Below are 57,671 nucleotides of genomic sequence, written 5' to 3' on the forward strand. Positions count from 1 at the left end.
GCTGACCCGCGTCGCGGCCGGCCAGGCGGCACGCCAGGTCGGCCTCGGCGGCGGCCGGGCCGGTGGCAGCACGCTGGCGACGCAGATCGAGAAGTTCCGCCACTCGCCGGGCGGCCGGACGCATGACAGCAAGGACAAATATCACCAGATGATGTCGGCCGCCCTGCGCGCCTACCAGGACGGCGAAGAAAACCTGCCGGCGCGGCGCCGCATCGTGCTCGATTTCGTCAATTCGGTGCCGCTCGGCGGCATCCCCGGCTACGGCGAGGTCAATGGCCTGGGCGACGGCCTGTGGGCCTGGTACGGCCAGGATTTTGGCCAGATCAACCAGTTGCTGGCCGACCCCAAGGCTGATCTGACGCAACGCGCCAAGGCCTTCAAGCAGGCGCTGTCCCTGTTCGTCGCCCAGCGCCGGCCGTCCGGCCTGCTCGGCGACACCACCGGGCGCCTCAACACGCTCACCGACAGTTACATCCGCCTGCTCGCCGACGACCAGTTGATCCCCGCTGACCTGCGCGAAGCCGCCCTGCTCGTGCAGATCAGCCCGGCCCGCCAGGCCCGGCCGGCCGAAGAGGTGTCCTTCGTCGAACGCAAGGCGGTCAATGAAATCCGCGGCACGCTCGGCGATCTGCTCAGTGTCGAGAACCTCTACGCCCTCGACCGCTATGACCTGACCGTGCACAGCACGCTCGACGGCCCCAGCCAGCAGGCCGTGACGCGCGTCCTCAACCGGCTGGCCGACCCGGCCTTCCTGGCCTGTGCGGGTTTCAAGGAGGCACGACTGCTGGCCAGAGGCGACCCGAAACAGGTCAATTACAGCCTGACCCTTTACGAGCGCACGCCAACCGCCAATGTGCTGCGCATCCAGGCCGACAACCTCGACCAGCCGCTCGACATCAACGCCGGCACCAAGCTCGATCTTGGCTCCAGCGCCAAGTTCCGTACCCTGGTGTCCTACCTGCTGGTCGTCGCCGACCTGCACAAACGTTACAGCCAGACGCCGCCGGAAGAACTGGCCAAGCTCAAGCAACACCCGGCCGACCGCCTGACCAACTGGGCCATCGACATCCTGCGCACCAAGCCCGAAACAACGCTGGAAGAACTGCTCGAAGCGGCCATGGAACGCCGTTATTCGGCCGATCCCGGTGCCACCTTCTTCACCGGCGGCGGCATCCACCGCTTCGGCAATTTCAAACATGAAGACGACGGCAAGGTGCCAAGCGTCGCCGAAGCCCTCGAACAGTCGGTCAATCTCTCTTTCGTGCGCATCATGCACGACGTCGTCCACTACCATGCCTACGAGGCCGTCGACGCCCCGGCCCGTGGCCTGCGCGACAAGGACGACGATGAGACCCGCCAGGCCTTCCTCAACCGCTTCGCCGAGCGCGAAGGCCTCGGTTTCCTGCGCACCTACTGGCACAAGTACCGCGACGTGGCCCCGGCCGATCGCCTCGACGTTCTGAGCGACTCGGTGCCGTCCCGGCCGGTTCCGCAGGCCGCCGCCTACCTGAGCGTGCAGCCGAAGAGCGATTTCGACAGCTTTGTCGCCCACATGCGCAAGAAGCTTGGCGACCGGGCCGGTACCGACGCCGGCCTGCGCCGCCTGTTCGATGCCCACGCCACGCGCCAGTACAACCTGGCCGACCAGGGCTACCTGGCCCGCGTCCATCCGCTTGAGCTGTGGCTGGTCCGCCACCTGCAGAGCGAGCCGAAGGCGACGCTCAAGGACATCGTCCCGGCCAGCGTCGAAGCCCGGCGCGATGCCTCGAAATGGCTGTTCTCCACGCGCTTCAAGCATGCCCAGCAGGTGCGCATCGACATCGTGGTCGAGGTTGCCGCCTTCGAGCGCATCGCCGAAGAGTGGCGTCGCCTTGGTTACCCCTTCGAGCATCTGGTGCCCTCGCTGGCCACCTCGATCGGCAGTTCGGCCGACCGCCCGGCCGCGCTGGCCGAGCTGATGGGTATCGTCGTCAATGACGGCATCCGCCGGCCGACGGTACGCATCGACGAACTCCGCTTCGCCACCAATACGCCCTTCGAAACCCGCCTGCAGCACCAGACCATCGCCGGCGAACGCGTGATCCCGGTCGAAGTGGCGCAAGTCACCCGGCGCGCCTTGCTGCGCGTGGTCAATAGCGGCACGGCCCGGCGCATCAAGGACACCTACCGGGACCACGAGGAACAGGCGCTGGCCATGGGCGGCAAGACCGGCACCGGCGACCATCGCTCCAAGGTCATCGGCGCTGACGGCGGCGTGCGCAGCGCCAAGGTCATGAACCGTGCCGCCACCTTCGCCTTCTACATCGGCGACCGTTTCTACGGTGTCGTCACCGCCTTCGTCCCGGGTTCCAAGGCGGCCGGTTACGACTTCACCTCGGCCCTGCCGGTGCAGATCATGAAGGAAATGGAACCAGCCTTGCGGCCATTGATTGCCGATCGTCCGGCTGCCGATGGCAAGTGCAAGGCTGGCGCCTGAGGTAGCGCGGCCGGAAAACCGTGGTGCAGCCGCCAACCGCGGCTGGCCACGGTCAACCCGAAAAAACGGCCAAAAATGAAATGGCGGCTTGTGGCGCCCCGGTGATGGCGCCACCCCGGCCGTTCACACCCGCTTTTCCAGCCAATGCAGGACCAGCGAAAACAGGTGATCCGGACTGATCGGTTTGGTGATGAAATCGTTCATGCCGGCCGCCAGACAACGCTCACGATCTTCGACAAAGGCGTTCGCCGTCATGGCCAGAATGGGTAGTGTCGTCCGCTCCGGCATCCGCCGAATGCACTGGGTTGCCTCAAGTCCATCCATGGACGGCATCTGCATGTCCATCAGAACCAGATCGTAAGCCACGCACTCGACTTTCTCGACCGCCTGACGACCATCGGCAGCCAGGTCGACCCGCAGGCCGACATCCTCGAGCAGCACCTGGGCGATTTCCTGATTGATCGGCTCATCATCAACGAGCAGGATCCGGCGCCCGGCATACGCTCTCCGCAGCGTTGCCTCAGCCGTATCGGCCGGCCTTGCCTGCACTGTCCCGGCCCCCTGCACAGCCTTTTTGAGGCGAGCCGAAAACCAGAAGGTGCTGCCCACACCGTCGCAACTCTCGACACCGACCTCGCCCCCCATCATCTGCGCCAGTTTCTGCGTGATGGCCAGCCCGAGGCCGGTGCCACCATAGCGACGGGTTGTCGAATTGTCAGCCTGCTCAAAAGCCGAAAACAATCGGCCAAGCGCTTCCTGTGGGACGCCTATCCCGCTATCCGCCACCTCGAAACGGAGAACGACCGCGTCATCGTCTTCTGCAACACACCGGGCACCCAGGCTTACCCGACCGGAGTCGGTAAACTTGATGGCGTTGCCGACATAGTTCATCAGAGCCTGACTGAGCCGGGTAGCGTCGCCAAGCAACAAATAATCGGGCAACCGGGCGTCAAGAACGAGCGACAAGCCCTTTTCGCCAGCCTTTTCGCGGAAGATCGCCATGATCCCGGCCAGCAACGCGCCGATATCAAGCTCCTGCTCCTCGAGTGCGAACTTGCCGGCCTCGATCTTGGAAAGCTCCAAAACGGCGTTGATGGTGCTCAGCAGATGCTCGCTTGCCATCTCCAGCTTGCCGAGACGCTGTGACTGTTCGTCGGTCAGGCCATTCCGTCTGATCAGATGTGCCATGCCGGAAATCGCATTGAGTGGCGTCCGGATTTCGTGCGACATGTTGGCCAGAAACGCACTCTTGGCAAGGCTGGCTTTTTCCGCTGCTTCCTTCGCCTCGGCCAACTCTGCCGTCCGTTCGCGCACCTCGATTTCCAGCTCGGCGTGGTGATTGCGCAGGATGCGCTCGGCCCGGCGCCGTTCGGTCACATCGGTAATAAAGCCGAGAATGCAAGCCTCGCCGTTCAGATCCGTAATTTCCGCCGAAATGCTGACCTGCCTGCGCTCACCATCCTTGTGCAGCCAGCTCGTTTCCCAGTCGACCACGCGGCCGTCACGCCGGAGCGCATCAACCCAAGCCATTCGGCTTGCCTCATCCGGCCAAAGTCCGATTTCGGTCGAGGTGCGGCCGATCAGATCGGCCGGCGCCCAGCCAAAATCCCGTTCGTAATTGCGATTCACCTCAATGAACCGCCCTTCGGCGGCAGTGGCGATTGATGCGGCGATCGGACTGGCATTGAAAGCCGTGGCAAAGCGCTGCTGCGAAAGCCTGAGGGCCCTCTCCGCAGCAGCTTCGGTGCTTCGCCGCTCAGTAATATCGTCCCCGGCACCGAGACCGCCGATGATCCGGCCGTGCTCATCGCGAATCGGGCAGGCATGCCAGCCGATCAGGCGGACATCGCCGCCCCGGGTCCTGACGGGATACTCAAAATACTCGGTTCGGCTTTCGGCCAATACCACTGCATCGTAGATCGCGGCCCGCCGGCGTTCCGGATTCGCGCTGGGCATCAGACAGGTTTCAAACCAGTCCAGGCCAACAAGCTCTCGCGACAGGTAGCCAAGCACCTCGCCGGCTTTCCGGTTGATCGACATGACCCGCCCGTCGAGATCCAGGGCAACGATCAGTGTCTCGACCGTATCGAGCACGTTCTGGCTGTAATCCCTTTCCCGACGCAACAATTCTTCCTGGTGCAACTCGTCGGTAATGTCGAGGCTGAGTCCGACCAGCGCCACGGGCGCCCCCGATTCATCCCGCTTGACGGCCTTGATCACGCGCAAGTCATGGATCTTGCCATCGACAAAAGGAAGTCGCTGATGCGTCACGCTGACACCCGGATTGGCCAGCACCTTGACGTCGGAGGCTAGGCATTGCTGACGAAACGCCTCAGGAATCAGTTCGGCATAGTGGTCGACAGCAAGAAAAGCCGCTTCGGAAATACCGGTGGCCTGACAGAAAGCCCGGTTGACGAAGCTCATCCGGCCTTTGCCGTTCTGAAGCCAGATTCCGATCGGGGCATAGTCGAGGATCAGCTGCAGGCTCTCGCGTTCGTGCTGCAGTGCCTGCTCGGCGATAATTTTATCGGTCACATCGCGGGCCACGCCGAACAGCCCGACAATCTCGCCCTGCGCGTCGCGTAGCGGATACTTGCGGTTATCGACCCAGCCCATGCGCCCCTGATTGCTCACATAGGCCTGCACCTCATGGGCAACTTCGCTCCCCGAGAACACCTGTTTCTCCAGCCGGTAATAAATATCGGCGTAGGCCTCCGGAAAGACATCGTAGTCTGTCTTGCCCAGCAGATCAGTCCAGTGCCCGGTTGAATGCGTAATCGTTACCAGCGTCTCGCTGGCACCGGTAAAAACATGGTTTCTATCCTTGAAGTAGATGAAGTCATCGGTGTTCTCCATCATCGCCACGAAATTGGCCATCATCGGCTCATTTCGCTGCCCGTCAAACACAGTTCGTGCATCTTCAAGGTCAACTTCAGCCAGCAACTGCCCCGACTCCGCAAAGGCCTTGCCGAGCCGCCCGCGAACGCAGACTACGCCACCCGCCGCATTGCGGACTCGGGCATTGAAGGTCTGCTCGCCACTCGGCACAATCTGACTGAAAACCAGCTCGGCAATGTCCGCATCATCCGCGTGGAACCGCTCTCTCAAGGCGATTTTTCCACTGGTAAAGTCCTCTGCAGAAAAACCAAGCAAGGCGAAAACGCCATCACCGACCGACAAGATTGCAGGCTGTTCACCAAGTCGAAGCTGGAACCTGACGGCGGACATCGAGATGCTCCCCTTTGGCTTTATTCGAATACCTCAATCTTATCGATGAATCGCCCTGCCAGCTGAAAAAAAGCAGCCGCTATCGGGACTGGCGTGAGGCCGCTGTTGAGCAAGCAACATGTTGCAATTCACAAGAATCAAAGGTGCCGGACCACAGCAAAATCTTTGCTGCAGCGCAACAAAATGGTAGTCTTGCACGCATAAAATAATGCCATCAAGGCAAGGAAAAACAGCATGAGTGAAATCGACCTGAAGCGCTTCTTCCTCGAGCAGGTACGCCTGTTCGAAAACTTCCCGGCCGACAAGGTCGAGGAAATCGTCATCAAGTCCCGTCTGGCGACCTACGAAGGCAACGAAGCCATCCTCGAAACCGGCGATGAAGGCCGTTTCATCGGCGTCATGATCAGCGGCCACGCCGAAATCTCGATGACCGACAACACCGGCACCCGCGCCGTCATCACCCAGCTCGGCGTTGGTGACGTCTTCGGCGTCATGTCGCTGCTTACCGGCGACCGCATCGTCGCCGACGTCATCGCCGGCAACCGCTGCTTCGTGCTGATGATCCCGCAGGACGTCTTCAACACGCACATCCTGACCAACCCGAAAGCCGTCGGCTATCTGTCGCGCCTGCTCGCCGACCGTACCCGCGCCATGTCGGTCGATCTGGTCACCGCCCAGGCCAATGCCATCGTCCGCTCGCGCGACCCGTACGCGCTGTCGCTGCAAACCAACGAGCCGGGCAAGGTCGTCGTTCTCAATGTCGGTATCAGCCAGATTCATTTCGGTATCTACAACACCGAGGAGAGCGGCGCCGATGTGCACGGCATCATCGACCACGCCGACCAGCAAGTGACCCGGATCACCGTCAAGGTCGGAACGCAGCAAAGGTCCGTCGACCATGCCCCGTTCAAGCTTTCCGACCTATTCAAGGTCATGCAGGAAGCAACTGCCCTGCTCGGCGATGCCTTCACTTTCCACCCGGAAGAGGTCAGCGCCATCGGCCATCGCGTCGTCCATGGCGGCAACAAGTTCTCCAGCTCGGTCGTCATCACGCCGGCCGTGATCGCCGACATCGAGGAACTGTCGGTTTTCGCACCGCTGCATAATCCGGTCAATGTCGCCGGCATCCGCGTCGCCCTGAAGCTGTTCCCGAACGTGCCGCAGGTTGCCGTTTTCGACACCGCCTTCCACCAGACCCTGGCGCCTTATGCCTACCTATACGGCCTGCCCTATGACCTCTACAAGCAGCACGGCATCCGCCGCTACGGATTCCACGGCACCTCGCACCGCTACGTTTCGCTGAAGTCGGCTGAAGTCCTCAAGCGCCCGCTTGGCGAGCTGGAAATCGTTTCCTGCCACCTCGGCATCGGCGCCTCGCTGTGCGCCATCGACCACGGCCGTTCGATTGACACGACGATGGGCATGACGCCGACTGACGGCCTGATCATGCCGAGCCGTTCCGGCAGCATCGACCCGGCGGTGATGATTCACCTCATGGAAAAGCACCACATGTCGCCCGAGCAGCTATCGACGCTGATCAACACCGAAAGCGGCCTCAAGGGTATTTCCGGCATTTCGAGCGACATCCACGAAATCGAGGCTGCTGCGGCTGATGGCCACCACCGCGCCCTGCTTGCCCACAAGGCCTACTGCTACCAGGTGCGCAAGAACATCGGTGCCTACGTCGCAGCCATGGGCGGCATCGACGTCCTGGCCTTCACCGGCGACGTCGGTGAAACGAGCGCCACGGTACGCAGCCTGGCCTGCCAGGGCCTTGAATTCATGGGCATCAAGCTCGATGAGGAAAAGAACCGCAATCTGGGTAGCGTCGACAATTTCGCCATCATCTCGGCCGACGATTCGCCGGTCACCATCCTCGTCGTCGCCAATGACGACGAGCGGCTGGTTGCCTGGGAAACCCTGCGCTCCATTGAACGCAACGCGCTGCTGCTGGCCGCCAAGCCGGAAGAAGCCCCGATCCCGGTCGAAATCTCGGCCCACCACGCCCACCTGTCGCAGGCCGATGTCGAAAAACTGTTCGGCCCCGGCCACCAGCTGACGCCGATGCACGAACTGTCGCAGCCCGGCCAGTTTGCCTGCGAGGAACAGGTCCATCTGGTCGGCCCCAAGGGCCGGATCGCCAAGGTCCGCGTCCTCGGTCCGACACGCAAGGAAACCCAGGTCGAGATCGCCATGACCGAGCAGTTCAAGCTCGGCATCCAGCCGCCCATCCGCCAGTCCGGCGACCTCGCCGGCACACCGGGCGTGACGCTTGAAGGCCCGTACGGCAGCACGACCATCGAACGCGGTGTCGTCTGCGCCCAGCGCCACATCCACATGACGCCGGAAGACGCCATGCGCTTCCATGTGCGCGACAACTACGTCGTCCGCGTCCGCATCGAAGGCGAACGCCAGCTCATCTTCGGCGACGTCGTCGTCCGCGTGAACCCGGCCTTCCGCCTGGCCATGCACATCGACACCGATGAAGGCAATGCGGGCAACATCCAGACCGGGATGCTTGGTTACATTGAGGAAATTCAGAGTCGGCACTGATCGAGCTCTACGCACAATGGCCGGCTTGCCCGGCCATTGCTTTTTCTAGAACCAGATTTCCGGATAACGGCGCGAGCGCGGCAGGTTGTTGATCAGCAGGGCGACAACGAGCAGGATCAAAGGCCCGAGTGTCGCCGGGGCCAGCACATACCAGAACCCCAGGTTATGGATTTCCGGCGAGCCGATCACGGCGATCAGCGCCGTGGCACCACCCGGCGGATGCAGGGTACGCGTCGCATGCATTAACACGATGGCTGCCGCCACTGCCAACCCGGGCACCAGCCAGGGCACATGCTGAAACAATTTCCAGCAGACCACCCCAGTCAGCGCCGACAGGATGTGCCCGCCTAGCAGATTGCGCGGCTGGGCCAGCGGGCTGCGGACCGCCCCGTAAACCAGAACAGCCGAGGCACCGAAGGAACCGATCAGCAGCACCAGATCGGTTCCCGTGAACAACAGTTGGCCTGCTGCGACCAATGCCGTGATGCCCAGAAATGAGCCGATCCACGACCAGACAAGCTCTTCGTTGCTGACCCGCGGGGGACTGCCGCGGGTCGTTCCACGCATTTTGCGCCAATAGTCGTGCCAACCGCTTTCGAGCTTCATTCGGGGTTGGTGTCTTTGCTGTCCGCTGCCTGTTGGGCCTGCAAGCGGGCCAGCGCATGGCGCCAGGCGAGATGGTAGACGATGCGAAAATCCTCGGTGCTGATGTCGAGATAGCCGGAAACATGGCTCAGTGCGTCGAGAATATCCTCGTCTGAAAGTTCCAGTTCGAGGGCCTGCTCGAGTTCGTTCTTGCCGGGAGTCCGCTCAGTCATGAGGGCCCTCCACATGGCTGGCGGTGAGATCGCAAGCTGCTGCCGGCACAAGTCCGCGTGGCCGCTGCAACAGATCGGCCAGCGTATAGCCATCAAGCACGAGAAACATGGCGTTCAGGGCCTCGTTAAGAATGCCCGGCAGGCAACATGCGCCCTGAATCCGGCAGGTTGCGTTGGCAGCAAAGCACTCGGCCAGCGCAAAATCGCTTTCGGACTGACGGATCACGTCACCAACGACAATCTCCCGCGGCGGTCGCGCCAGCCGGATGCCCCCGCCCTTGCCACGCACGGTCTCGATATGGCCAATCAGGCCCAGCTGATGCACCACCTTCATGAGGTGGGCTTTCGAGATGTCGTGCACAGCGGCAATCTCGGCGATGGTGACCAGTCGGTCGTCCTGCACACCGAGATACATCAGGACGCGCAGGCTGTAATCGGAAAAGGTACTCAGGCGCATGGCTGCTTATAAGATACATTCAAAATATTGCTTAAGCGGGATTTGATTGGTAACATCAAGATTCATTTCATTTATATCTTATGCCTGCGGCCGGCGCAATCCGTTCGCAGGGGTGTCTCCGGAAAAACAATGGCCGAGCAGTCCCAGCGAAAAGTCATCAACATCAAGCCCGTTGTCGATCCCGACGCCAAGGTTTATCCGCGTTCGATCAGCGGCCCCTATACCCGCTGGCGCTGGATTTTTGTCTGGCTGACCCAGCTCGTCTTCTACGGCCTGTGCTGGCTGCCCTGGCATGGTCGGCAGGCCGTTCTGTTCGATATCGACACCCGCAAGTTCTATTTCTTTGACCTGGTTCTCTGGCCGCAGGACACGATTTATCTCGTCCTGCTGATGATTCTCGGCGCCTTCACGCTCTTCCTGTTTACTGCGGTGGCCGGGCGATTGTGGTGTGGCTATACCTGCCCGCAGACGGTCTATACCGAGATTTTCCTGTGGTTCGAGAAGATGATCGAGGGCGAGCGCCCACAACGTATCAAGCTCGATGCCGCGCCGTGGTCGGCGCGCAAACTGGCGCTCAAGAGCGCCAAGCACGCGACATGGCTGCTCTTTTCGCTGTGGACCGGAATCACTTTCGTCGGCTATTTCATGCCTATCAAAGATCTCGTCAGTGACCTGCTGACGCTCTCGCCCGGCGCCTGGTCCGCCTTCTGGGTCGTCTTCTACGCCTTTGCCACCTACGGCAACGCCGGTTTCCTGCGCGATCAGATGTGCAGACAGATCTGCCCCTACGCCCGTTTCCAGTTCGTCATGTTCGACCCAGACACGCTGATCATCGCCTACGACACGGCGCGCGGTGATGCACGCGGACCGCGCGCCAAGGGTGCCGATCCGAAGGCCCTCGGGCTGGGTGACTGCGTCGATTGCGGCATCTGCGTTCAGGTCTGCCCGACCGGCATCGACATTCGCAACGGCTTGCAGAACGAGTGTATCGGCTGCGCCGCCTGCATCGACGCCTGCGATCAGGTGATGGACAAGATGGACTACCCGCGCGGACTGATCCGTTATTCGACGGAAAATGCCGTGACCATGCGCTACACGACGATGGAAATCATTCGCCGTGCCGCCCGGCCACGGGTCATCATTTACACGGCGATTCTCGTCGCGCTGACCACGGCCATGGCCTGGTCGCTGGCCACACGCATCCCGCTCAAGGTCAATGTTCTGAAAGACCGCAACGTGCTGTCACGCGAAGCCAATGATGGCTCAATCGAAAACTCGTATCGCCTGCAAATCATGAATACGGGCGACCAGACGCGGAAATTCCGGATCAGCATCGCCGGTTTCGATGGCGCGCGACTGGCCAGCGACAGCGAAATCACCGTTCCCGGTGGCGAGATCGGCACCCAGACGGCAATTGTCAGCGCCGAGCCGGGGGCTACGCCAACGGGTGCGGCGCCGATCACCTTCAGCGTGGCCGACGTCGCCGACCCGAAGGTTGCCGTGACCGAGAGTTCGAAATTCTGGATGCCATGAGCTTAGAATCAGGCCAGCAGCCAAGCCGCAGAAAATCCGTTCTCCGAAAGGACGTACATCATGACCAACGAACAACTGAAGAGCCTCATCACCTCGCCGCTGCCATTCTTTGGCGTCACTGAGCAGGGCGACGTGCTGGCCCGCTACGTGCCCTACGGCCCGGTGTTTCGCTGGAGCTGGAACCAGATGGTCCCGATGCCGGTGCAGGGCAGCGATCTGATCTGGCTGCTCCATGCGGCAGACGAAGAAGCGCATTCGATCACCGACACCGACAAACCGAAAACCAGCAAAAGCAAGTAAGCGACGCGCAGGCTCAGGCCTGCTGGCGCATCCGCGCGGCCAACCAGCGGCCGATGGCCCAGATCTCTTCCAGACAGACCGAATGCGGCATCGGGTATTCGTGCCAATCGATTTGATGGTCGCGCTCTATCAGCAAATCCCTGGCGGCCAGGCCAAGCGTTGGTGAGACGACATCGTCGGCCGTACCGTGGGCGGCAAAGATTGGAATATTGCGATTGGCGTCGGCTGAGTCTTCAGTCAGCAGCGCCGGTGACGGAATATAGGTGGACAGCGCGATGAGCCCGGCCAGTTTTTCCGGATGGGTCAGCGCCGTGGTGTAGGCCACCGCCCCACCTTGCGAGAAACCGGCAAGGAATATACGGTCAACCGGAATTCCGCGGCTTTTTTCACGTTCGATCAGACGCCGCACGGTTTCGCGGGAGGTGAGAATCCCGGCCTCGTCGACGCGCCGGCTGGTGCTGTCGAGCGAAATGATGTCGTACCAGGCGCGCATGACGTAGCCACCATTACAGGTCACCGCGATGTAGGGTGCGTGGGGGAAGACGAAACGTACGGCAGGCGACGCGGCCAAACCGAGTTCGGGGACAACCGGCACGAAATCCGAGCCGTCGGCGCCCAGTCCGTGCAGCCAGATCACAGCGTACTCGGGGTTGGCGGCAGTTTCGACTTCGAGCGGTGGCATGTCGATTTCCATGGGGGTCTCCTCGCGTTCGTCAGACGGCCAGTATGCGCAATGTCGCCGCACTTGGCCACCCGGTGCGCTATCCAGCCAGGGACCAATATGCTAGTTTAATGTTCGCTGGCTTGCCCGAATTGGCGCTGTTTTGACGATGGAGTAGCGGATGCCTGTGCGATCAAAAGTATTCATTGCTTCTTCATCGGAGGGGCTGGAGGTGGTCAATGCGGTGCGCCTGCTGTTGCAAGGCGAGCTTGGTCAAACTGCCGACATCGAGCCATGGACCCTCGCCTTCGAACTCAGCGCGACCTACATCGAGTCGCTGGAAAAAATTGCCGACGAGGCTGATTTCGCCATTCTGGTGCTGACGCCTGACGATGTAACGACCAGTCGCAAGAAGGAAAAGCTCTCGCCGCGCGACAACGTCATCTTCGAACTCGGCCTGTTCATGGGCGCCCTCGGGCGCGAGCGTTGCTACCTGGTGCAGGAGGACAGGCCCGACCTGAAACTCCCCAGCGACCTGCTCGGCATCCATTCGGCGAGCTTCAAGCGCCCCGCGGACGGCGACCTGAAGGCTGCACTCGGCGCCAAGTGCGGGCTGGTCGCCGAACGCATCATGGCACTGGGCAGCCGCCACAAGCTCAGCCCGGAGGTTCGCGCCGCACAGGCAGCCAACCGTGCCTTCGTCGACCGAGTCAAAGGTGCATGGTGGGAGCGCATCACCATCAACGGCCGGCATTGGCTGAGCTTCCTTGAGATCAATGCCGATGAAATCTACGGCACCGTTCAGATGCGGGGCATCTCCTATGATCAAAAAGGCACGTTGATGGCGAACTGGAAAAGCCTGGTCGCCCGCGTTGACAGGGATGAGCAGAAGATTCTCTACCACTGGCAGGGCTGGTATCCCGAGAGCGCCATTGCCAAACCGCAGGATCAATTCCATGGCTTTGGCGAAATGGAATTCACGGTGTCACGTGATGTCAGTCAGCCTGCCAGCAGAGGCAAAGGCAAGTTCTGGGACGTGGACGAAACCCGGCCGGAGAAAACCGCCGTCAAGAGCGTCCAGCTCCACCGGGTTGATGACGTGGAGGACATCAGGACGATGACCAGCGGCAAGGAAAAGGAGCTCCGCACCGTAGTCGCCAGGACGCTTCAGGACTGGTAAGAACCAGGAAATTCAGGTGCGGGAAGGCAGACGCAAATAAAACTCGGTGGCCTGTTCGCCAACGCGCACCGCGATCTCGCCGCCATGGGCGAGCACGATCGAGCGGGCGATGGCCAGGCCGAGTCCTGTCCCTTCCGAACCGGAGTCGAGCCGGACAAAGCGGTCAAAGACCCGATCCAGCGCCTCGGCCGGGATCGGTTGCCCGGTGTTGGCGATGGACAGTTCCGCCATGCCGTCGACGGCCCCGACCGTGACGACAATCGAACCGCCGGCCGGCGTGTGATGAATGGCATTGACCAGCACATTGCCGATGGCCCGCTCGAGCATCAGCCGGTCGCCATGGACCGTGATGTCGTCGCCGACCAGTTGCAGGCTGACATTCTCGGCGAGCAGCCCGTAATACTCGATCAACCGTTCGCACAGCGGGCGCAGCGCCAGCGGCTCGGTCTCCGGCACGAGCAGGCCGTGGTCGGCCTTGGCCAGCAACAGCATGTCGGCGATGATCCGCGACAGGCGTTCGTATTCCTCAAGGTTCGAGGCCAGTAGGTCGCGGTATTCATCGACATGGCGCGCCTTGCTCAGCGACACTTCGGTCTGCATGCGCAGGCTGTGGATCGGCGTGCGCAACTCGTGGGCAAGATCGGCCGAAAAATCCGACAGACGTTTGAACGAGTCCTCAAGCCGGCCAAGCATGGCGTTAAAGGCAGTGACCAGTTCAGTCAGTTCCGGCGGCACATTCTGCTCCGGGATACGCTCAGCCAGCTGCCCGGCCGAAATGCGGCCGGCGGCGCGGGCAATGGCGCGCACCGGGTGCAAGCCGCGGCGAACGACCAGCGCGCCGACGATGGCGGTGAGCAGCGCGGCGGCCAGAATGGCGAAGCGGAAATCGTGCTGCAGCTCGTCGAGAAAATCGGTGTGGTGACGAATGTCGCGGCCGACGACGACGTGCGCCGTTTCGCCCCAGGCAGTTTCCATGTCGACGGCGATGACGCGGTACTCGGCATCGCCCAGCACCACCCGAACCGGCGTCCGGCCCAGCGCAACCTTGGCGGCGGCCAGTGGCTCGGCCAGTTCGGGCGTCGGCCATTTGAAAATTGGCCCTTTTTCCCGGTTGACCGTGACAATCACCCCGTGCTCGCCGATCAGGGCGTCACCGAGGCGCGCGGCGAAGCCCTCGGCCGATTTTTCCTGCGCGCCGACATGGCCAATTAGCGCCAGCTTGCCAAACAGGTCATGTGCATCCAGTTCGGCCATGTGGGCATCGGCGGCGCGGCTGAAATAGACGCCGAGCGCCGCGAAAACCACCGTCGCCAACAGCGCGAAGGCCAACGACAGGCGCAGCGCAATCGAATGCCGCCAGTCGGCCACGATCAGCGGATTTCCATGACGTAACCCATGCCGCGCAGGGTGTGGATCAGTTTCGGCGAAAAATCATCATCGACCTTGGCGCGCAGGCGACGGATAGCCACCTCGACGACATTGGTGTCCGAATCGAAATTCATGTCCCAGACCTGCGAGGCGATGAAACTCCGCGCCAGCACCTCACCCTGCCGACGCAGAAAGAGTTCGAGCAGGGCGAACTCCTTGGCCGTCAGGTCAATTCGCTGGCCGGCCCGGGTCGCCCGGCGTTTCAGCACATCGAGTTCAAGATCAGCCAGGCTCAGGCTATCCGCCTCCCTTGCCCGGCCCCGACGGAGCAGCGTGCGTACGCGGGCGAGCAGTTCCGAGAAGGCGAACGGCTTGACCAGATAATCGTCTGCCCCGAGTTCCAGCCCCTTGACCCGGTCCTCGACCTGATCGCGCGCTGTCAGGAACAGTACCGGCAAATCGCGCCCCGCCGCGCGCAAGGTTTTCAGCACCTGCCAACCATCCAGCCCGGGCAGATTGACGTCGAGAATCAGCAGGTCATAGTCGCCAGCCAGCCCTTCATGCATGCCATCCAGCCCGTTGCGCACAAGATCGGCCATGAAACCGGCTTCGGAAAGCCCCTGTTTGAGGTAGTCGCCAGTCTTCGCTTCGTCTTCGACGATGAGGATCTTCATGCCGGCATTTTGCCCGACAACCCACCGCCTTGTGTCATTGCTCGATGCGCCCTAAATGCAGGTCAGGCGACCACGACGCCGGGACAGGCGATACACCGCCTTCCAGCGCCGCAACGAATGCGCCAGCAGTCCGCTGCGCACGTCCCGACGCAGGGCCACCAGCAAGGCACGCGTCCGCTGATAGACGGGATGCTGGTGCAGGGTATCGAACACGTAGTTCTTGAAGCGAACGACCACGGCATAGGCGCGGGCGAACCAGCCGATTTCCATCAACTGCGGTCTGGTCAGCGCAAAAATCCGCGCCACCAGCGCCGTGCCGACCACCTTGGCGGTGAGAAAGGTTCCAACACCGAGCAGCGGCGCGCCATGCGCCAGGAAATAAAGACCGAGAACCTTGAACGGCAACAGCACGGCGCCGGGAATCACGAACCAGGCCAGTGCCAGGTAGGGCGGCGCGCGCGACACCCACGCTTCGGCCAGACGCAGCACGGGCAGTCGGCCGATTCTCGCCATGATCAGTTCGAGCGGCTCCCACAGCCATTCCCAGAACCATAACAACAGTGCCGCCAGAATGATGAAGGGCGGCGTCAGCAGGCGTTTTAGTCTCGATTCCATGCCGTTTCTCGGTAAGGTGCAGCGAAAACATACTGCAGTCCCAACATTTCGCCTGCATGATCAGCGTGACCGGTTGTAACAGGGCGTTACGCCGGATTGTTTGCACCTTCCCCCTCCGCTATGCTGCGCCCCCTGGCGGCGTGGCCGCCCCTTCATTCACCTCCCCCGACTGCCGCCATGATCGTCCGCCCCCCTTTGCACTGGTTTCGCCTGCTCTTCGTCTGGCGCGGCTCCGTTCTGCCCTACATCATCACCCGCTTGCTGCTCGTCCTCGCGGTTTCCGTGCTCAGTGTCCTGAGTCTCGACTGGTGGATGAGCGCCCATGCCGCGTCGGCCCTGTCGATTCCGCCATTTACGCTGATGGGCGTGGCGCTGGCCATTTTTCTCGGCTTCCGCAACTCGGTCAGTTACGAGCGCTACTGGGAGGCTCGCAAGCAATGGGGCACATTGCTTATCGGCGCCCGCTCGCTGACTCGTGAGATCGCCAGCTTTGCCCCTGGCGAGAGCCAATTGCCACGCCGCGTGGCGCGCACCCTGTCGGCCTTTGCCTTTGCTCTCAAGCACCAGTTGCGAGGTACCGACCCGCGGGGCGACCTCGCCTGCCGCCTCGAGGCAACGGTACTGGAGCGCGTATGCGCTGCCCGCTTTGTGCCGTCTGCTCTGCTGCTCTGCCTGGCCCAGGACTTTGCCGCGGCACAAAAGGCCGGTGTGCTCAGCGACCTGCAACTGCAATCGCTGGATCGCAACCTTGACCGCCTGACCGACGCCTCGGGAGCCTGCGAGCGCATCGCCAACACGCCCATTCCCTATACCTACCGCGTGCTCATGAACCGGACCGTGATGGTCTATTGCCTGTTGCTGCCAGTCGGCCTGAGCACTTCGATCGGCTGGGTGACGGTGCTGGTCGCCCCGTTCATCGCCTATACCTTCCTGGCGCTCGATGTCATCGGCGAACAGATCGAGGAGCCTTTCGGCAAGGAGCCGAACGACCTCGCCCTCGCCTCGATGTGTCATGGCATCGAGGTTTCCGTATGCGAACTGGTCGGCGAAACCCCGCGCAGTTCGCCGCCGGAAGTCATCGATTACATCGTGACCTAGGCGCTTTGCCAGAGGCTCCCGCCAAGCCGAAGATTACAAACTTGTAATCCTGCGGTCAGGGAACGGTCGACGGCAGCGGCGCAGAATTGGTGCATCAATCCACCAAGGAACCGCCATGCGCCTGCTGCTTGCTCTCATGCTCTCCCTCAGTCTCCCGGCCTTGGCCCAGCACGATCACCGCGCCGGCCACATGGCCGCAGCGCAGTCGGCCCCGCTGAGCGACGGTCTGGTCAAAAAGATCGATGCCAAGGCCGGCGAAATCGTCATCCAGCATGGCCAGCTCGACAGCATCGGCATGCCGCCGATGACCATGGCCTTCGGCGTTGCCGACAAGGCCTGGCTGGGCAAGCTCAAAGCGGGTGACAAGATCAGGTTTGCGGCCGAGATGAAGGGCGGCAACGCCATTGTCAGCCGCTACGAGATGGCCAAGTAGGTCGCCTCGCCGATGCCTGACATCATCCCCAACTGGCATCCGGCGGTCGTTCATTTTCCGATTGCCCTTGCCGTCACGGCCACGCTGCTCCTGCTGCTGGGCCGCTGGCGCCCGGCCAATCCGACATTCACCGCCAGTGGCCGCCTGCTGATCCTGGGCGCCGCCGTCAGCGCCGCGCTCGCCGCGGCGCTCGGCGGGTACGCCTTCCAGACGGTTGAACACGACGCCGCTGGTCATCTGGTCATGCTCCGCCATCGCAACTGGGCGCTGGCCGGCACGGCCGGGCTGATCGCGCTGGCCGTCTGGGATGGCCTGCGCCAGCGTGCCGGACAGCCGCCGTACGGGACATTGCTGCCGATCATGCTGGCACTCTCGGCCAGCCTCGGCGTCACCGGCTGGCTGGGCGGCGAGATGGTTTATCGGCATGGCATCGGCGTCTCGGCTTCGGCCTTCGCCGCACCGGAAGTACCGGCGCCGACGGTGGCCGAGCCGCCGCCGGCCGAGCCAGCAAAGGCGCCGGCAACGGCAACTGAGACGGCGGCCGAAATCCCACCCAACGCCCCCGGCGAGCATATTCACAAGGATGGCAAACGCCATCGCCATTGAGACTGCCCATGAAACGTCCGTTGCTGCTTGTCCTGTTGCTGACTGCGCTGGCCGCCCAGGGCGCCGAGCCGTTGCCCGGCGCCAGCGTCGAATCGCTGCTCGCCGCCGCCCGCGAGCACAGCCCGGATGTGCGCATGGTCCGCCTCGAAGCCGAAGCGGCGCGCGAGCGCATCCAGCCGGCCGGCGCCCTGCCCGACCCGGTGCTGCGCATCGAATTGGAAAACATCACGCGCAACGGCAGCCAGAATGCGACGCTCTCGCCATCCGGCGTCGGCGACACCAAATACACGCTGATGCAGCCGCTGCCTTTCTGGGGCAAGCGTGACCTCAAGCGCGACGTGGCCAGCGCCGAGGCAAGTCAGGCCGAAGGCCGCGCCGCCGACACCTGGGCCGACGTGGCGGCGCGCATCAAGACGCTCTACGCGCAATACTGGCTGACCGGCCAGTCGCTGCGACTGACCCGCGAGAACATCGAACTGACCCGCCGCCTCGAACAGATCGCCCAGGCCCGCTATGCTGGCGGCCTAGCCGCTCAGCAGGACGCCATCCGCGCCCAGCTCGAGCGCAGCGCGATGGATGCCGAACTGGTCGGCATGGAAAGCGAGTTCCATCACCTGATGGTCTTCCTCAACGCCATGCTGGCCCGGCCGAGCGGCGCCGCACTGGCCGAACCAGCGGCGTTGCGGCCGATTCCGGCCCGGCTCGATGGCACTACGTTGAACGAGCGCCTGCTTTCCGCCAATCCGCAACTGGCCATCGAAGTCGCCCGCGTTGGCGGCGCCGAAAAGAGCCGCGAACTGGCCTACCGCAACCGTTATCCCGACCTGACACTGGGCGTCGCGCCGATGCAGGTCGGCAACCGCGTCGATGCCTGGAGCCTGATGCTGGAAATGAACCTGCCGCTGCAACAGGGCACCCGACGCAGCCAGGAGCGCGAAAGCGAGCGCATGCTCGAAGCCGCGGCGGCGCGCAAGGAAGCGCTCGGCCACCGGCTGCAGGGCGACCTCAATGCCGCCCTGAGCAACCTGGAAGGGGCCAGGACGACCGAGCAGATCACCCGCACCCGCCTGCTGCCGCAGGCTGAACTGACTTTCAAATCGGCGCTGGCCGGCTACGAGAACGGCAAGGTCGATTTCGCCACCCTGCTCGACGCCCAGCGCCAGATCCGCAACGCCCGCCTGGCGCTGCTGCGCGCCCAGGCCAGTCAGCAACTGCGGCTGGCCGAGATCGAACGCCTGCTTGGAGAAGACCTGTGAAAAACGGCCCCCTGTTCATTTTTATCGCCGTCGCCCTGACCGTCGGCGGTTTTGCCGGCGGTTACCAGTTGGCCCAGCAGAAAACGGATGGCGCGACAGCCGTTGCCACGGTCAACCCGGAAAAAGGGCAAAAACCGAAACTGCTCTACTACCGCAACCCGATGGGCCTGCCGGACACCTCGCCGACGCCGAAAAAAGACCAGATGGGCATGGACTACATCCCCGTCTATGAGGGCGAGGATGAAGGGGCGGGCGACAGCGGCCTAAAGATCAGCGCCGAGAAAATCCAGAAAATGGGCGTCAAGGCCGAGCCGGCCAAGCTGCAAGTGCTCGACAAGAACGTACGCGCCAGCGGCCGGGTCGAGATCGACGAGAGCCGGACCTACACGGTGACTGCCAAGTTCGAGGGCTACATCGAACGCCTGCACGTCAATACCACCGGCCAACCGGTCGGTCGCGGCCAGCCGCTGTTCGAGGTGTACAGCCCGGAACTGGTCTCGGCCCAGCGCGAATACGCCATCGCCGCGCAGGGTGTCGGCAAGCTCAACGAAGCCGGCGGCGAAGCACAATCGGCGATGAAACAACTGGCCGACTCCAGCCTGCAGCGGCTCAGAAACTGGGATATTTCCGACGAACAGATCAAGGCGCTGGCCCAGTCGGGCAATGCCAAACGCACGCTGACCTTCCGCGCGCCGGTAGCCGGCATCGTCACCGAGAAGAAGGCCGTCCAGGGCATGCGTTTCATGCCCGGCGAAATGCTCTACCAGATTGCCGACGTTTCCAGCGTCTGGGTCCAGGCCGATGTTTTCGAGCAGGACATTGCGGCCGTGGTTGTCGGCCAGAAGGCGAAAATCAGGATCAACGCCTATCCTGGCGAAGTGTTCGAGGGCCGCATCGCCTACGTTTATCCGACGCTCAAGGCGGAAACACGGACGGTGCCGGTGCGCATTGAACTGGCCAATCCGAAGGGCCGATTGAAGCCGGCTATGTTTGCCGAGGTTGAGATTCCGGTGGCCGGTGCTTCGTCGGTTGTCACCGTGCCGAATTCGGCGGTGATTGATAGCGGAAGCAAGCAGGTGGTTATCGTGCAATTGGCTGAAGGGCGCTTCGAGCCACGGGCTGTGAAGCTTGGTGCGCGTGGCAGCGAATTTGTGCAGGTGCTGGAGGGGGTCAAGGAAGGGGAGATGGTGGTTTCGTCGGCCAATTTCCTGATTGATGCCGAGAGTAATTTGAAGGCGGCGTTGGGGGGAATGCAGAAGGCGGAAGCCTCGGCTGCTCCAAAACCGGCGGTGGTTGGGCATAGGGCGGTGGGGGTGCTGAACGCCATCGACGTTGCCTCTGGCAGCGTGACGATTTCGCATGAGCCGGTGGCGAGTTTGAAGTGGCCCTCGATGAAGATGGATTTTGTGTTGGCGAATCCGTCGCTGATCTCGGGCTTGAAGCCCGGGGCTGGTATTGAGTTTGAGTTTGTTGAGCGGGGGCCGGGGGAATGGGTGATTACCTCGGTGGTGACGAAATGACGCTTTCCTTTGGCGGGCTTGGGTTTCCGCCTTGCTGGCGGGCGTACTTTTTCTTGCTTCGCCAAGAAAAAGTAGCCAAAAAGAAGGCGACCCCGGGGGCGGCGCCCTGCGGGTTCCTTGCGCTACTCGGCAGGCCGGGCGGCTTGCTAAACTCGCCTGCGGCTCAGACAACGCAAGCCGAAGGCCCCCGCCCAGCCTGCGTTGCTCAGCGCCTTCCACGGGGACCCCAAAGGCGTCCACGTTCAAGCGTTTTGCCCCAAAAAACAGATTCCCACGGTCAACCGGAAAAAACGGCCAAAAATGAAATCTGCCATTCAGGCACCAAAGGTCAAGTACGGGTCGTTTCACCGGGCCCCTTGGAAGGTGCCGAGCAACGCAGGGGCTGGCGGATAAAGGGCGAGGACTGTCTGAGGGCGAAGCCCGAGTTCCGCAGCCCCCGCCAGCACCGAGTAGCGCAGGGAACCGGCAACGCCGGCACCGACCCAGGGTCGCCTTCTTCTTTGGCTACTTTCTTCTTGGCGAAGCAAGAAGAAAGTACGCCCGCCAACAAGGCGGAACCCCAAGCCAGTCACGAAGACCACCGCCAAAAAACCTGGATTCCCGCCTACGCGGGAATGACTGCGGAAGATAGCCAGCCATGCTGAACGCCCTGATCAACTGGTCAGCCAGAAACCGCTTCCTCGTCCTCCTGGCAACGCTATTCATCACCATCGCCGGCATCTGGTCGGTCCTCAAAACCCCGCTCGACGCCATCCCCGACCTCTCCGACGTCCAGGTCATTCTGTACACCGAATTTCCCGGCCAGGCGCCGCAAGTCGTCGAAGACCAGGTCACTTACCCGCTGACCACCGCCCTGCTCTCAGTGCCGAAATCGAAGGTCGTCCGCGGCTTCTCCTTCTTCGGCGCCTCCTTCGTATACGTCATTTTCGAGGATGGCACGGACATCTACTGGGCCCGTTCGCGGGTGCTGGAGTACGTCAATTCGGTGTCCGGGAAATTGCCCAAGGGCGTGACGCCGACGCTCGGCCCGGATGCGACCGGCGTCGGCTGGGTCTATCAGTACGCCGTGCTGGCCAAGGACAAAACGCTGGCCGAATTGCGCACGCTGCAGGACTGGTACCTGCGCTACCAGCTGGCCAAAGCCCCCGGCGTCGCCGAGGTGGCGAGCATTGGCGGCTTCGTCCAGCAGTACCAGGTCACCGTCGACCCGATCAAGCTGAAAACCTACGGCATCCCGCTCATGCGCGTCGCCGAGGTCATCCGCAATTCCAACCGCGACGTCGGCGGCCGCACGCTGGAAATGGCCGAGACCGAATACATGGTGCGTGGCCGCGGCTATCTGCGCGGCAGGGGCGACATCGAAAACCTGGTCCTCAAGGCGCAAAACGGCACGCCGGTGCGCGTCGCCGACATCGGCCGCGTCGAGCTGGTCGCCGATGAGCGGCGCGGCATTACCGAACTGAACGGCGAGGGCGAAGTGGTTTCCGGCATCGTCATGTCACGCTTTGGCCAGAATGCGCTGGACGTCATCCACAACGTCAAGACCAGGATCGCCGAAGTCAGCGCCGGGCTACCGGAAGGCGTCAGCATCCAGACCGTCTATGACCGCTCGGAACTGATCGAGCGCGCCATCGCCACGCTCAAACGCACGCTGGCCGAAGAAAGCCTGATCGTCGCGCTGGTCTGCATCGTCTTCCTGCTCCACCTGCGCTCGGCGCTGGTCGCCATCGTCATGCTGCCGGTCGGCATCCTCACTGCGTTCATCGGCATGCGGGCACTCGGTATCAATTCGAACATCATGAGCTTGGGCGGGATTGCCATTGCCGTCGGGGCGATGATCGATGCCGCCATCGTGATGATCGAGAACGCCCACAAGCATTTGGAGCGGCTGCAACCGGGCGAGTCGCGCAGCGAGGCTATCATCGCCGCCTGCAAGGAAGTCGGCCCTGCCCTCTTCTTCAGCCTGCTCATCATCACCGTCTCCTTCCTCCCCGTGTTCACGCTCGAAGCCCAGGAAGGCCGACTGTTCGCCCCGCTGGCGTGGACCAAGACCTTCGCCATGGCGGCCGCTGCCTTCCTGTCGGTAACACTGGTACCGGTGCTCATGCTGCTCTTCATCCGCGGCCATATCCGGCCGGAAGCCGAAAACCCGGTCAACCGCTTCCTGATCCGCATTTATCGCCCGATCATCGCCGCAGTCATGAACTGGAAGAAAACGACCATCGCCCTCGCCCTGATTGCCATGGCCGTCAGCATCATCCCGGCCAGCCGTCTGGGTTCGGAATTCATGCCGACGCTCAACGAAGGCACGCTGTTCTACATGCCGACCACCCTGCCCGGCCTGTCGGTGACCAAGGCGGCCGAACTGCTGCAGACGCAGAACAAGATCATCAAGAGCTTCCCGGAAGTCGCCTCCGTCTTCGGCAAGGCCGGTCGCGCCCAGACCGCGACCGACCCGGCACCGATGGAAATGTTCGAAACGGTGATCAACCTCAAGCCGGAAAGTGAATGGCGCCCCGGCCTGACCACCGACAAGCTCATCGCCGAACTCGACAAGGCACTGCAATTCCCCGGCGTTGCCAACTCGTGGACGATGCCGATCAAGGCGCGCATCGACATGCTGTCCACCGGCATCCGCACCCCCATCGGCATCAAGGTTTTCGGCACCGACCTCGTTGAAATGGAACGCCTGGCCAAGGAAATCGAAAGCGTCGTCAAGACCGTGCCCGGCACCAGCAGCGCCTTCGCCGAACGGATCACCGGCGGCTTCTACCTCGACATCGTGCCCGACCGCATCGCCCTGGCCCGCTACGGCCTGACCGTCGGCGACGTGATGGACGTCGTCGCCGCGGCGCTGGGTGGCGAAATGGTCACCACCACCGTTGAAGGCCGCGAACGCTTCGGAGTAACCATTCGCTACCCGCGCGACCTGCGCAGCGACCCGCAGGCCATCGCCCGCGAAGTGCTCATCCCGGTGCCAGCCGAAATGGGTGCCCCGGCCAGCATGATCCCGCTCGGCCAGGTCGCCGAGATCAAGATCAGCACCGGCGCCCCGGCCATCCGCACCGAAAACGCCCTGCTCTCGGCCTACATCTACGTAGACATCCGCGACCGCGACATCGGTTCCTACGTCGCCGAGGCGCGCAAGGCGGTCAACGAACAGGTCAAATTTACCCCCGGCACCTACGTCACCTGGAGCGGACAGTTCGAGTACATGGAACGGGCCTACGAGAAGCTCAAGGTCGTCGTGCCGGTCACCCTGCTCATCATCTTCCTGCTGCTTTACTTGAACTTCCGGCGTATCACCGAAACGCTGATCGTCATGCTCTCGGTGCCCTTCGCACTGGTCGGTGGCATCTGGCTTATGTGGATTCTCGGCTACAACCTGTCGGTGGCAGCCGCCATCGGCTTCATCGCGCTGGCTGGCGTGGCAGCGGAAACCGGCGTCGTCATGCTGATCTACCTCGACCATGCATGGACCGCTGTGCAGGCCAAATGTGCCGCGGAAGGCCGTAGCCCGCAGGCCTCCGACCTCTACGCTGCGGTCATGGAAGGCGCCGTCGAACGCGTCCGCCCGAAGATGATGACCGTCACCGCCATCATGGCCGGCCTGTTGCCCATCCTGTGGGGGACCGGGACCGGCTCGGAAGTAATGAGTCGGATCGCGGCGCCGATGGTCGGCGGCATGATTTCATCGACCATCCTGACCCTGGCCGTCATCCCGGCAATTTACGCCCTGGTCAAACATCGCCAGCAAAGGCTAAGCACCTAATAACGGTCGCGAGCCCGCTCGAAAACCTCGGCGGCCAGGTCAAGTTGATCGGTATTGCCGGTAGCTTTGCTCACCGCGCCGAAAAATTTTGCGAAGTCATCGGCCGACAGCTCGGCTTCTGCGGTTTCGGGAAGTCGGCGCTCAACCGTTCGCCGCCGGTCGAAACAACCGCCGGGCGGGCCGACGTCACGGCCGCGTCTCTCCGGGCGTCCCCTGCGCTCGTTACTCATGGCTGGCTCCACTGATAATGAAACCTGCATTTTCTCCTCGCAACAACGCTGGCGCAATCAGGCGAACGTCATATGCCTGACGTAAGCATCCCTTTCTCCAAGGCACTCGCCAGCCAGGCTTCATAGCCACCTTTCAGGGGCCGGACGGAGAGGTAGCCGGCGTCCAGCAGCTGGCGCGCTGCCTGAATCGCCCCGGCATCCTCCGGGCAGGCGCACAAGGTGACGATGGGCTGGTCTTTTGGCCATTCGCCGACGGCATCGAGCAGCAGGTCATGCTCGGCCACCGTCGCGCCGGCAATCGGCCCGGTTTCGGCAATCATGCTTTGCCCGCGCAGATCGAGTACCAGCGGTGGCTGCTCGCCTTCCATCGCGGCCATCAGTTCAACCGGCGTGATGTGCGGTACGGCCGACAACTGCCGGAAGCGGTATTTCTGCCAGAGTTTCCACCCCAGCCAGAGTGCGACCATGGCGGCGACGAGCACGAGCGCGCTCCCCGTATGCCGGTCCAGTGCTGCGATGGCCGCGCTGACTTCTTTGCGCAAAAGCCAGCCGGCGCCCAAAGCCAGCCCGGCCCACAATGCCGCCCCGGTCGCCGCGGCGAGCAGAAAACCCGGCTGCCGCATGCGCAAGGAGCCGGCAATCGGTGGCGCCACCGTCGAAAAACCCGGGATGAACTTGGCAAAGACCAGCGAGCCCAGCCCCCAGCGGACAAAGCGGGATTCGGTCTGGCTGACGCAGGAAGCAGGGTTAATCGACAGCTTGCACAGCCCCGCCAGGACGCGGTAGCCAAAGGCGCGCCCGGCCAGGTACCAGACCCAGTCGGCCAGCACCGAAGCGACGATGGCGGCGGCCAATACGCTGGCGAACTGCCCCGAACCGACAATCAGGCTGCCAGCCAGGAGCAGCGTCGGAACGGCCGGTACCGGCAGCCCGATCTGCTGGAGCAGGACGTTCAGGAAAACAACCCAGACCGCATCCCGCTGCAGAGCTTCGCCGAGCTGGGAGATTTCCATCGAATCGCCTTTCCATATTGTTCGACTGGCCCGGCCATGTCGTGAGATTCACCTTCCCGATTCGACGATGGCCGGGCCCATTGGTTCACAACGATTGAACCGCCGTGGCCTCGAACTTGCCAGCCTGGTAATCACGCATGGCCTGCTGAATCTGCTCGCCGGTATTCATGACGAACGGGCCGTACTGGGCAATCGGCTCATTGAGCGGCTGGCCGGCGATGATCAGCACGCGGGAATCCTCCAGCGCTTCGATGCAGACAGCCGGTGCACCGTTGTTGCTCAGGACGGCCATGTTGCGGTCGGCGACCGTCGTGCCGGCGATGCTCACGCTGCCCCGATAGGTGTAGGTGAAGGCATTGTGACCGGCGGCGATCGGCTGCTCGAAACGCGTGCCGGCCGGCAGATGGACGTCGAGATACAGCGGCTCGGTATCCGGACGCTGGACGGCCCCGTTGACACCATGGCTGGCCCCGGCAATGACGCGAACCACTAACCCATTCTCGTCGGCATATTCCGGAATGGCAGCCGGCGGGATGTCGCGATAGCTCGGGGCGACCATCTTCTGGCTGGCCGGCAGGTTGAGCCAGAGTTGGAAACCTTCCATCAGGCCGGCTTCCTGCTCCGGCAGTTCGGAATGGATCAGCCCGCTGCCCGTCGTCATCCACTGGGCGCCGCCCGGCCCGAGCAGGCCAACATTGCCGACGCTGTCGTGGTGCCGCATGCGGCCGGCGATCATGTAGGTGACCGTTTCGAAGCCGCGATGCGGATGATCGGGGAAGCCGCCGATGTAGTCGTCCGGATTCTCGTTGCGGAAGGCGTCGAGCATCAGGAAGGGGTCGAGGCGACGTTGCAGGTTCTGGGTCAGCACCCGGGTCAGGCGCACGCCGGCGCCGTCGGAGGTCTGAACACCGGCAACGAGGCGCTCAACCGTTCTGAATTCTTGGCTGGAAATGGCTGTGTTCATGATTTTCTCCAATGGGCTTGAGACGGAAGCGCTCGGTTCTGAACGCCTCCGCTCCTTGTTGTTAGGCAATCAATTCTTCAATCTGTGCTTCGGCTTCGGCAAAAGCCTTGCTCCCCGACTCGGCACCCAGCGCCAGGCCTTCGGCGTAGATGAAATCGACATCGGTCAGGCCGAGAAAGCCGAGAACGCTTTTCAGGTAAGGCACTTGCGAATCGGCCGGGGTATCGCGGTAGAGACCGCCGCGGGCCAATGCAACATAGACCTTCTTGCCCTTGAGCAGACCTTCCGGACCCTTCTCGGTATAGCGGAAGGTAACGCCGGCGCGGGCGATGGCGTCGATCCAGGTTTTCAGCTGGACCGGCACGCCGAAGTTGTACATCGGGACGCCAAGGACGATGGCGTCGACCACCTGGACCTGAGCAATCAGCGCATCATCAAGGGCAACGCGAGCCGATTGTTCGACTGTGCGCTGATCGGCCGGCGTGAACAAGGCGCCGAGCGCGGGCTCGTCGAGCACCGGGTGCGGGTTGCTGGCCAGATCGCGCAGTTCGACCACGGCGTTCGGATTTTGGGCGAGCAGGCGAGCCGTAACGGTGTCGGCCAGACGGGTCGAGTTGGCACCGGCAGAACGGGCACTGGCGTTGATTTGCAGGATTTTCATGATCGTTTTCTCCAATGTGGGGTGGGGTTCGTGGTTCAAAACGCTGAAACCATGGAGTGAATTCTATTGAGCACAATAACGATCCGGAAGCCGTTGAAATGGGTATTATTGTTCCACCAATGAAACAATGAGAGCACCCATGAGCCTTGATGCCAACGATCTGATCCTTTTCGCCCAGGTCATGGACGCCGGGAGTTTTTCCCGGGCGGCCGAGCGCTGCGGGCTGCCCAAATCGACGCTGTCGCGGCGCATTACCCAGCTCGAGACGAAACTCGGCGAACGCCTGCTGACCCGCAGCACGCGCCGTCTGGCCATTACCGAATTCGGCGAGCAGATTCTCGACCACGCCAAGCGCCTGCTCGAAGAAACCGAAGCGGCTTCGGCCATGGCCCTGCACCGGCAGGGCACGCCGCGCGGCGTGCTGCGCGTTTCGCTGCCACCCGATTTTGCTGAACTCGATCTGACGCCCCTGCTGCTCCAGTACGCCAGCAGTTACCCGGAAGTGCGGCTCGAACTCGATCTCTCGCCGCGCCGCGTGGACTTGCTGGCCGAGCGCTTCGATCTTGCCGTGCGCGCCGCCAGTCGCCTGCCCGACGACAGCACGCTGGTCGCCCGCAAGCTCTGCGAAATGTCGGGCAGCCTTTACGCCAGTCCGGCCTATCTGGCCCGCTATGGCACGCCGGAACAGCCGGCCGATCTGCTCGACCACGTTTGCCTCGGGGCGATCAGTGGCACCGGCGAAGCCCTGCCCTGGCAACTGGCGCGCGGTGCAGAGCACTGGGAAGGCATGCCGACCGGGCCATTGGCGGCAAATTCGCGCGGCCTGCAACGTGACCTAGCGGCGCACGGTCTGGGCATCGTCGGGCTGGCCGACCGCTTCGCCGCCAAATGGATCGAACAAGGCCTGCTCAAATGTGTGCTGCCGGAATGGACCTTGCCGACGGTCACCATCTGGTGCGTGACGCCGGGCCGCCGCCTGCTGCCGGTACGCACAACAGCCTTTATCGAACTGCTGCGCGCTGCCATGGAAAGCCGGTGAAGCAGCCGCCAAACAATTTCAAAATTAGTCGAAATTTCCGGTTGACCGTAGCAATCACCGCCCCCTGACGTACACTGCGCCCCTCACCACTAAGGCAGGATGCCCGATGCAACAAGAACACTTCATTCCGGGCAAAGATGCCTCGCTCGAACACTCCATTTCCTCCATGCAGGCCAAGCTAGCCGCCCGCGGTTTCGACATCGAGGAATGCTCCTGGCTCAACCCGGTCGACAACGTCTGGTCCGTGCATGTGCGAAATCGTGCCTGCCACCTGATGTTCACCAACGGCAAGGGGGCCACCAAGCTCGCCGCCCACGCCAGCGCGCTCGGCGAGTATTTCGAGCGCCTGTCGTGCAACTATTTCTGGAACCACTATTACCTCGGCGACACCATCGCAAACCGCGCCTTCACGCACTACCCGCGCGAACGCTGGTTCCCGCTGACCGCCGATGGCACAGACTGGCCGGCCGAGCTGCTGACGCCCGAACTGCAGGCCTTCTACAACCCGGAAGGCAGCATCCCGGCCGAAACGCTCGTGGACATGAATTCCGGCAACGAGGATCGCGGCATTTGCGCCATTCCCTACGTCCGCCAGCGTGACGGCGCCGAGGTGTTTTTCCCGGTCAATGTCATCAGCAACCTCTACGTCAGCAACGGCATGTCGGCCGGCAACACCCAGGCCGAAGCACGCGCCCAGGCGCTGTCGGAAATCCTCGAACGGCACGTCAAGTTCAAGGTCATCGCCGAAGGCCTGTGTTTGCCGGACGTGCCGGAAGAAGTCATCGGCCGCTACCCGACCATCGCCGCCGGCATCAAGGGCCTGCGCGACGCCGGCTTCGGCATCCTGGTCAAGGACGCCTCGCTCGGCGGCCTTTACCCAGTCATGTGCGTGACCATGCTCAACCCGCGTGACCAGGGTGTCTTCGCCAGCTTCGGTGCCCATCCGCGCTTTGAAATCGCCCTCGAACGCGCCCTGACCGAACTGCTCCAGGGCCGCGCCCTCGAAGCGCTCGACGGCTTCCCGCCCCCCGGCTTCGACCTCGACGAAATCGCCAGCGCCCCGAATATCGAAATCCACTTCGTCGATTCGAGTGGCATCATCAGCTGGGAATTCCTCGGTGAGGAAGCTGATTTTGAATTCGGCGACTGGAACTTCAACGACCTCGACAACGGCAAGACCGCCGACGACTACGCCTGGCTGGCCGAGCGCATTCACGCCGACGGCCACGACATCTACGTCGCCGACTTCGACCACCTCGGCGTTTACGCCTGCCGCATCCTGGTCCCCGGCATGTCGGAGATCTACCCGATCGACGACCTCGAATGGGAAAACAACAGCAACGGCAACGTCGTCCGCGCCGACATCCTGCGTCTGGCCGAACTCAACGACGACGAATGCTGCGAACTGCTCGACACCCTCAACGAACTGAGCATCGCCGACGAACGCCCGGTGGCTGCGCTGATCGGCCTTGCTCCGGACGCCGGCTCGCTGTGGGCCGACCTGCGCGTTGGCGAACTGAAGACCATGCTCGCCCTGGCTGGCGGCGACCCCGACGCGCTACGCGAAGGCCTCGAATGGGTGCGCCAGTTCGAACAACTCGACGCCGGCCGTCGCCGCATCTACGCCTGCCTGCAGACGATCATCGACATGGAAGACCCGGCTACCTACGAAGCCGCCCTGCTCAGCCTCTACGGCGAAGCCACGGTCGACCAGGCAATCGCCATGCTCGACGGCGATGTCCGCTTCTTCGGTCTGGTTTCACCCGGCCTCGACCTCGCCGGCTGCGACCTGCACCAGCGCCTGCTCAAGGAATACGAGAAAGCGCACGCGGGCACCTGAGGGAAATTCAACCTTCCACGGTCAACCCGAAAAAACGGCCAAAATTGAAATCGGGCGGCTAAGCTGCCGCCCGGCTCAGCCATTTCAGCACCATGGCGTAGAGCCGGCCTGGATCGACCGGCTTGGTGATGAAATCATTCATGCCGACTTCAAGGCAGCGCGCCTTGTCCTCGGCAAAGGCGTTGGCCGTCATGGCCAGGATGGGGATGGTGCCGCCCTGTGGCATCCGGCGAATTTCCCGGGTGGCGGCCAGACCATCCATGCGCGGCATCTGCATGTCCATCAGGATCAGGTCGTAGCTTTCGCTGCCAAGCATTTGCAGGGCAGCCATGCCATCGTCGGCGATATCGACGAGCAGCCCGACATCGTCGAGCATGGCCTGGGCGATTTCCTGATTGATCGGTTCGTCCTCGACAAGCAGGATACGGCTGCCAGGGTAACTGCGCCGCAAGGTTTCGCCAGCGCTGCCCGACCATTCAGCCTCGGCCACCGCCTCGCCAGCCACGCCCTTGTTAAGGCGGGCAGTCAGCCAGAAGACGCTGCCTTGCCCCGGCCGACCATCGGCGCCGGCATCGCCGCCCATCAAGTGGGCGAGCTTGCGCGTGATAGACAGCCCCAGCCCGGTACCGCCGTACTTGCGCGTCGTCGAATTGTCGGCCTGCTCGAATGCCCCGAAGAGCCGCGGCAGCTCGCTCTCGGCGATACCGATCCCGGTATCCTCGACCTCGAAACGGATGACGATGCTGCCAGCATCCTCGTCATCAACGCTGGCGCGCAGCGTTATGGTGCCGGCGTCGGTGAACTTGATGGCATTGGTGACGTAGTTGAGCAGCGCCTGCTGCAGGCGGGTCTGGTCGCCGAGCAACGGTGGCAGGCTTGGCCCGGGCTCGACAGTCAGTTCGAGATGCTTGGCCAGCGCGCGATCACGCATGATTGAGGCGACATTGCCGAGAATGCACGCCACCCTGAGCGGCGCCTCTTCCAGAGTGAATTTTCCCGCCTCGATCTTCGACAGATCGAGAATGGCATTGATGATTTCCAGCAAATGTTCGCCGGCCAGTTCCAGCCGGTTGAGGCGCTCCATCTGCTCGGCTTCGAGGCCGCTGCGCCGGATCAGATGAGCCATGCCGGTGATGGCGTTGAGCGGGGTGCGAATCTCGTGCGACATGTTGGCCAGGAAAGCGCTCTTTGCCACATTCGCCGCTTCGGCCGCCTCCTTGGCGACGGCGAGTTCCGCCGTGCGGCGCACCACCTGCTCTTCAAGATGCAAGCGGTGCTGCTTGAGCTCATTCTCGTTGCGCACGCGTTCGGTTATGTCGCGACTGATGCCGAACAAGCCGACCACCTGCTGTTTTTCGTCAAATAGCGGCCATTTGTTCGTTTCCACGTAACCAAGCTCGCCATCGACGTCGTAATACGGTTCGATCTTGGCGAGCAGGGGTTTCCCTTCCTTGAATACCGGAACTTCCTCTTCCTCGTAAAGCCTGGCGGTATCTGCCGGGAAGACTTCCCGGTCGTGCTTGCCGATCATGTCGCGCCAAAGGGCGTAGCCAGTAATGTCAGCCATGGTCTGGCTGCAGAAACGGAAGCGGCTGGCGGCATCCTTGAAATAGATGAAATCGGTGGTCTGATTGAGGAAAGCCTCGAAATCGCGGTTGAAATCAGCCACTTTCTGCTCGGCCAGCTTGCGGTCGGTGATATCGACATCCATGCAGACCAATATCTGCGCCGAAGCGTCATCGCCGGGAATCAGAAAGGCCGTCGACTCGACCCAGCGCAACTCGCCGTCACGCGTGCGCGCGAGATATTCGACAGGCCCCAGGGCCTGTCCAGTGGCCAGCACGTCAGTCATGGCACCTCGCCACCTGGCCGCTTCGCCCTCGCCGAGAATCAGCTGCTCGAGGAACTTGCCCCTCGCCTCCTTGGCAGCCCAGCCATAAAGCGCTTCCGAGGCGGGATTCCAGTAAATTACCCGGCCCTGGGCATCAAACCACTGGACGGCAACGTTGGGCGTTTTTTCCAGGGTGGCAGACAACTGGCGCCGCGACGCCTCAGCCTGCTCGGACGCTTGTGACGCCAACATCAAGGCCCGCCCCTGCGCCAAAAATCCGCCTGCCACCATCATCGCAACCAGCGCGAAGCCGAGGCGCAACGACCACAGGTTATCCGGCTCGGCCTGCCAGCCGCCGCGCGGCGCCGCAGCAATCTGCCAGGAACCCTGCGGCAGGTAAATACTGGCTACAACCGGCCGGGCGTCGAACAATTCCGGACGGCCAAAAAATACCTCGCCATCAGCGCCCTTGGCATCCTTGCCGCGAATGGCGATATCGACGGCCAGTTTGTCGTCATGCAGACCACTGCCGGCAAACAGCTTGTCGACATCAATCGCCGCGCTGACGACGCCCCAGAAATACTCCTCGCCCTTGCTGTCCGGCAAATAAACCGGCAGTCGCGCCACCAGGCCGACGCCACCCTGGACCAGATTCAAGGGCCCGGCCAAGACAATCTGGCGCGACACACGTGCCCGCTCGACCGCTGCAAACTGACCCGGCGTCGCACGGTAATCGAGTCCGACCGCCGGCTCGTTGCCGCGCATCGGGTGCATCAGGCGAATCACCATATTGGGCGCACCCGCGATGCTGCGCAGTTGGGTCCGCCCGGCAAACAGGGGCTGGACTGCTGTATCAAAACGCGCTTGCCCAAGATTCGGGTCCAGCGCAATGACGCCGATCAGACCACGCACCAGTTGAATATCGCTGTTGAGATTACTTTCGAGCGCATCGCGGATCACCGTCATGCGGTGCAAGACCTCGGCACGTTCGGCCGAGGCAAACTGCTCACGATTGATTTTCTCGGCAAAATAGGCGGCCAACGCCAGGCCGAAAAACACCAGTGATGCCGTTATCAGAAGGAGAATCCGGCCCCTCATGGCGTGCGCCCCCGGTTGGCCAAAACAACGTCCAACAGCGACACGCGACGGCTATTGATATCCACCAGAACTCCGGAAGTCAGTATTAATATTCTTTGCATTTGATTGTATCCATCACCGGAGAGCTCTGGCAAAGCAAATCCGGCCGAACTTCCCAGCTAGCGGCAACTCGAATGATCAGGGCGAACGTCCATTTTCAGTGCCCTGTGCGGTCAGAGAGGAGCCGGCCATGCCCCAAGTCATCCCCACCCGTCAGGAAAAAGATTCCTTCGGCCCCATCGAAGTTGCGGCGGATCGCCTGTGGGGCGCCCAAACCCAGCGCTCGCTGGAGCACTTTGCGATCTCCACCGAACGCATGCCGGAAGAGTTGATCCACGCGCTGGCCATGGTCAAGGCCAGCTGCGCCAACGTCAACCGCGAATTCGGCCTGCTCCCGGCCCCCATCGCAGCGGCCATCATCGTTGCCGCCAACGAGGTCACCAGCGGCCGCCACCCTGACGAATTCCCGCTCTCGGTTTGGCAGACCGGCTCCGGCACGCAAACCAACATGAACATGAACGAGGTGCTGGCCAACCGCGCTTCAGAACTGCTGGGCGGCCAGCGCGGCGATGCCCGCCTCGTTCACCCCAACGACGAAGTCAATCTCGGCCAGTCGTCGAACGACATCTTTCCGAGTGCCATGCACGTCGCCGCCGCCATCGGCATCGAGCGCCACCTGTTGCCGGCCCTCCGCCAACTGACCACCACCCTGGCCGAAAAATCCGCCGAGTTTGCCGACATCATCAAGATCGGCCGCACCCATTTGCAGGATGCGACGCCGCTCTCGCTCGGCCAGGAATTCTCCGGCTACGTCGCCCAGTTGCAGCACGCCGAAAGCCTGATCGCCGCCAGCCTGCAGTCGCTCACCCCGCTCGCCGTCGGCGGCACGGCCGTCGGCACCGGGCTCAACACCCACCCCGAATTCGGCGCCCGCGTTGCGGCCGAACTGGCCGACCGCTGCGATATTCCATTCACCTCCGCCGCCAACAAGTTCGCCGCGCTGGCCGCCCACGATGGCCTGGTCGCTGCCCACGGCGCCCTCAAAACGCTCGCCGTGGCGCTCATGAAAATCGCCAACGACATCCGCTGGCTGGCCTCCGGCCCGCGCTCCGGCCTTGGCGAAATCGGCATTCCGGAAAACGAACCGGGCAGCTCGATCATGCCCGGCAAGGTCAATCCAACCCAATGCGAGGCACTCACCATGCTCTGCTGCCAGGTCATCGGCAACGACGTAGCCATCAGCATCGGCGGCGCCTCGGGCAATTTCGAACTCAACGTCTTCAAGCCGCTGATCGCCCACAACTTCCTGCAAAGCGTCCGCCTGCTCAGCGACGGCACGCAGAGCTTCGAACACCATTGCGTGCGCGGTATCACCGCCCACCACAAACGCATCGCCGAACTCATGGAACGCTCGCTCATGCTGGTCACCGCCCTGACCCCGCACATCGGCTACGACAAAGCCGCCAAAATCGCCAAACTGGCCAGCCACGACGGGACGACGCTCAGGCAGGCAGCGCTGGCGCTGGGCCATGTCTCACTGGAAGACTACGACCGCTGGGTCGTGCCGTGCGAGATGATTCATCCGGGAAGTTACTGAGAAGCCGAGTTCCACGGTCAACCGGAAAAATTGGCAAAATCTCGAACAAGCTGACTGTCGTTTTTATCAATGCCGGGCAGTCAAAATCAGAAATCTGAACGGGTTGGTACGGCGACGACGCAACAGTCATCAGGCACAGCCCTGCCACAATCAATCACCCGGAAAACCGTTCCAGAGCGGACATTGGCCCTGTCCACATGATTGTTGATTGATATGGAGACCGGCATCGGATAATCTCAATGTCATTCAAAATATTAGGGGCGATTTTATCGTGTCCGTATTATTAACAATGAAGTTAAGCCACAAAACAATCAGCAAAGCCTCCAACAATATTGTGGAGGTTATGAAATTACGTTCAGCGCTTTCGCTTGTGAGTATTTGCCTGTTGGGCGGATGTAGCCAAACCCATATTGTCGTCAAACCTGATTACCCAAGTGCACTTATCTGGGACTCGGCACTCAGTGAAGACGGCGGGCGGGCCGCTTTCTTCGTTTTAACTGCTGTAGACGGTACTCCAATCGAAGAAAACTCTATGAAGCGAAGTATTCGCGCGAATATTGGGCGAGGACGAAACTTGTACCCGATGCCAGTGGAGCGTTATGTGGCTGCTGGAAAGCATCGATTAACGCTTACGGGTCAGTTTGGAACAGCAGCGCCAATTGAGTATCTATTACGACCCTCATCGTTCGCAAAGGTGTCCGGTGAGGTTGATGTGGAGCTTAAGCCTGACACGATCTATCGAGTCACAGGCGTACTCGAGCCGTTGAGGAGAGAGGTATGGCTTACGGAATGGAATACAAGTACTCAGGTTGGTGACAAGATCATTGATTCTGAAATAGCCGAGGATGCTAAAAAAGCCATGGCCGGAGCGCAATTCACATGTTGCAACCTTCACTACAAAGGCGATTGGATCAGTGACACTAATGAAACTACGTTGCCAATGATTCCGGCAGGAACACCAATCGTGCTAAAAGGTTTCGGATTCAACCGTGCCAGCGTGCTAATAAATGCGCGAGAAATGCGAATTGGCCATGACTACGGTCGAAAACAAGAGACCAAAGAGAAATATCTAGCAAAGGTCATGGTAAATAATGATCCAAAAACCAAGATCAAGAATTATCCGCAGAGAATCCAGGACGCAATTGCCGCCGGCAAAGTTTGCAAAGGAATGACTCGGGAGCAAGTCATTATCTCTCTTGGCTATCCGCGAACCGATACCACACCGGATTTATCCCAGACTGAATGGAAATATTGGACAGCAAACTGGGATGAATATTTGGTCGTTTGGGGAGAAGATGGGCTCGTTCAAAGCATTTCGGCTCCTCTCGAAATATTGGGTCAGGTATCAACCCCCTAAGCTCCTGAATGTCCGCATTCCAATTCCCTTTATGGCAGTAAAGGGCACCCAACTACCGTTCTCGAAGAACAGGCAAAGAGAAAGATTTCGCTTGGCCAAGGTCAATGAGATTTCTAACTAGCACGACTCCGCAAAACTGGCCAATTTTTCAATCCGGGCCAACAACCAGCATCCCCGTTTGAACTTCCTGTCATATCAAATGTCATTAATCTTGTGAGTGGAATCACAGCAGGCTGAGACTCGTAGGCGTTGATGGGGAGAAAACGTATGAAACGTACTCTGCTGGCCGCTATTGCGGCATTCGTCACCCTTGCCGCTGGCATCGGGATATTTCAGAACCAGCACCACAGCGTCGGCGAGGCCTTGGCCCAAAATGCGCCAGCCAGCGTCGCGGCGCCGCCCGGAAAACCTGTCCCTGAAATGTCGGCCGTCGATCAGGATGCGCCGTACATGGAGGCCTGCGCCCGCGAAGGGCTCAACGAATCGGAATGCGTCGGGCGGCTAATCTGGTTCAAGGCCACCGCTGGCAACGAGCGTTTCCATACCTACACCTTCCAGCAGCGCATCGGCGTGCTCGTCGACTGGTTCCGCGTCCTGCGCGCCGATCAGCGCGACGACCGGTTCTGGGCCTGGGGCATCATCAACGACCCGGCCTGCTGCAAGCCGGGCGACCCCGACTGCCCGGCCAAATCGGCCGATGAAACCTACGGCTTCGACTGGTGCCCGGGTGACGACGTGCTGCTCAAGTACGTCGGCAAGCCGGGCTACGTCGATCCGGCCTGCGGCCTCAAGGATGCCGCGCTCGACCCCGACGACCCGCACAGCCAGGGTGGCAAGGCCGACCAACGCGCTTCGGCCTGCGATCTCAAGTTCGGCACCTCGACCGGGGCGCTGGGACTGCGCAAGTTCCCCAATCCGCGCTTTGACGCCGCCAAGTGGCAGGCGCTCAATGGCGGTAACGCTAGCTGGGCCGGTTTCAACGCGACCAAGGCAAAGGCCACCGGCATCGAATCCGACAGCCGCGTTTCCAAGCTGGCCGACGCCTCGGTCGAGCCGCCCTTCCTGATCGGCACGACCTGCGGCTCCTGCCACATCGCTTTCGACCCGCTCAATCCGCCGGCCGACCCGGTGCATCCGAAGTGGGAAAACATCAAGGGCCTGATCGGTAACCAATACACCCGGATGTCCGAACTGCTCGGCTCCGGCATGCCGAAGAGTGCGCTCGAATACCAGATGTTCGCCCACGCCCGGCCCGGTGTGACCGACACCTCGGCCATTTCGCATGACCAGATCAACAACCCGGGCACGATCAACGCGTTAATCAATGTCGCCCAGCGCCCGGTGTTCAAGGGCGAGGTGGTCAACAAGTGGCGCAAGGCCACCACCTGCGACGCCGAGAAGGACGAGGACAAATGCTGGTGCGAACCCGGCCGCAGCGGCAAGTGCTGGCTGAAGAGCACGCGCGACGACGACACGACCACCGTCTTCCTCGGCGGCCAGAAGGTCGCCCTGCCCGGCGTCCATCACATCCTGAAGGGTGGCGAGGACTCGACCGGCGCCCACGAAGCGATCCAGCGCGTCTATTTCAATATCGGCTCGTGTTCCGAGCAGTGCTGGGTCAATCACTTCTCCGACATGCGTCAGGTCGACCCCGAGCAGCGTGGTTTCGGCCAGACCTCGTTCAACGTCGGCCAGTGCCGGCGGGATTGCCCGAATTTCCGGGCCGTTGAGGACAGGCTGCAGAACGTGCTCGACTTCTTCGCCTCGGCCGAATCGGACGAAACCAATCTGCAGGCCGCCCGCGCCGGCAAGACTGGCGCTTATGCGCTGGCTGACCTCACCTCCGATCTCGAGAAGGAATTCGGCAAAGGTGCCGTAGGCCGCGGCCAGACAGTCTTCGCCGACAACTGCGCGCGCTGCCATTCGAGCATCCCGGAAAGCACCGGCGGCGCCTTCAAGAACCGCGACTTCGCCGCCCCCAACGACGCCCACCCGCGCAAGGTGCGCGCCGATTTCCTGAGCAATGACCTATCGACGCCGGTCACCGAAGTCGGCACCTTCCGCTGCCGCTCGCTGCACTCCAACCACAAGGTCGGCCACCTTTACATGGAATACGGTTCCGACACGATGCACCAGCGGCCCGTCGTCGCCGACATTCCCGAACGGCCCGAGCTCAAGGACGGCGGCCGCGGCTATATGCGCAACATTTCGCTGGTCAATGTCTGGGCGACGGCGCCTTTCATGCACAACAATGCCATCGGCCCCGAGATTTGCGGCAAACCGGCCAACCCGGACAACGATTTCCATCGTGCCCGCTACGTCGACCGCGACGGCAAGCTGCTCGCCGCCCAGCCCGACTGCCTGCGCTACGACCCGACGGTCGAAGGCCGCTTCGAGCTCTACAAGCGCTCAATGCACGAACTGCTCAACCCCAAGGAGCGCGGCAGCAAGCGCACGCTGACCAATGCCGACCTGATCATCGACGTCGGCATTCGCCCGCTCGAAGGCTCGACCGAAAAACCACTCGGCGGCTTTGGTCAGGTCAGGATTCCGGCCGGGACCAGCGCCGGTTTCCTCAATGGCCTGCAGCACAAGCAACTGGTCGGCGACATCTTCCTCGCCAAACGCCACCCGGACAAACTCGAAGCCGCCGGCAAGAAGGCCCAACTGGCGACCCTGCAGGCGATGGCCGAAGACATCCTCAAGACGCCAGCCCGCTTCGTCGACATCCTGCGCGAGAAACGCGATTTCCTCAGTGCCAATTACCAGACTTGCACGCAGGAGATTGAAAACGAGGGGCACCGCTTCGGCGAAGACCTTTCCGAAGCCGACAAGAAGGCGCTGACCGCCTTCCTGGCAACGATGTGAGACAGGGGAGATCATCATGACACTGACGAAAACCGCTCTGCTCACCCTCGCCGCGCTCACCCTCGCCGCATGCAGCAAGCCGGAGCCGCCCAACATCGGCTACGCGCCCTACGACAAGAGCTACCAGTCGAAGATGGACCTCGCCCAGGTTGATTACAAATACCCGATTCCGCCGGCCGAACTGGCGAAAATAACGCCGGACTATCTGGCCAAGCTCGATCAGGAACAGCTCGACCAACTCTACGGCCGCCTCGCCGCCGGCCCCATCCCGGACGGCGCCTTCGACGGCCGAATCCTGCTGCCACGTGGCGAAAGCGGCAAATTCCGGCTGACTGAACTGGTCGGCGGCTTTACCGGCACGCTGCTCCATCTCAAGGGTCTGGTCATCGAGGATGTCGGCGAAGCGCTGTGGCGCGGCAAGGTTTTCTTCCGCGATGAAAGGGTGCTGCGCAACCGCATCGACGACCTGTCGGTACTCAAGAAAGTCGGGCTGGTTGAAGGCGAGCCGAAGAAGATGACCTACGGCGGCAAGGAAACCTGGCTGCTCTTCCCGGCCAAGCTCTATTGCGGGCAGAGCCTGCTCGACGCCCGCCGCGAGTCGATCATCATCGACTACTTTTTCACTGACGAAATCCCCGGCTATCAGGAAAGTCCGGACTATCTCGCCGGCCGTCGCGGCCTCAAGGTGCGCGACGAAATCCGCATGATCCGCCCCGGCCTCTATCTCGGCCGGGCCTACCTCGACAAGGCATTCGCGCTCAACTTCACGCTCTACGACAAGGCCACCGACGACAAGGCGCGCGAGGAATTCATCAAGACCGGAGAGGTTCAGCAAGACTGCTGGCCGGGCACTCAGCGGCGACAATCTGCCGTCGCCACCGCCAAACCGTGATCCGTGAGCTGGTCATGGAAGCCTGCCATGAACCTGCGAAACGCCCTGCTGGCCAGCCTGCTCGGCCTGGCCTGCGGGCCGGGAGCGGTGATGTGGGCGGCGGCTGAAACGCCCCGCCCGGCGCCGACCTGGGTCATCGACCCGGCTGTGCCCGGAGAAGATCTGCCCCCCATCGGCCGCTCGCTGTTCGACCAGCTTTTTGCTGTGGCGCGTAACGGTCAGGCGGCCATCGAACTGCCTTTCCCGCTCACCGCCTTGCTCGCCCGCCTTGATGCCCAGCTGGTGCCCGACCCTGGCAGCGCCCTGCCGCCGGCCAAACGCGTCCTCATTCCGCTCGGCCGCTCGCTGCAACGGACGGCGGCGGCACCGGACTATTTCGCCTATCCCCGCGTGGTTGTTGCGGTCGACTCGGAAAATGGCCCAAATTCGAAACTCTTCCTCAAGGACCGCCTCTACCTCGGCTATCAGGAAAAGTCGGCCGTGCTCGAAGTAATCAGCTACAACGATGCCGCCGGACGCTTCGAATTCCAGCTGGTCAAGGACTACCGGGCCGGCGGCCAGCCGCAGGTCTTCTACGCCAACCGCCGGCTGTGCTTCGCCTGCCACCAGAACGGCTCGCCCATTTTCTCGCGCGCCCTATGGGATGAAACGAATGCCAATCCGCAGGTTGCCGCCCTGCTCGCTGCCAGCGGAAGGCGCTTCTACGGCATCCCGGTCGACCGTGGCGTCGATATCCCCTACGCCATCGACAACGCCACCGAGCGCGCCAACGGCTTCGCCCTGAGCCAAACGCTGTGGCGCGAAGGCTGCGGCGACAACGACATTGCCGCCCGACGCTGCCGGGCCGGGCTGTTTACCGCCGCGCTGCGCCATGCCCTGTCCGGCGGCCAGAGCTGGGCGCCGGATGCGAATTTCAGTCAGAACGTCATTGCTCCGCTGAGCAACGAAGCCCGCCGTCGCTGGCCCGGCGGGCTGGCAGTTGGCAACCCGGACATTCCCAATCGCAACCCGCTGCAAAATGTCACCGACTGGCCGGCTGAAACCGCTGCCCGCATCGCCCACTCCCACGTCCCGGCGCGCTTTGAACCGCTCACCCCGCGCCCGCATCGGGAAGTCTGGCAAGCCGAAGCGCCGGGCGCGCTGACCACGTTGGTTGCGGGGTTGGCCGAATTCATTTCCGCCCCTGACCACCGGCAGATCGAAGTCGCCCTGGCCCGGCTGCCCGACATCGCCACGACGCAACTGACTGCCCCCTGCCGGATCATCGCCAACACCCCGGCCTCGCGCTGGTCGGTGCACTGCGCGTCGAGCGCCGGGCCGAGCCTGGCCGGCACCGTGAACCTGACAGCCGGCCGGCCGAACAGCGGACAACTGACCCGCCTGACCCTGCCCGGCGGCACCGCGCTGAGCAATCTTGATCTGGTGCCGAGCGGCCCGGCGGCGACGAACGAAGTGAGCTTCACGCTGCGCCTCGGGCAGCAACTGCCGCGCAGCGCCGACGGCCATGTTCTAGGCCGTCTTGTGTTTCGGCGCAGCGCCAGCGATCCGGCCGTTGGCGAAGTGGTCCTCGACATCCGTCATGATTTCGCCGCCATAGAGCGCGCCATGACGCGACTGGCCGACAGCCCGCAAGGCGAGTCCCTGTTCGCACCCCAGGCCATCCCCCGGGAAAGCCTGCTGGCAGCGCTGCTCATCGAACTCGGCGGGCCAGCCCCCAAGCCCTGCTGTCTGGCCGCCCAAAACCTGCCCACACCCCGGCAGGAAGTCCCGTCGGCGGCTCTGGGCAACCTGGTCACCGCCCCCGTAGAACCGGCATTGCAGGCTTTCTACCCCTACTGCGCGACCTGCCACCAGACAGCCGAAACCTTCCCGCCCAATTTCCTGGCCGGCAATGGTGCGCAGGAGGCGGCCCGTCTACGCCAGTGCGCACCGCGCCTTTATGTCCGGCTCGCGATGGCCGATCAGCCGCCGGAGCAACGCGACAAGACGCCGATGCCGCCGGAAAGCATGCTGCCGGCCTTCGCCACCAACAGCGCCCGCTGGCGGGACAGCGCTGCCCGCAAGACCCTGCTCGCCCAGGTCGGCGACTGGCTGCGCGCCGAAAACGGCCGCCCGCCAAACCTCAACGAATTGCTGGCCGGCGGCTATGAAGCCCTCCGGCCCTGCCTGCCAACAACGCCATAACGCCAACAAAACAAGGGGAGCACCATGAACGAAGAATTTGAATCGAGCCCCAGCAAACAAACCCCCAGCCCCTGGAAGCGCCGCTTCCTGATTCTTCTGGTCATCACCGTCATCATCCCCGGCTTCATCGGCCTGCTCTTCCTCAAGCGCTTCACCGAGGACATTCCGGTCGATTACGCCAGCCCGACCGAGCATTTCAAATACGGGTCGACCGGCGGCGAGCATGAAATGGGCTTTCCGTACTGGATCTGGAAGGCGCTGCCCGAGGTCTGCCCGCAATACCTGCCAGGCAAGGGTTACCAGTCGCTCGGCATGGTCTATGAAAAGAATCCCGACGGCAGCGACCGCGACCTGCCGGTCGGCACTTCGCAGCGCCGCTTTCAGGGCGTCGACCGCGTTTTCGTCAATTGCGCCGTCTGCCACGTCAGCACCGTGCGCACCGCCGCCGACCAGCCGGCCACCATCGTTCTCGGCATGCCGGCCGCGACCTTCAACATGAAGGCTTTCGAGGAATTCTTCTTCCGTTGCGCCGCCGATCCGAAGTTCTCCAAGGAATTCATCCTGCCCGAGATCGAGAAACAGGGCGCCAATCTCGACCTGCTCGACCGCTACCTTGTTTACCCCATCGCCATCGCCATCATGCGCGACCGCGTGCTGGCACTGGCCGGGCGTTTCGACTGGGTGTTCAAGCAGCACGAATGGGGGCCGGGCCGGGTCGATACCTTCAATTCGGCCAAGGTCATTTTCAACTGGCCCATGCATTTGCTCGACCCGAAGGAATTCGACGCCCCGGCCGACTTCCCTTCCATCTGGCGCCAGCGTCAGCGCATGGAACCAAAGGAAATGCAGTTGCATTGGGACGGCAACAACACCACCGTCGAGGAGCGCAACAAGAGCGCCGCCTTCGGCACCGGCACGACGCCGCCGACCATCGACATCCAGCGCATCAAGCGTGTCGAGGCGTGGATCAAGGATGTCGAGCCCCTTCAATTTTCAGCCTTTTTTCCGGTTGACCGTGGCATGGCCGCCCAGGGTGCACCGATCTACCAGAAATACTGCGCCGCCTGCCACGGCGCCTCGGGCAGCGACTTTACGGGCGAGTACGTCGGCACCGTCGAGCCGCTGGCCAAAATCGGCACCGACCGCCGCCGCCTCGACTCCTACACCTACACGCTGGCCGTAAACCAGGCCACGCTCTACGCCGGCTACCCGTGGCGCTTCACGCATTTCCAGAAAACCCACGGCTACGCCAACATGCCGCTCGACGGCCTCTGGTTACGCGCCCCTTACCTGCACAACGGCTCGGTCCCCACCCTGCGCGACCTGCTCGAACCGGCGTCCAAACGGCCGAAAGCCTTCTACCGCGGCAACGACGTCTATGACCCGGTGAAAGTCGGCTTCGTCTCGAACGTGACCGAAGCCGGCGACAAGAAATTCTTCCGCCTCGACACCAGCGTTCCCGGCAACGGCAACGGCGGCCACGAGGGCAAGGCCTACGGTACCGAACTGAGCGACGGCGAAAAGGCCGCGCTGGTCGAGTTCCTCAAGACATTTTGAGAGGCGAAGACAATGACTACCTCCTGCTCCTGCAAAACCTGGCTCAAATACGCCGCCCTCGGCCTCGCCACCCTCGCCGTCATCGGCGCCATGATCGGCTACGACCGAGGCTTTCGCGAATACCCGCAGCCGGACTGGGTGACCGCCACGCCCGACATGCGCTTCAAGTACGGCTCGATCGGCGCCGAGCAGGATTCCGGCATCCCGTACTGGATTTTCTACGTGCTGCCGCGGGTCTTTCCCGAGAAGTTCAAGGAAGACGGCAAGGTCGTCCCCGGCGGCTACGCGGCGCTCGGCGTGCCGTGGGAAATGGGCCGCGAACTGCCGGTCGGTTTTACCCAGAAGACCATCGGTTTCGCCCGCGTCGCCAACAACTGCGCCGTCTGCCACACCACAACCTACCGCGTTTCGCCGGATTCCAACCCGGTCTTCGTCGTCGGCGGCTCGGGCCACACCACCAACGTCCAGGCCTTTTTCCGGCTGCTCATCGACTGCGCCAAGGACCCGCGTTTCAACGCCGACATCCTGATGGCCGAGATCAACCGCGTCACCCACCTCGACTGGATCGACCAGCTCCTCTACCGCTTCCTGATCATCCCGATCACCAAAAAACGCCTGCTCGAACGCGAGGCGCAATTCGCCTGGCTCTATCGCGCTGACTTCCCGGAATGGGGCCGTGGCCGCGACGACGGCATGAACCTGACCCGGTATTTCATGATCAAGGCGCCGATGGACGACTACTTTGGCCCGTCCGACATGCCCGCCGTCTGGAACCTGAAAAAGTATGACCCGGCCAAAGGCAGCCGCCCGAACTACGCCGCCGACACCCACGATGTCCATTCCGTCGTGATCGATTCAGCCCTCGGCGTACTCGGCGCCCCGCCCAAGAACAACGCCCGCTTCATGGAGCAGGTCGAGTGGCTCAAGGCCTACCTCTCCGAACTCCAGCCACCGAGCTACCCCTTCCCCATCGACCAGGCCCGCGCCGCCAGCGGCAAAACCCTGTTCGCCAACCATTGCGCCGCCTGCCATGCCAGCGACAAAACCGGCACCGCGCTGCCGCTGGCCGATGTCGGCACCGACCGCGGCCGCCTCGACACCTGGAACAAGGGCGCGGCGATCAAGGCCAACCAGGTCGTCAAGGAAATGGGGCTGGAACGCAAAGGCCTGGTCGAGGAGGATTTGCCGGGCTACCACATCCCCTTCCTCGATGGCCTCTGGCTGCGCGCCCCCTACCTGCACAACGGCTCGGTGCCCACCCTGCGCGACTTGCTCGAACCAGCGACCAAACGCCCGAAAGTATTCTGGCGCGGCTACGACGTTTATGACCAGAAGAACGTCGGCTTCGTCACCGACACGCCGGAAGCCCAACGCGCTGGCACCAAGTTCGACACCGCCAGCAAGGGCAGCGGCAACCAGGGCCACGAGTTCGGCACCGGCCTGTCGGCCAGCGAAAAGGACGCCCTGGTCGAGTATTTGAAAACCCTGTAACCCGCGCCCAATCAGCCCCCCTCCCCTGACAAAGGGAGGGTTGGGGAACAATACCGTTCAGTTAAGCTCGATAACGTTGAAAATGGGTTAAGCATTGGCTCTACAACTCACGACAACAGCGCATTCAAGCCTCGCCAGCCAAGCCACTCGCCCAGCACGATTCCCACGGTCAACCGGAAATTTCGGCCAAAATTGAAAAAGCATCCATGACCTTTGATGAGGGACCGTTAAACCTCCCGCCTCCAGGCCGCCGTTCACGACAATGTCGGGAACATAATCCGGCCATTCGAGTCATATGCCTTTTACATACGCCATTTCAATGGGAACCCAAAATGAATTCCAGCCCGGCCGTTCCTGAAAAATCGCCCCGTACCAAGCCAGGCAAGCGCTGGCTCAACGCATTCGCGCTGACGCTGTTGCTGGCGCTGCCGCTGACGGCTTCCGCCCAATCCTGGTGGTGCGCCTGGTTTCCGTGGCTATGCGCCGCCCCGGCCAGCACTTGCGCCGCACCGCTGAGCGAAGTCACCGGCTTTGGCACCAACCCGGGCAATCTCAAAATGTGCCAATACCTGCCGGCCAATCTCGGCGCCTCGCGCCCGCTGGTCGTCGCCCTGCACGGCTGCCGGCAGGAGGCAGCGGCTTACGATGACGAGCCGGGCTGGACCAAGTTCGCCGACCAGCACCGTTTCGCGCTCTTGCTGCCGCAACAGCAACAGGCTAATAATTCGTCGAAATGCTTCAACTGGTTCGAACGGGGCGACAACGAGCGCGACAAGGGCGAAGCCCTGTCGATCCGCCAGATGATCGACAAGGTCAAGACCGATGCCGGCGTCGACCCGAAAAAAGTCTATGTCACCGGCCTCTCAGCCGGCGGCGCCATGACCGCGGTGATGCTCGCAACCTATCCGGAAGTCTTTGCCGGGGGCGCCATCATCGCCGGCATCCCCTACAAGTGCGCCAACAATGCGAGCGAGGCGCTCGGTCAATGCGGCGTCAGTCTGTCGGGCCAGGTCGCGCCGATGAAGGATTTGACCCCGGCCCAGTGGGGCACGCTGGTACGCAGCGCATCAAGCCACGGCGGACCGTTCCCGCGTGTCTCGATCTGGCAGGGGACAACGGATGGCACGGTCAACCCGCAGGACCAGCGAGAACTGGTGGACCAATGGACCAACGTGCTCGGCATCGATCAGGTTCCCGACAGCGAGGACACGATCAACGGTCAGGCCCACAAGCTGTACAAGGACAACACCGGCAAGGCGCTAGTCGAGACGGTGATGATCAATGGCATGGGCCACGGCACCCCGATAGCCCCCGGCACGGCCGCCAATCAGTGCGGCAAGGCGGCGCCGTTCATCCTGGACGTCGGGATCTGCTCCAGCTTCCACATCATCAAGTTCTGGGGGCTGGACGTGCCGTAAGGGTCTGATGAATACGCCCTCAGCGCCATACTCGAAATCGGCGGCTTGAGCTTCTGCTTACCCGCCCCCTTGAACGGCCCGCTGGACACGATTGCTACGGTCAACCGGAAATTTCGCCCAAGATTGAAATCTCCCAGACGCTGACTGGCGCCGAAAAGCCCTTCGCAAGTTAGCCCCACGCGTTTTGTCGCTGCGTTCAGCCTGACGACGCAGGCAAATCTTGGTGCGCTATTTGCATTCCCGTTGGTAACAGCGTTCAAACGGGCGATTCTTGTCGTGTTCCCTTCAATTCAACCCCCATCCCTTGCCACCTCGCGCACCGCGTTGGACAGCCGGCGCCCGCGGCCCTGTCGATACCGCGCCCCTCACGCCCGGGAGGCAAGGCATGCGTGACACCTACTCCGCTGCAGGCGACGACGAATGGGTCATCTGGAACGGTGGGCTCGGCGTGGTCACCACGGCCACGCTCGGCCGGGTCGAGGTCGGCCCCGGTGGACGAACAGCATGGCTGGAAGAACCCTTCGACATGGTCGGGCCATTCGATTTCGATGAACTCGAAACCCACAGCCGAATCAGCTTTGCCGCCTGCATCGTCATGTCGCGCCAGCGCTGGCAAGACGACCAAGCGGCATTGAAGCGGGAGTCAATCAACCTGCGCCGTGCCGCCCAGGAGCGAATCAACGAGGAATTTGCCCGCTTCTTCGGCCGGCAAGGCAGACACCACGGCAAGCGCCAGCCCGTGGACGAACGCGAACATCGCGAGGCACTGAACCTGCCGGCCAGCGGAAAGCTCGAAAAACGCCAAGTCAACACCGCCTACAGACGGCTCGCCCAGAAAGCGCATCCCGACGTCGGGGGAAGTCATGAACAGTTCGTCCGCATCACCAAAGCGCGCACCGTCCTGCTCGAAACGATTTCGTGACCGAAGGCAGGCCCGAATTGGAGCGGATAGCGCTGCAGATCAATTGCCATGCCGGGAAGATACCCAGAGGCCTTTTTCTTGAATCAATGAACAGGTGAATGCCCATGAGTCAGATCATCGAATTTCCCATTGCGCACAATCAGCGAAACCATGACTACGATGCCGACATTGAAGAAATACTGGCACCCATCCCGCCGAAAACCCGGGAAAAGCTCAGATTCGAGCTGATCAAGACAATCAATGGCTATGACGCCTATTTCACGCAATGGTCGTTGAGTTTTCCTGAAAGCTGCGATGAAACGCTGAAAAAGCAAATCTACGACCTGGCGCATCAGGAACATGGCCGAAAAATACGCATGCTCAAAGACATCATGCTACTCAAGGCAAAAGTCCTGGTTTCGGAGTTCCACCGATCAAAGTGATTTGGTTCGAACATGGGCATCTGACTGGATGCGCGCATGGCAATCTTAAAGACAACCGGAGTCTTTCTTTTCGGTGAAAGCAAACCTCAGAATCGCTCCGAGGCCGCGAACCACCGGAATCAAGACAGGAGGTAGGGCATTTTCTGCTGTCAGCTTGCTCAATGAAAGGCGGTGCTGTGTTGAGTAGTCACTAGAACAACCACTGAAAATAACTACGACTGTCTAACGACCGCAATGCGGCAACGATGCCGAACTGGCGGTCCCGGCCAAGAGCAGCCGGTCGCAAATTACCTATAGCAGTCATTTGAATGGCCGCATTTGAAACCGGCCGGGTAAGCAATGCGCTCAACTCGGCCATTGCCGCCGTTGGCGCTGGTTCGCTTGAGTGGCTAGTGACAGGCAGGTTGCTGACGTTGAGGCTGCATGTCATCTGAAGCGCTGCTTCCCTCTTCGACACCCGCTACCGCAACGACCATTGCGGCGAAAAAACAAAGCTTGCTGCGGTTCTCGGCCAAGCTGTTGAGCAGCATGGGAATGTTTGAATACGTAAAAATGGGAGCGGCGATGCCGGCCTGTCGCACCCTCTTCCCCGTCGGTTAATGCCGAGGAAGAGGGCCAGAGGGGGTTAGCTCAGGATTTCCTCAATCGTGATGTAGTCGCCGACGCGCCCCGTCATTTTTTCAGCATCGGTATTTACCGGCAGTGTCTTCTTGCCAGGGCGCCACCCGGCCGGGCAGACTTCGCCGGTTTTGGTGGCGTGTTGCCAAGCTTCGACCTGACGGATGAACTCATTGACGTTGCGGCCTACAGAGTCTGCCTGAACTTCCTGGGCGACGCAGATGCCATCCGGATTGAACAGGAAACGCCCGCGCAGGGCGACGCCTTCTTCCTCGATCAGTACACCGAACAACTCGCTGACTTCCTGGGTCGTATCGGCGCCAATGGTCAGCCTGAGCCCCTTGAGGATAGGTTCGGTTTCCACAAAGCGCTTGTGCGAGAACTTGGAATCGACTGAAATCGCAAGAATCTCAACGCCCATCTTCTGGAATTCGTCGTACTTTGCATTCATTGCAGCGATCTCGGTCGGGCAGACGAAGGTGAAGTCGGCTGGGTAGAAGCAGACAACAGCCCATTTGCCCTTATAGTCGGCACTGGAAACCTTGGTGAAGTGGCCTGTCTTGGCGTCGTAGGCTTCCATGGTGAATTCGGGCATTTCACGGCGGACCATAGTGGAACTCATGGCTTTTTTCTCCTGAACGTTTTCTTGCGAGGGATTTTGAACAGACTTGACGGTCTTGCGCGGCTTGATACCGGTATCACAACTCATGACAGCTCCTTGCTTGCTGGAATATTCCCTGTTGCCTGGGGCTATTCCGGTGGAGATATAAACACCGGGAGAGGGCTATCGAATCCTCGATAAGGACCTCGGTTGCTACGCTCCGGTGTGCCCGATGGCTGATAAGTAAAATCAGCATATGCTTATATTCAAACTTCCACGTTTCCCTGACCAATCATCTTTTCCCATTGTTAAGATTGCTCCGGACTATGGGGCGTCTCTGAGGTCAAATCTGGCCAATCAGGCCGCTTTTGACTATTTGGCAAAAGAGTAATCGCAAGAGCCGTACCACACTGCCTGGCTAAATTAGGCAATTAAATCAGTGTATTGCCCTTGAGTTTCTCAACCAAGATGACTCTTCCTGTCATTTTTGGCTGACTTTCGAGTATTGGGTGACAGTTTTGTCGCCTATGTTTCGCGCTGTTCTTTTGTTGAACACGACGCTTTGATGTCAGAATGATCTTCAATCGCAGAGCGCGCGAAATAGATTAGGCGCCAAGCTCATACGCGTCAGCATTATTGCCAATGGGATATCGCCTACTGGGCAACTTGTAAGCAGCCAAGTGCTTGCGATGGTGGCTTGGCATCACTTGGATACCATCATCAGCATGCGGGTAAAGCGGTAACTTCCGCTATGGTCGCTTCAGGGGTGTTTCTCTTGACTGATTCAATGACGTTATCTCTTGAAGCTGTGGTTTCATTAAGTTCGCTGGCTCACTTCCTGCCGCATCGGTGACAGAACCTGAACGTTCTGTCACCGATGTTGCCGAATGCTTAATCCTCTAGCAAGCTGCGCAGCATCCAGGCCGTTTTTTCATGGATGTCGATACGCTGGGTCAGCACATCGGCTGTTGGCTGATCGTTGGCGGCATCGACAATGGGGAACAATTTGCGCGCCGTGCGGGCTGTTGCTTCCTGGGCTGTGACCAGATGACGAATCATGTCGGTAGCCTTGGGCACGCCTTCCACTTCCTGGATCGAGGCCAGCTTCACGAACTCCTTGTAAGTTCCCGGAGCGGGGAAACCCAGCGCACGAATGCGTTCGGCAATGATGTCCAGGGCATTCCACTGCTCGGTGTACTGCCCCATGAACATGTTGTGCAGACTGTTGAACTGGGGCCCGGTCACGTTCCAGTGAAAGTTGTGGGTCATCAGATAGAGCGTGTAGCTATCGGCCAGTAGCGCCGACAAGCCCTTGGCAATTTTCTTGCGGTCGGCATCGGTAATGCCGATATCGATGACAGGGGGAAGTGATTTACTGTCTTTCATGTTCGATTTTCCTTTTCTGGTTTAGTGAGAGTGATCAGCCCAACGTGGTGTCCAGCACCATCATCAGGGCAAAGCCGGCCATCAGGCCGAGGGTGGCGCTCGTCTGGTGGCCGTTACGATGTGTCTCGGGGATGACTTCGTGTGAAACCACAAAGATCATGGCTCCCGCCGCCAGCCCCAGACCGATCGGATAGGCCAGCGCCAAGCCACCGGCCAAGCCTACGCCGAGCAACGCGCCCACCGGTTCGAGCAGGCCACTGGCCGCAGCAATCAGTACCGAATAGCCCGGCGCAACGCCGGCACTGCGCAGGGCAAGTGCAACAGCGAGTCCTTCGGGAATGTCCTGCAAGGCGATGGCCGTGGTGAGCGGCAAGCCTACACCCATGTCCCCTTGAGAAAAACTGACACCGATCGCCATGCCTTCGGGCAGGTTGTGCAAGGCGATGGCAAAGACGAACAGCCAGACGCGACCACAGATTTCGTAGCCGGGTCCGCAGGGCCCCGTCGTTTCATGCTCGTGCGGCGTGAACTCATCCAGGCCCAGCATGAGCAAAACCCCCAGCGCCATCCCGAAGACAACGACTGCCGCACCGGTGCCCCGATTGCCGAGCAGCGACTCACCGGCTTCGAGCCCGGGCAAGAGCAAAGAAAAGGCGCTGGCGGCGAGCATCATGCCCGCCGCCAAGCCCAGCATGCTGTCTTCGACACGCTGCGGCAAACTGCGCATGAGCAAAGCCGGCAACGCGCCCAGTGCCGTGGTCGCAAACCCTGCCACACCGCCGTAGAGCGCAAGGCGCAAGCCCGGCGCAGCATTGCCGGCAAGCACTTGGCTAATGCTTTGCCCGAGCAGGACGATTACGCCGAGCAACGCCAGCGCCAATCCGGTTGCCACCAGTTTGTGCTGCTGCGCATGCATACGCAGCAGCACAAACCAAGAGTGCCGGGAAGCAAGCCCGTTCAGAGCAATTGTTTGGCCTCGGTCCATCGGCAATCCTGGTTCAAGCCATCATGCCCAGCGCCTTGGCAACACCGGCACCATAAGCCGGGTCGCACTTGGTACAGTTCATGATGTGGCGACGCTTGATTTCTTCAGGTGCATCGCCCATGGCGCGGGCGGTGTTGTCGAACAGACGCTGCTGCTCGTCAGGCGTCATCAAGCGGAACAGGGCGCGCGGCTGGCTGTAATAGTCGTCATCATCCTCGCGGAAGTTCCAGTGATCGGCTGCGCCGTTGATTGCCAGCGGTGGTTCGCGGAAGTCCGGTTGTTCCTGCCATTCGTTGTAACTGTTCGGCTCATAGCCCAGTGTCGAACCATAGTTGCCATCGGTGCGCATCTGACCATCCCGGTGGTAGCTGTGCATTGGGCAGCGCGGTGCGTTGACCGGAATGTGTCCGTGGTTGACACCCAGGCGATATCGCTGGGTGTCGCCATAGGAGAAGAGACGACCCTGCAGCATCTTGTCGGGGGAGAAGCCGATGCCAGGTACTACATTGGCCGGGTTGAAGGCGGCTTGTTCGACATCGGCGAAGTAGTTGTCGGGGTTGCGGTTGAACTCGATGATCCCCACTTCGATCAGCGGATAGTCCTTGTGCGGCCAGACCTTGGTCAGGTCGAACGGATGGTAGGGTACCTTCTCGGCATCCGCCTCCGGCATGACCTGAATGCAGAGCGTCCACTTCGGGAAATCGCCGCGCTCAATGGCCTCGTACAGATCGCGTTGGTGCGTTTCACGGCACTTGCCGACGGCGGCTTCGGCCTCGGCATCGGTCAGATTCTTGATGCCCTGTTGGGTGCGCCAGTGGAACTTGACCCAGAAACGCTCATTCTGAGCGTTGATGAGGCTGAAGGTGTGCGAACCGAAGCCATGCATATGGCGGTAGCTGGCTGGAATGCCGCGATCGGACATCACCACGGTGACTTGATGCAGGGCTTCGGGTAACGAGGTCCAGAAGTCCCAGTTGTTGCATGCGCTGCGCAGGTTGGTGCGCGGGTCGCGCTTGACGGCGTGATTGAGGTCCGGGAATTTCAGCGGGTCGCGCAGGAAGAACACCGGGGTGTTGTTGCCGACCAGATCCCAATTGCCTTCCTCGGTGTAGAACTTGATCGCAAAACCGCGAATATCGCGTTCGGCATCGGCCGCCCCGCGCTCGCCCGCCACCGTGGACATGCGGGAAAATAGCTCAGTCTTCTTGCCAACCTGGCTGAAAATCTTGGCATGGGTGTACTGGGTAATGTCATTGGTTACGGTGAAGGTGCCGAAAGCACCAGAGCCTTTGGCATGCATGCGGCGCTCGGGAATGACCTCGCGGTCGAAATGCGCCAGTTTCTCCAGGAACCAGACATCCTGAAGTAGTTGCGGACCACGCGGGCCCGCAGTCATGACATTCTGGTTGTCCACCACGGGACAGCCGGCAGCAGTCGTGAGTTTCTTATCCATTTTCGCTCTCCTTATCTTGTTTCAATTTCAACAAAACGATATTCCTCGCGGGAAATCGGGGCGCAAACTGGAAACGACACCTTCACCCTGAAACGAGGAAAGTGGCTGGCTGGCGGATGGCTGGCTTGCCGGAAAAATGCAGCAACGATCCATTAGGATTTGCTACTTAACAAAGTCTAACAATCGTTTTAGGGGGAAGCAAGAATGCAGGTAGGCAAATCCTCACCAATAAATGCTGTGCCATCGACTAATGCATGGCGTGTTGACGTGCATCAATAACCGCTTGGTTACAAGATAGCTTTTGATGAAGCCATGTTCATAAAGCCGCTACCCTTCTGGTCGCAGATTGTGACAATGTCGGCAACCTGCACGACACCAGCCATACAAATTGGCCAGCACCATCGGCGGCAATGGCCGAATTGCTCGCTTAGGCTTTCCGGCAGCTTTCAGAAACCGGCCGTTGAACCTCGACACTTTCGAACGTCGCCTTTGGGCACGAAGTGTGTGTTCGCCAGATCGGCAAGCTGCCCTTCAACGAAATTTCCTGCTAAACGGCAAGTAGCCTGCGCATTGCCGCATGACTCTGACCAACAGCTCAAGGTCAGCAATAGCACCGATTTAGAGACACTCAGGCGGCCTCCCTGTATTTCTGACATCGCAGCGCTCTTGAACAAACACTCCCCACCGCCTTCCCTCCTTTTAATTGAACGGAATATTCTTTCCGCGGTCGACTAGCTGAGGTTGGCCGGTTTTCTGGCGTCGAACGCACTGCCTGCCGACTGAGGAGGGCTGGCGCATCGACGGCCTTTCCGGCTTTTCTGGCCTCAGCGGGGGAGGAAATGACCGATATTTTTCTGAGCTACACCGAGCGTGACCGGGAGACGGCGCGGCGGGTTGCCGAGGTACTTGGTTCGGCCGGCTGGAGCGTCTGGTGGGATCGGCGGATTCCGGCCGGGGAAACCTGGCGCAGCGTGCTTGAGCATGCGCTGGAGGACATGCGCTGCATGGTGGTCTTGTGGTCGGCCAAGTCGATTGAAAGCGAATGGGTGTACGAGGAGGCCACCGAGGGGCGCCGGTTGGGCAAGCTGGTGCCTGTTCTAATCGAGAACGTTCGCCCGCCGGCCGGTTTCCGCGAGATTCAGGCGGCCGATCTGACGGGTTGGGATGGCTCGCCCGATTTCGATGGCCTGCGCATGCTGCTGTCGGATCTTGAGCATCTGCTGGGCAAGCCGGCGGTGAGCGCCACGGATAGTCCATCGTCGGCGATCCGGCAGCCGACCAGGCCAGCCGATGCTGAACATGACCCTGACCCGCCCTACAACACGACCGATTTACCCGGCCGGGCAAAGCCGGCGATGCATGTAGCCAGCGCGCGCTGGCCACTTTGGGCGCTGGCTGGCGGCGTGCTGCTAGCAGGCGCTGCTGCCTTCATCGGCCTGTCGTCTCGCCAGCAACCCGTTCCCGCGACCCCGGCGCCGGAATCTGCCAGCCGGCAACCGGAGCGCAGGGTGCCGCCGGCTGCTCCCGCTGCCGTTCCGGCCAACCCATCGCCGCCGACCGCGAGCGTCCGACCGGAAATTTCCCGCGACTCGAGTGCCGCATTGGCGTCCTCAACGACGCCTCTGTCGCGCAGCAGAACCCTGCCCGAGTCTTCCACCGCCATCAAGCGGACCGATTCGACCCGGCTGTCGAGCGCTCGTTGTGCCGATCTGCTGGCCCGCATCCAGCTCGGCGAAACGCTTTCCGAGGCAAGCCAATCAAGATTCGACAAGGAGTGCCGACCATGAATATTCGATCTCCCCGCCTTTCGCGTTCAGCCTTGTGCACTGCGGCTTTTGCCGCCGTGCTGCTGGTCGCCGGCTGTGACAGTCTCAAGGAATACACCTCTTCGCCTGCACCGTCGGCTACCGCCTCGTCCCCGCCAGCCTCGGCCAGCCCAGCCGCCTCGCCCGCTGCGCCAGCCCCACCGCCGGCCCAGCCTTATGACCAGGCGGTTTTGAGCGCTGCCACGGCCTTGTTCACCAATGCCAAACTGCCTCCAGCCGGCACCCCGGCCCAGCCAAAATACGCGCTGGTGATCGATCCGCTGATCGACGGCATGACCGGCGCCCAGTCGGTGACGACGCGCTCGATGGGCCGGCGGCTGACCGATCTGATGCATGAGCGCTACCCGCAGTTCGACGTGCAGGCCTTTTCGGCGGCCAACGTGGCGCGCAGCCCGCTGGTCCTGATCGGCACCTTCACCGGGGTCAATGCCCAGCGCAAGACAGCGGGCACCCGCGAGGCTTACCGCATCTGCTTCGCGCTGGCTGATCTGCGCACTGGCAAGCTGGTCAGCAAGGGTCTGGCTTTTGCCTTGCCGGAAGGGGTGGACCCGACGCCACTGGCCTTTTTCCGCGATGCCCCGGCCTGGTCGGAAGACCCGGCGACCGAGGGCTATATCAAGACCTGCCAGGGCACCAAGGCCGGCGACCCGATCAACCCGCTCTACCTCGACCGCATTCTGGCCGCCTCGGTCGTTGCAGAAGGCATCGAAGCCTACGAGGCCGGCCGTTACCGCGAAGCCCTCGATTTTTACACCAGCGCCCTGGCCATGCCGGCCGGCGACCAGTTCCGCGTGCATAACGGCATTTATCTTGCCAACTGGAAGCTCGGCCGCCAGCGGCCGGCCGAGGCAGCCTTTGCCAAGGTCGTCGACTATGGCCTCGAACACCAGCGGCTGGCCGTCAAGTTCCTGTTCCGTCCCGGCTCGACGGCTTTCATGGCAAATCGGACGCTAAACAGCAGCTATCCAGGCTGGCTCAAAACCATCGCCCGGCGCACCGGCGACAGCGGCAAATGCCTGGAAATCACCGGCCACACCAGCCCGACTGGGCCGGAACCCTTGAATGAACGGCTATCGCTGCTCCGGGCCGAATACATCAAGTCGCGCCTGGCCCAAACCTCGCCCGGACTCGACAAGCGGATGATCGCCAACGGCGTCGGCTCACGGCAAACGATGGTCGGCAACGGCCGCGACGATGCCAGCGATGCGCTGGATCGGCGAGTGGAGTTCAGGGTGATCGGGTGCTGATGATCCGCGCCAGGGAGCGGTTGCCACGGTCAACCGGAAATATTGGCCAAAATTGGAATACCGAGGGTGCCCAGCGCGTAGCGATCACACCGCAGGCGATGCGTTTTCCCCAGGTGCCGGCCGGCCTTTTGTTGATGTAGCCTTGTTCAACAGTATGTCTGCCCCTGGCTGCGGCGATCCGCATTCATTCGGCGTTCCGCACCGAGCCTTTGGTCCGCCAACCCCGCGGGCGGGCCGTAGTTGATGGATCGTCTGTCGTTCTTGCGCCGGAGAGCATGATGATTGCGCTGGTCCGGACACAGACCAGGCAAATACGGCAGCTCGCCAACGCCCTCCGCATGCCCGGCATAGCGCAAGGCCTTTTCGTATTGATCCAGGGCATATTCGGCGATGCTGGCCGCCCGCTCGTCCTTCCCTCGAAGATATGAAATCGTGGTCAGGGCTTCGAGCAGGATTGTGAGTATTTTCTCGCCCGGTTTTTCTGCTTCCATCATCAACTCTCGCCTCCAGTTCACAACCATCTTCGACTGCTACAAAGCCGCTTCTGAACACTCAGCAAACATGATGCCTGCGTCTGGAAACCCCACAAGCACAATGGAAAATAATGTTGGGAATTTTGGCCGTGTAAGTATTTTCGACACATTTCGCAGCCATTAGCGCGTACTCAGCAAGCAACGTGCAGCGCGGGTCACTGTGAACACGCCCCAACGCTCTGCACTGGGCGCGACGCAAAAGCAGCCCAAACCACACATTACCGGCCGATCCGCTGCCTGTATCCGGTTAATACGGTCAACCGGAAATTTTTGCCAAATTTGAAGTTTTCAGCATCCGTCAGCGCGCCGCGATCACCCCGCAGGCGACGCGCTTGCCCGAGTTGCCGGCCGGCTGCGACTTGTAGTCGTCCGGATCGGCATGGATCACGACACTGCGACCAACCACGCCGGTCGGGCCGCTCAGGGTCAGGCCGCGGAGTTCGGCCTTGTATGTCGCCATACCCTGCGCATCGGCGATCAGGTTGGGCATGTCGCCGCCGTGATGTTCGTCGCTGGCGTGGTGGCCGTGCGCCTTGCTCATCGGATTGAAATGGCCCTTGGCGCTGCTGGCGTCCGGCGCACTGCAATCGCCCGCCTCGTGCACATGGAAGCCATGCTCGCCCGGTGTCAGCCCGGCCACCTTGGCTTCAATGCGCAAACGGCCGTCCGTTTCGGAAAAACTGACCGTGCCACTGACCATGCTGCCCGAACGGGCGAGCAGCTCGGCGCTGGCCGAGGGACCGGACATGGGGGTGGCACAGCCGCTCAGCACGGCAATTGACAAGGCACTGAAGGCGATAGCGGGGCGGAGCAACATGGTTTTCTCCTGAATAGAAACGGGCAATTTTGTCTGACCCGTATGCGAATCAGATGTTCCGTCAATACCCACCCATCTTTATAACAATTTGAAATAACAAGATGCGCACTTGTTCTTAAAACAATATTAAGGCCTTGCTACAATGGCGCTCATTCGACAATCCACGCGGATTACCCAAGCAATGACCCAACGTTCTACCCTCTCTCATCTCGACTGGCTCGAAGCCGAAGCCAT

At 61.7% G+C, this 57,671-nt stretch carries 47 protein-coding genes and 1 pseudogene (1 of these 48 running past the window's edge); 28 read left to right on the top strand and 20 right to left on the bottom strand.

Annotation, left to right across the window (positions count from 1 at the left end; translation table 11 throughout):
* On the top strand, nt 1-2,476 hold a 2,476-nt coding region (locus WBK19_RS03015), incomplete at its 5' end, for a glycosyl transferase family 51 (protein ID WP_511286818.1).
* Between the two features lie 123 nt (nt 2,477-2,599).
* Here WBK19_RS03015 and WBK19_RS03020 read toward each other — a convergent pair.
* Nucleotides 2,600-5,356, bottom strand: coding sequence for a PAS domain-containing hybrid sensor histidine kinase/response regulator (locus WBK19_RS03020; RefSeq protein ID WP_511286820.1), 2,757 nt, complete (start codon nt 5,354-5,356; stop codon nt 2,600-2,602).
* Between WBK19_RS03020 and WBK19_RS03025 the strand changes: the two genes are divergently transcribed.
* Nucleotides 5,288-5,770, top strand: coding sequence for a hypothetical protein (locus tag WBK19_RS03025; protein WP_511286822.1), 483 nt, complete (start codon nt 5,288-5,290; stop codon nt 5,768-5,770). The two genes, WBK19_RS03020 and WBK19_RS03025, sit on opposite strands and share 69 nt — an antisense overlap.
* 168 nt (nt 5,771-5,938) lie before the next feature.
* Entirely contained in the window at nt 5,939-8,257 is a 2,319-nt protein-coding gene (locus tag WBK19_RS03030; RefSeq protein WP_511286824.1) for an acetate/propionate family kinase, read from the top strand.
* Nucleotides 8,258-8,302: 45 nt separating this feature from the next.
* On the opposite strand, the gene WBK19_RS03035 is transcribed toward WBK19_RS03030, so the two are convergent.
* From WBK19_RS03035 to WBK19_RS03045, 3 genes are read right to left on the bottom strand one after another with little or no spacing between them, the layout of a single operon-like run.
* Nucleotides 8,303-8,824, bottom strand: a complete 522-nt coding sequence (locus tag WBK19_RS03035) for an HPP family protein (protein WP_511286825.1) — start codon at nt 8,822-8,824, stop codon at nt 8,303-8,305.
* A gap of 35 nt (nt 8,825-8,859) precedes the next feature.
* Complete coding sequence (locus WBK19_RS03040) at nt 8,860-9,075, bottom strand: hypothetical protein (protein WP_511286827.1); 216 nt, start codon at nt 9,073-9,075, stop codon at nt 8,860-8,862.
* Nucleotides 9,068-9,532 (bottom strand): RrF2 family transcriptional regulator, encoded by a 465-nt coding sequence (locus WBK19_RS03045; protein ID WP_511286829.1) that lies wholly within the window; start codon nt 9,530-9,532, stop codon nt 9,068-9,070. Before WBK19_RS03045 ends, WBK19_RS03040 begins: the two co-directional genes overlap by 8 nt.
* Before the next feature lie 129 nt (nt 9,533-9,661).
* On the opposite strand from WBK19_RS03045, the gene ccoG reads away from it, so the two are divergent.
* The gene (gene ccoG / locus WBK19_RS03050; RefSeq protein WP_511286831.1) at nt 9,662-11,065 is read left to right on the top strand and encodes a cytochrome c oxidase accessory protein CcoG; all 1,404 of its coding nucleotides are present in this window, start codon (nt 9,662-9,664) and stop codon (nt 11,063-11,065) included.
* Nucleotides 11,066-11,125: 60 nt separating this feature from the next.
* Nucleotides 11,126-11,365 carry a hypothetical protein gene (locus WBK19_RS03055; protein ID WP_511286833.1) on the top strand — a complete coding sequence of 80 codons (240 nt, stop codon included), beginning with the start codon at nt 11,126-11,128 and terminating at the stop codon, nt 11,363-11,365.
* A 13-nt stretch (nt 11,366-11,378) separates the two neighbouring features.
* On the opposite strand, the gene WBK19_RS03060 is transcribed toward WBK19_RS03055, so the two are convergent.
* Complete coding sequence (locus tag WBK19_RS03060) at nt 11,379-12,059, bottom strand: alpha/beta hydrolase (protein ID WP_511286835.1); 681 nt, start codon at nt 12,057-12,059, stop codon at nt 11,379-11,381.
* A gap of 148 nt (nt 12,060-12,207) precedes the next feature.
* On the opposite strand from WBK19_RS03060, the gene WBK19_RS03065 reads away from it, so the two are divergent.
* Nucleotides 12,208-13,206, top strand: a complete 999-nt coding sequence (locus WBK19_RS03065; RefSeq protein WP_511286837.1) for a TIR domain-containing protein — start codon at nt 12,208-12,210, stop codon at nt 13,204-13,206.
* Nucleotides 13,207-13,218: 12 nt separating this feature from the next.
* Here the strand turns inward: WBK19_RS03065 and WBK19_RS03070 are convergent, their stop codons facing one another.
* Genes WBK19_RS03070 through WBK19_RS03080 form a run of 3 tightly spaced genes read right to left on the bottom strand, consistent with a single transcriptional unit; the run spans nt 13,219 to nt 15,863 of the window.
* Nucleotides 13,219-14,574 carry a heavy metal sensor histidine kinase gene (locus tag WBK19_RS03070; RefSeq protein WP_511286839.1) on the bottom strand — a complete coding sequence of 452 codons (1,356 nt, stop codon included), beginning with the start codon at nt 14,572-14,574 and terminating at the stop codon, nt 13,219-13,221.
* A 2-nt stretch (nt 14,575-14,576) separates the two neighbouring features.
* Nucleotides 14,577-15,248, bottom strand: a complete 672-nt coding sequence (locus WBK19_RS03075; RefSeq protein ID WP_511286841.1) for a heavy metal response regulator transcription factor — start codon at nt 15,246-15,248, stop codon at nt 14,577-14,579.
* Between the two features lie 51 nt (nt 15,249-15,299).
* Complete coding sequence (locus tag WBK19_RS03080; RefSeq protein ID WP_511286843.1) at nt 15,300-15,863, bottom strand: hypothetical protein; 564 nt, start codon at nt 15,861-15,863, stop codon at nt 15,300-15,302.
* A gap of 177 nt (nt 15,864-16,040) precedes the next feature.
* Between WBK19_RS03080 and WBK19_RS03085 the strand changes: the two genes are divergently transcribed.
* The 6 genes from WBK19_RS03085 (at nt 16,041) to WBK19_RS03110 (ending at nt 24,548) form a co-directional block, all read left to right on the top strand.
* The gene (locus WBK19_RS03085; protein ID WP_511286844.1) at nt 16,041-16,961 is read left to right on the top strand and encodes a bestrophin family protein; all 921 of its coding nucleotides are present in this window, start codon (nt 16,041-16,043) and stop codon (nt 16,959-16,961) included.
* 115 nt (nt 16,962-17,076) lie between these two features.
* Complete coding sequence (locus WBK19_RS03090) at nt 17,077-17,394, top strand: copper-binding protein (protein WP_511286846.1); 318 nt, start codon at nt 17,077-17,079, stop codon at nt 17,392-17,394.
* 12 nt (nt 17,395-17,406) lie between these two features.
* Nucleotides 17,407-18,000 carry a DUF2231 domain-containing protein gene (locus WBK19_RS03095; protein WP_511286848.1) on the top strand — a complete coding sequence of 198 codons (594 nt, stop codon included), beginning with the start codon at nt 17,407-17,409 and terminating at the stop codon, nt 17,998-18,000.
* Between the two features lie 8 nt (nt 18,001-18,008).
* Nucleotides 18,009-19,256: a TolC family protein gene (locus WBK19_RS03100; RefSeq protein WP_511286850.1), complete on the top strand. Its 1,248-nt coding sequence runs from the start codon at nt 18,009-18,011 to the stop codon at nt 19,254-19,256.
* Nucleotides 19,253-20,776, top strand: a complete 1,524-nt coding sequence (locus WBK19_RS03105) for an efflux RND transporter periplasmic adaptor subunit (RefSeq protein ID WP_511286852.1) — start codon at nt 19,253-19,255, stop codon at nt 20,774-20,776. Before WBK19_RS03100 ends, WBK19_RS03105 begins: the two co-directional genes overlap by 4 nt.
* 637 nt (nt 20,777-21,413) lie before the next feature.
* Complete coding sequence (locus WBK19_RS03110; RefSeq protein ID WP_511286854.1) at nt 21,414-24,548, top strand: efflux RND transporter permease subunit; 3,135 nt, start codon at nt 21,414-21,416, stop codon at nt 24,546-24,548.
* On the opposite strand, the gene WBK19_RS03115 is transcribed toward WBK19_RS03110, so the two are convergent.
* The 4 genes from WBK19_RS03115 to WBK19_RS03130 form a co-directional block, all read right to left on the bottom strand.
* Nucleotides 24,545-24,778 (bottom strand): hypothetical protein, encoded by a 234-nt coding sequence (locus tag WBK19_RS03115; protein ID WP_511286856.1) that lies wholly within the window; start codon nt 24,776-24,778, stop codon nt 24,545-24,547. The two genes, WBK19_RS03110 and WBK19_RS03115, sit on opposite strands and share 4 nt — an antisense overlap.
* A gap of 68 nt (nt 24,779-24,846) precedes the next feature.
* Complete coding sequence (locus WBK19_RS03120; protein WP_511286858.1) at nt 24,847-25,791, bottom strand: VTT domain-containing protein; 945 nt, start codon at nt 25,789-25,791, stop codon at nt 24,847-24,849.
* An 85-nt stretch (nt 25,792-25,876) separates the two neighbouring features.
* Nucleotides 25,877-26,755 (bottom strand): pirin family protein, encoded by an 879-nt coding sequence (locus WBK19_RS03125; protein WP_511286860.1) that lies wholly within the window; start codon nt 26,753-26,755, stop codon nt 25,877-25,879.
* Between the two features lie 61 nt (nt 26,756-26,816).
* A complete protein-coding gene (locus WBK19_RS03130) occupies nt 26,817-27,416 on the bottom strand; it encodes an FMN-dependent NADH-azoreductase (protein WP_511286862.1) in 600 nt (199 codons plus the stop codon).
* Nucleotides 27,417-27,555: 139 nt separating this feature from the next.
* Here WBK19_RS03130 and WBK19_RS03135 point away from each other — a divergent pair, with 139 nt between their 5' ends.
* Together WBK19_RS03135 and ycaO are read left to right on the top strand one after the other, a co-directional pair.
* Nucleotides 27,556-28,455 (top strand): LysR family transcriptional regulator, encoded by a 900-nt coding sequence (locus WBK19_RS03135; protein WP_511286864.1) that lies wholly within the window; start codon nt 27,556-27,558, stop codon nt 28,453-28,455.
* Between the two features lie 106 nt (nt 28,456-28,561).
* Entirely contained in the window at nt 28,562-30,295 is a 1,734-nt protein-coding gene (gene ycaO / locus WBK19_RS03140; RefSeq protein ID WP_511286866.1) for a 30S ribosomal protein S12 methylthiotransferase accessory factor YcaO, read from the top strand.
* Between the two features lie 58 nt (nt 30,296-30,353).
* On the opposite strand, the gene WBK19_RS03145 is transcribed toward ycaO, so the two are convergent.
* On the bottom strand, nt 30,354-33,185 hold the full coding sequence (locus tag WBK19_RS03145) for a PAS domain-containing protein (RefSeq protein WP_511286867.1): 2,832 nt from the start codon (nt 33,183-33,185) through the stop codon (nt 30,354-30,356).
* A gap of 268 nt (nt 33,186-33,453) precedes the next feature.
* On the opposite strand from WBK19_RS03145, the gene fumC reads away from it, so the two are divergent.
* The 11 genes from fumC to WBK19_RS03200 all read left to right on the top strand — a co-directional run bounded on the left by fumC (nt 33,454) and on the right by WBK19_RS03200 (nt 48,571).
* A complete protein-coding gene (gene fumC / locus WBK19_RS03150; RefSeq protein ID WP_511286869.1) occupies nt 33,454-34,860 on the top strand; it encodes a class II fumarate hydratase in 1,407 nt (468 codons plus the stop codon).
* A gap of 271 nt (nt 34,861-35,131) precedes the next feature.
* Nucleotides 35,132-36,217 carry a hypothetical protein gene (locus WBK19_RS03155; protein WP_511286871.1) on the top strand — a complete coding sequence of 362 codons (1,086 nt, stop codon included), beginning with the start codon at nt 35,132-35,134 and terminating at the stop codon, nt 36,215-36,217.
* Between the two features lie 267 nt (nt 36,218-36,484).
* Nucleotides 36,485-39,085 carry a cytochrome c gene (locus WBK19_RS03160; RefSeq protein WP_511286872.1) on the top strand — a complete coding sequence of 867 codons (2,601 nt, stop codon included), beginning with the start codon at nt 36,485-36,487 and terminating at the stop codon, nt 39,083-39,085.
* A 16-nt stretch (nt 39,086-39,101) separates the two neighbouring features.
* Nucleotides 39,102-39,977, top strand: coding sequence for a hypothetical protein (locus WBK19_RS03165; RefSeq protein ID WP_511286874.1), 876 nt, complete (start codon nt 39,102-39,104; stop codon nt 39,975-39,977).
* 27 nt (nt 39,978-40,004) lie between these two features.
* The gene (locus WBK19_RS03170) at nt 40,005-42,161 is read left to right on the top strand and encodes a hypothetical protein (RefSeq protein ID WP_511286876.1); all 2,157 of its coding nucleotides are present in this window, start codon (nt 40,005-40,007) and stop codon (nt 42,159-42,161) included.
* A 24-nt stretch (nt 42,162-42,185) separates the two neighbouring features.
* Entirely contained in the window at nt 42,186-43,718 is a 1,533-nt protein-coding gene (locus WBK19_RS03175; RefSeq protein WP_511286878.1) for a c-type cytochrome, read from the top strand.
* Between the two features lie 12 nt (nt 43,719-43,730).
* Nucleotides 43,731-45,209 carry a c-type cytochrome gene (locus WBK19_RS03180; protein WP_511286880.1) on the top strand — a complete coding sequence of 493 codons (1,479 nt, stop codon included), beginning with the start codon at nt 43,731-43,733 and terminating at the stop codon, nt 45,207-45,209.
* A 332-nt stretch (nt 45,210-45,541) separates the two neighbouring features.
* The gene (locus WBK19_RS03185; RefSeq protein ID WP_511286882.1) at nt 45,542-46,627 is read left to right on the top strand and encodes an extracellular catalytic domain type 1 short-chain-length polyhydroxyalkanoate depolymerase; all 1,086 of its coding nucleotides are present in this window, start codon (nt 45,542-45,544) and stop codon (nt 46,625-46,627) included.
* Between the two features lie 385 nt (nt 46,628-47,012).
* Entirely contained in the window at nt 47,013-47,549 is a 537-nt protein-coding gene (locus WBK19_RS03190; RefSeq protein ID WP_511286884.1) for a J domain-containing protein, read from the top strand.
* Between the two features lie 104 nt (nt 47,550-47,653).
* Nucleotides 47,654-47,971 (top strand): hypothetical protein, encoded by a 318-nt coding sequence (locus WBK19_RS03195; RefSeq protein ID WP_511286886.1) that lies wholly within the window; start codon nt 47,654-47,656, stop codon nt 47,969-47,971.
* 423 nt (nt 47,972-48,394) lie between these two features.
* Nucleotides 48,395-48,571, top strand: coding sequence for a hypothetical protein (locus tag WBK19_RS03200; protein WP_511286888.1), 177 nt, complete (start codon nt 48,395-48,397; stop codon nt 48,569-48,571).
* 25 nt (nt 48,572-48,596) lie between these two features.
* Here WBK19_RS03200 and WBK19_RS03205 read toward each other — a convergent pair whose 3' ends face one another.
* The 5 genes and pseudogenes from WBK19_RS03205 to WBK19_RS03225 all read right to left on the bottom strand — a co-directional run bounded on the left by WBK19_RS03205 (nt 48,597) and on the right by WBK19_RS03225 (nt 53,014).
* Nucleotides 48,597-49,211 carry a peroxiredoxin gene (locus tag WBK19_RS03205; protein ID WP_511286890.1) on the bottom strand — a complete coding sequence of 205 codons (615 nt, stop codon included), beginning with the start codon at nt 49,209-49,211 and terminating at the stop codon, nt 48,597-48,599.
* 699 nt (nt 49,212-49,910) lie between these two features.
* Nucleotides 49,911-50,006: pseudogene (locus WBK19_RS03210) on the bottom strand (DUF1508 domain-containing protein); the annotation flags it as partial.
* 75 nt (nt 50,007-50,081) lie between these two features.
* Nucleotides 50,082-50,576 carry a Dps family protein gene (locus WBK19_RS03215; RefSeq protein WP_511286892.1) on the bottom strand — a complete coding sequence of 165 codons (495 nt, stop codon included), beginning with the start codon at nt 50,574-50,576 and terminating at the stop codon, nt 50,082-50,084.
* Between the two features lie 34 nt (nt 50,577-50,610).
* Entirely contained in the window at nt 50,611-51,468 is an 858-nt protein-coding gene (locus WBK19_RS03220) for a ZIP family metal transporter (RefSeq protein ID WP_511286894.1), read from the bottom strand.
* Between the two features lie 106 nt (nt 51,469-51,574).
* Nucleotides 51,575-53,014, bottom strand: coding sequence for a catalase (locus WBK19_RS03225; protein WP_511286896.1), 1,440 nt, complete (start codon nt 53,012-53,014; stop codon nt 51,575-51,577).
* Nucleotides 53,015-53,853: 839 nt separating this feature from the next.
* Between WBK19_RS03225 and WBK19_RS03230 the strand changes: the two genes are divergently transcribed.
* Nucleotides 53,854-54,801 carry a toll/interleukin-1 receptor domain-containing protein gene (locus WBK19_RS03230; protein WP_511286898.1) on the top strand — a complete coding sequence of 316 codons (948 nt, stop codon included), beginning with the start codon at nt 53,854-53,856 and terminating at the stop codon, nt 54,799-54,801.
* Nucleotides 54,798-56,087 (top strand): OmpA family protein, encoded by a 1,290-nt coding sequence (locus tag WBK19_RS03235; RefSeq protein ID WP_511286900.1) that lies wholly within the window; start codon nt 54,798-54,800, stop codon nt 56,085-56,087. The genes WBK19_RS03230 and WBK19_RS03235 overlap by 4 nt, the downstream gene beginning before the upstream one ends.
* Nucleotides 56,088-56,233: 146 nt before the next feature.
* On the opposite strand, the gene WBK19_RS03240 is transcribed toward WBK19_RS03235, so the two are convergent.
* Together WBK19_RS03240 and WBK19_RS03245 are read right to left on the bottom strand one after the other, a co-directional pair.
* Nucleotides 56,234-56,581, bottom strand: coding sequence for a hypothetical protein (locus WBK19_RS03240; protein WP_511286902.1), 348 nt, complete (start codon nt 56,579-56,581; stop codon nt 56,234-56,236).
* A 337-nt stretch (nt 56,582-56,918) separates the two neighbouring features.
* On the bottom strand, nt 56,919-57,437 hold the full coding sequence (locus WBK19_RS03245; protein ID WP_511286904.1) for a superoxide dismutase family protein: 519 nt from the start codon (nt 57,435-57,437) through the stop codon (nt 56,919-56,921).
* A gap of 142 nt (nt 57,438-57,579) precedes the next feature.
* Between WBK19_RS03245 and cysD the strand changes: the two genes are divergently transcribed.
* Nucleotides 57,580-57,671, top strand: partial view of a sulfate adenylyltransferase subunit CysD gene (gene cysD, locus WBK19_RS03250; RefSeq protein ID WP_511286906.1) — the beginning only. It continues 877 nt past the right edge of the window; 92 of the gene's 969 nt are visible here — the first part of the coding sequence; it begins with the start codon at nt 57,580-57,582; its stop codon lies beyond the right edge, outside the window.

Source organism: Azonexus sp., from assembly GCF_049652925.1.
Taxonomy (GTDB): Bacteria; Pseudomonadota; Gammaproteobacteria; order Burkholderiales; family Rhodocyclaceae; genus Azonexus.

What these genes read in the sequence shown, in the direction of transcription:
- WBK19_RS03125 (WP_511286860.1), bottom strand. Translation starts at nt 26,755, where the DNA reads ATGAACACAGCCATTTCCAGCCAAGAATTCAGAACGGTTGAGCGCCTC.
- WBK19_RS03170 (WP_511286876.1), top strand. Translation starts at nt 40,005, where the DNA reads ATGAACCTGCGAAACGCCCTGCTGGCCAGCCTGCTCGGCCTGGCCTGC.
- WBK19_RS03130 (WP_511286862.1), bottom strand. Translation starts at nt 27,416, where the DNA reads ATGAAAATCCTGCAAATCAACGCCAGTGCCCGTTCTGCCGGTGCCAAC.
- WBK19_RS03135 (WP_511286864.1), top strand. Translation starts at nt 27,556, where the DNA reads ATGAGCCTTGATGCCAACGATCTGATCCTTTTCGCCCAGGTCATGGAC.
- WBK19_RS03235 (WP_511286900.1), top strand. Translation starts at nt 54,798, where the DNA reads ATGAATATTCGATCTCCCCGCCTTTCGCGTTCAGCCTTGTGCACTGCG.
- WBK19_RS03040 (WP_511286827.1), bottom strand. Translation starts at nt 9,075, where the DNA reads ATGACTGAGCGGACTCCCGGCAAGAACGAACTCGAGCAGGCCCTCGAA.
- WBK19_RS03190 (WP_511286884.1), top strand. Translation starts at nt 47,013, where the DNA reads ATGCGTGACACCTACTCCGCTGCAGGCGACGACGAATGGGTCATCTGG.
- WBK19_RS03065 (WP_511286837.1), top strand. Translation starts at nt 12,208, where the DNA reads ATGCCTGTGCGATCAAAAGTATTCATTGCTTCTTCATCGGAGGGGCTG.
- WBK19_RS03095 (WP_511286848.1), top strand. Translation starts at nt 17,407, where the DNA reads ATGCCTGACATCATCCCCAACTGGCATCCGGCGGTCGTTCATTTTCCG.
- WBK19_RS03035 (WP_511286825.1), bottom strand. Translation starts at nt 8,824, where the DNA reads ATGCGTGGAACGACCCGCGGCAGTCCCCCGCGGGTCAGCAACGAAGAG.
- WBK19_RS03030 (WP_511286824.1), top strand. Translation starts at nt 5,939, where the DNA reads ATGAGTGAAATCGACCTGAAGCGCTTCTTCCTCGAGCAGGTACGCCTG.
- WBK19_RS03120 (WP_511286858.1), bottom strand. Translation starts at nt 25,791, where the DNA reads ATGGAAATCTCCCAGCTCGGCGAAGCTCTGCAGCGGGATGCGGTCTGG.
- WBK19_RS03175 (WP_511286878.1), top strand. Translation starts at nt 42,186, where the DNA reads ATGAACGAAGAATTTGAATCGAGCCCCAGCAAACAAACCCCCAGCCCC.
- WBK19_RS03045 (WP_511286829.1), bottom strand. Translation starts at nt 9,532, where the DNA reads ATGCGCCTGAGTACCTTTTCCGATTACAGCCTGCGCGTCCTGATGTAT.
- WBK19_RS03020 (WP_511286820.1), bottom strand. Translation starts at nt 5,356, where the DNA reads ATGATGGCCAATTTCGTGGCGATGATGGAGAACACCGATGACTTCATC.
- WBK19_RS03185 (WP_511286882.1), top strand. Translation starts at nt 45,542, where the DNA reads ATGAATTCCAGCCCGGCCGTTCCTGAAAAATCGCCCCGTACCAAGCCA.
- WBK19_RS03110 (WP_511286854.1), top strand. Translation starts at nt 21,414, where the DNA reads ATGCTGAACGCCCTGATCAACTGGTCAGCCAGAAACCGCTTCCTCGTC.
- WBK19_RS03160 (WP_511286872.1), top strand. Translation starts at nt 36,485, where the DNA reads ATGAAACGTACTCTGCTGGCCGCTATTGCGGCATTCGTCACCCTTGCC.
- WBK19_RS03195 (WP_511286886.1), top strand. Translation starts at nt 47,654, where the DNA reads ATGAGTCAGATCATCGAATTTCCCATTGCGCACAATCAGCGAAACCAT.
- WBK19_RS03165 (WP_511286874.1), top strand. Translation starts at nt 39,102, where the DNA reads ATGACACTGACGAAAACCGCTCTGCTCACCCTCGCCGCGCTCACCCTC.
- WBK19_RS03055 (WP_511286833.1), top strand. Translation starts at nt 11,126, where the DNA reads ATGACCAACGAACAACTGAAGAGCCTCATCACCTCGCCGCTGCCATTC.
- ycaO (WP_511286866.1), top strand. Translation starts at nt 28,562, where the DNA reads ATGCAACAAGAACACTTCATTCCGGGCAAAGATGCCTCGCTCGAACAC.
- WBK19_RS03060 (WP_511286835.1), bottom strand. Translation starts at nt 12,059, where the DNA reads ATGGAAATCGACATGCCACCGCTCGAAGTCGAAACTGCCGCCAACCCC.
- WBK19_RS03240 (WP_511286902.1), bottom strand. Translation starts at nt 56,581, where the DNA reads ATGATGGAAGCAGAAAAACCGGGCGAGAAAATACTCACAATCCTGCTC.
- WBK19_RS03080 (WP_511286843.1), bottom strand. Translation starts at nt 15,863, where the DNA reads ATGGAATCGAGACTAAAACGCCTGCTGACGCCGCCCTTCATCATTCTG.
- WBK19_RS03085 (WP_511286844.1), top strand. Translation starts at nt 16,041, where the DNA reads ATGATCGTCCGCCCCCCTTTGCACTGGTTTCGCCTGCTCTTCGTCTGG.
- WBK19_RS03200 (WP_511286888.1), top strand. Translation starts at nt 48,395, where the DNA reads ATGTCATCTGAAGCGCTGCTTCCCTCTTCGACACCCGCTACCGCAACG.
- WBK19_RS03205 (WP_511286890.1), bottom strand. Translation starts at nt 49,211, where the DNA reads ATGAGTTCCACTATGGTCCGCCGTGAAATGCCCGAATTCACCATGGAA.
- WBK19_RS03230 (WP_511286898.1), top strand. Translation starts at nt 53,854, where the DNA reads ATGACCGATATTTTTCTGAGCTACACCGAGCGTGACCGGGAGACGGCG.
- WBK19_RS03100 (WP_511286850.1), top strand. Translation starts at nt 18,009, where the DNA reads ATGAAACGTCCGTTGCTGCTTGTCCTGTTGCTGACTGCGCTGGCCGCC.
- WBK19_RS03245 (WP_511286904.1), bottom strand. Translation starts at nt 57,437, where the DNA reads ATGTTGCTCCGCCCCGCTATCGCCTTCAGTGCCTTGTCAATTGCCGTG.
- WBK19_RS03075 (WP_511286841.1), bottom strand. Translation starts at nt 15,248, where the DNA reads ATGAAGATCCTCATCGTCGAAGACGAAGCGAAGACTGGCGACTACCTC.
- WBK19_RS03225 (WP_511286896.1), bottom strand. Translation starts at nt 53,014, where the DNA reads ATGGATAAGAAACTCACGACTGCTGCCGGCTGTCCCGTGGTGGACAAC.
- WBK19_RS03025 (WP_511286822.1), top strand. Translation starts at nt 5,288, where the DNA reads ATGGTTTCTATCCTTGAAGTAGATGAAGTCATCGGTGTTCTCCATCAT.
- WBK19_RS03215 (WP_511286892.1), bottom strand. Translation starts at nt 50,576, where the DNA reads ATGAAAGACAGTAAATCACTTCCCCCTGTCATCGATATCGGCATTACC.
- WBK19_RS03090 (WP_511286846.1), top strand. Translation starts at nt 17,077, where the DNA reads ATGCGCCTGCTGCTTGCTCTCATGCTCTCCCTCAGTCTCCCGGCCTTG.
- WBK19_RS03180 (WP_511286880.1), top strand. Translation starts at nt 43,731, where the DNA reads ATGACTACCTCCTGCTCCTGCAAAACCTGGCTCAAATACGCCGCCCTC.
- ccoG (WP_511286831.1), top strand. Translation starts at nt 9,662, where the DNA reads ATGGCCGAGCAGTCCCAGCGAAAAGTCATCAACATCAAGCCCGTTGTC.
- WBK19_RS03115 (WP_511286856.1), bottom strand. Translation starts at nt 24,778, where the DNA reads ATGAGTAACGAGCGCAGGGGACGCCCGGAGAGACGCGGCCGTGACGTC.
- fumC (WP_511286869.1), top strand. Translation starts at nt 33,454, where the DNA reads ATGCCCCAAGTCATCCCCACCCGTCAGGAAAAAGATTCCTTCGGCCCC.